Annotated in this window: 46 protein-coding genes, 5 pseudogenes and 2 other annotated features (2 of these 53 running past the window's edge); of the genes and pseudogenes, 29 read left to right on the top strand and 22 right to left on the bottom strand. The window is 64.2% G+C overall.

Annotation, left to right across the window (positions count from 1 at the left end; translation table 11 throughout):
• The 3 genes from CXR29_RS16320 to CXR29_RS16310 form a co-directional block, all read left to right on the top strand.
• Positions 1–2,041: the 3' portion of a bifunctional copper resistance protein CopD/cytochrome c oxidase assembly protein gene (locus CXR29_RS16320; protein WP_127365104.1), read on the top strand. The gene continues 17 nt to the left of window position 1, outside the view; only the last 2,041 of its 2,058 coding nucleotides appear in the window; its start codon lies off the left edge, out of view; the stop codon is at positions 2,039–2,041.
• Between the two features lie 419 nt (positions 2,042–2,460).
• The gene (locus tag CXR29_RS16315) at positions 2,461–3,819 is read left to right on the top strand and encodes an MFS transporter (RefSeq protein ID WP_101554411.1); all 1,359 of its coding nucleotides are present in this window, start codon (positions 2,461–2,463) and stop codon (positions 3,817–3,819) included.
• Positions 3,820–3,970: 151 nt separating this feature from the next.
• The gene (locus CXR29_RS16310; protein WP_025779158.1) at positions 3,971–4,717 is read left to right on the top strand and encodes a 3-hydroxybutyrate dehydrogenase; all 747 of its coding nucleotides are present in this window, start codon (positions 3,971–3,973) and stop codon (positions 4,715–4,717) included.
• A gap of 89 nt (positions 4,718–4,806) precedes the next feature.
• Here CXR29_RS16310 and CXR29_RS16305 read toward each other — a convergent pair whose 3' ends face one another.
• Positions 4,807–5,682, bottom strand: a complete 876-nt coding sequence (locus tag CXR29_RS16305; protein ID WP_127365103.1) for a LysR family transcriptional regulator — start codon at positions 5,680–5,682, stop codon at positions 4,807–4,809.
• A gap of 140 nt (positions 5,683–5,822) precedes the next feature.
• On the opposite strand from CXR29_RS16305, the gene mmsB reads away from it, so the two are divergent.
• The 3 genes from mmsB (at position 5,823) to CXR29_RS16290 (ending at position 9,821) form a co-directional block, all read left to right on the top strand.
• Positions 5,823–6,728: a 3-hydroxyisobutyrate dehydrogenase gene (mmsB, locus tag CXR29_RS16300; RefSeq protein ID WP_101594076.1), complete on the top strand. Its 906-nt coding sequence runs from the start codon at positions 5,823–5,825 to the stop codon at positions 6,726–6,728.
• 266 nt (positions 6,729–6,994) lie between these two features.
• On the top strand, positions 6,995–7,735 hold the full coding sequence (locus tag CXR29_RS16295) for a YggS family pyridoxal phosphate-dependent enzyme (protein WP_127365102.1): 741 nt from the start codon (positions 6,995–6,997) through the stop codon (positions 7,733–7,735).
• A 151-nt stretch (positions 7,736–7,886) separates the two neighbouring features.
• Positions 7,887–9,821, top strand: coding sequence for an NHL domain-containing thioredoxin family protein (locus tag CXR29_RS16290; protein WP_127365101.1), 1,935 nt, complete (start codon positions 7,887–7,889; stop codon positions 9,819–9,821).
• 165 nt (positions 9,822–9,986) lie between these two features.
• Here CXR29_RS16290 and CXR29_RS16285 read toward each other — a convergent pair whose 3' ends face one another.
• From CXR29_RS16285 to CXR29_RS16275, 3 genes are all read right to left on the bottom strand, one after another.
• The gene (locus CXR29_RS16285; protein ID WP_127365100.1) at positions 9,987–10,946 is read right to left on the bottom strand and encodes a hypothetical protein; all 960 of its coding nucleotides are present in this window, start codon (positions 10,944–10,946) and stop codon (positions 9,987–9,989) included.
• A 65-nt stretch (positions 10,947–11,011) separates the two neighbouring features.
• Positions 11,012–12,085, bottom strand: coding sequence for an ATP-binding cassette domain-containing protein (locus CXR29_RS16280; protein WP_127365099.1), 1,074 nt, complete (start codon positions 12,083–12,085; stop codon positions 11,012–11,014).
• Positions 12,086–12,091: 6 nt separating this feature from the next.
• A complete protein-coding gene (locus CXR29_RS16275) occupies positions 12,092–13,714 on the bottom strand; it encodes an LPXTG cell wall anchor domain-containing protein (RefSeq protein WP_127365098.1) in 1,623 nt (540 codons plus the stop codon).
• 290 nt (positions 13,715–14,004) lie between these two features.
• Here CXR29_RS16275 and dcd point away from each other — a divergent pair, with 290 nt between their 5' ends.
• From dcd to CXR29_RS16210, 13 genes are all read left to right on the top strand, one after another.
• Positions 14,005–14,583: a dCTP deaminase gene (gene dcd, locus CXR29_RS16270; RefSeq protein WP_127365097.1), complete on the top strand. Its 579-nt coding sequence runs from the start codon at positions 14,005–14,007 to the stop codon at positions 14,581–14,583.
• Positions 14,580–15,701 (top strand): hypothetical protein, encoded by a 1,122-nt coding sequence (locus CXR29_RS16265; protein WP_241241501.1) that lies wholly within the window; start codon positions 14,580–14,582, stop codon positions 15,699–15,701. Before dcd ends, CXR29_RS16265 begins: the two co-directional genes overlap by 4 nt.
• Before the next feature lie 136 nt (positions 15,702–15,837).
• A complete protein-coding gene (locus CXR29_RS16260; protein ID WP_127365382.1) occupies positions 15,838–18,885 on the top strand; it encodes a Na+/H+ antiporter subunit A in 3,048 nt (1,015 codons plus the stop codon).
• Positions 18,882–19,514, top strand: a complete 633-nt coding sequence (locus tag CXR29_RS16255; RefSeq protein ID WP_025780485.1) for a Na(+)/H(+) antiporter subunit C — start codon at positions 18,882–18,884, stop codon at positions 19,512–19,514. The genes CXR29_RS16260 and CXR29_RS16255 overlap by 4 nt, the downstream gene beginning before the upstream one ends.
• Entirely contained in the window at positions 19,511–21,091 is a 1,581-nt protein-coding gene (locus tag CXR29_RS16250; RefSeq protein WP_127365096.1) for a Na+/H+ antiporter subunit D, read from the top strand. Before CXR29_RS16255 ends, CXR29_RS16250 begins: the two co-directional genes overlap by 4 nt.
• The gene (locus CXR29_RS16245; RefSeq protein ID WP_025780487.1) at positions 21,091–21,822 is read left to right on the top strand and encodes a Na+/H+ antiporter subunit E; all 732 of its coding nucleotides are present in this window, start codon (positions 21,091–21,093) and stop codon (positions 21,820–21,822) included. The genes CXR29_RS16250 and CXR29_RS16245 overlap by 1 nt, the downstream gene beginning before the upstream one ends.
• Positions 21,822–22,394: an MrpF/PhaF family protein gene (locus tag CXR29_RS16240; RefSeq protein ID WP_127365095.1), complete on the top strand. Its 573-nt coding sequence runs from the start codon at positions 21,822–21,824 to the stop codon at positions 22,392–22,394. Before CXR29_RS16245 ends, CXR29_RS16240 begins: the two co-directional genes overlap by 1 nt.
• Positions 22,384–22,779: a monovalent cation/H(+) antiporter subunit G gene (mnhG, locus tag CXR29_RS16235; RefSeq protein ID WP_025780490.1), complete on the top strand. Its 396-nt coding sequence runs from the start codon at positions 22,384–22,386 to the stop codon at positions 22,777–22,779. The genes CXR29_RS16240 and mnhG overlap by 11 nt, the downstream gene beginning before the upstream one ends.
• Entirely contained in the window at positions 22,769–23,521 is a 753-nt protein-coding gene (locus tag CXR29_RS16230; RefSeq protein ID WP_101554400.1) for a response regulator transcription factor, read from the top strand. The genes mnhG and CXR29_RS16230 overlap by 11 nt, the downstream gene beginning before the upstream one ends.
• The gene (locus tag CXR29_RS16225; RefSeq protein ID WP_127365094.1) at positions 23,518–24,948 is read left to right on the top strand and encodes a sensor histidine kinase; all 1,431 of its coding nucleotides are present in this window, start codon (positions 23,518–23,520) and stop codon (positions 24,946–24,948) included. The genes CXR29_RS16230 and CXR29_RS16225 overlap by 4 nt, the downstream gene beginning before the upstream one ends.
• An 83-nt stretch (positions 24,949–25,031) precedes the next feature.
• Positions 25,032–25,745 carry a hypothetical protein gene (locus CXR29_RS16220; RefSeq protein WP_127365093.1) on the top strand — a complete coding sequence of 238 codons (714 nt, stop codon included), beginning with the start codon at positions 25,032–25,034 and terminating at the stop codon, positions 25,743–25,745.
• A 206-nt stretch (positions 25,746–25,951) separates the two neighbouring features.
• On the top strand, positions 25,952–27,967 hold the full coding sequence (locus CXR29_RS16215) for a S9 family peptidase (RefSeq protein WP_127365092.1): 2,016 nt from the start codon (positions 25,952–25,954) through the stop codon (positions 27,965–27,967).
• Positions 27,968–28,291: 324 nt separating this feature from the next.
• Entirely contained in the window at positions 28,292–29,524 is a 1,233-nt protein-coding gene (locus CXR29_RS16210) for an N-acetylglucosamine-6-phosphate deacetylase (protein ID WP_127365091.1), read from the top strand.
• 215 nt (positions 29,525–29,739) lie between these two features.
• Here CXR29_RS16210 and CXR29_RS16205 read toward each other — a convergent pair whose 3' ends face one another.
• The gene (locus tag CXR29_RS16205) at positions 29,740–31,410 is read right to left on the bottom strand and encodes an HNH endonuclease signature motif containing protein (protein ID WP_127365090.1); all 1,671 of its coding nucleotides are present in this window, start codon (positions 31,408–31,410) and stop codon (positions 29,740–29,742) included.
• Between the two features lie 262 nt (positions 31,411–31,672).
• Between CXR29_RS16205 and CXR29_RS16200 the strand changes: the two genes are divergently transcribed.
• The 4 genes from CXR29_RS16200 (at position 31,673) to CXR29_RS16185 (ending at position 35,212) form a co-directional block, all read left to right on the top strand.
• Complete coding sequence (locus CXR29_RS16200; protein ID WP_127365089.1) at positions 31,673–32,266, top strand: hypothetical protein; 594 nt, start codon at positions 31,673–31,675, stop codon at positions 32,264–32,266.
• Positions 32,267–32,333: 67 nt separating this feature from the next.
• Positions 32,334–33,029: a hypothetical protein gene (locus CXR29_RS16195; protein WP_127365088.1), complete on the top strand. Its 696-nt coding sequence runs from the start codon at positions 32,334–32,336 to the stop codon at positions 33,027–33,029.
• 226 nt (positions 33,030–33,255) lie between these two features.
• Positions 33,256–33,912, top strand: a complete 657-nt coding sequence (locus CXR29_RS16190) for a copper chaperone PCu(A)C (RefSeq protein ID WP_127365087.1) — start codon at positions 33,256–33,258, stop codon at positions 33,910–33,912.
• Positions 33,830–35,212 (top strand): Dyp-type peroxidase, encoded by a 1,383-nt coding sequence (locus CXR29_RS16185; RefSeq protein WP_241241500.1) that lies wholly within the window; start codon positions 33,830–33,832, stop codon positions 35,210–35,212. The genes CXR29_RS16190 and CXR29_RS16185 overlap by 83 nt, the downstream gene beginning before the upstream one ends.
• A gap of 58 nt (positions 35,213–35,270) precedes the next feature.
• Here the strand turns inward: CXR29_RS16185 and CXR29_RS17785 are convergent, their stop codons facing one another.
• From CXR29_RS17785 to CXR29_RS18090, 3 genes are all read right to left on the bottom strand, one after another.
• Positions 35,271–35,534: an MGMT family protein gene (locus CXR29_RS17785; protein ID WP_241241499.1), complete on the bottom strand. Its 264-nt coding sequence runs from the start codon at positions 35,532–35,534 to the stop codon at positions 35,271–35,273.
• Between the two features lie 333 nt (positions 35,535–35,867).
• Entirely contained in the window at positions 35,868–37,262 is a 1,395-nt protein-coding gene (locus CXR29_RS16175; RefSeq protein WP_127365084.1) for an IS1380 family transposase, read from the bottom strand.
• A gap of 250 nt (positions 37,263–37,512) precedes the next feature.
• Positions 37,513–37,731, bottom strand: coding sequence for an integrase core domain-containing protein (locus CXR29_RS18090; protein ID WP_127365083.1), 219 nt, complete (start codon positions 37,729–37,731; stop codon positions 37,513–37,515).
• 852 nt (positions 37,732–38,583) lie between these two features.
• Here CXR29_RS18090 and CXR29_RS16165 point away from each other — a divergent pair.
• Positions 38,584–39,784 (top strand): annotated as a pseudogene (locus CXR29_RS16165) (IS110 family RNA-guided transposase).
• 207 nt (positions 39,785–39,991) lie between these two features.
• Positions 39,992–41,317 (top strand): IS1380 family transposase, encoded by a 1,326-nt coding sequence (locus CXR29_RS16160; protein WP_127365082.1) that lies wholly within the window; start codon positions 39,992–39,994, stop codon positions 41,315–41,317.
• Between the two features lie 171 nt (positions 41,318–41,488).
• On the opposite strand, the pseudogene CXR29_RS16155 reads toward CXR29_RS16160, so the two are convergent.
• The 3 genes and pseudogenes from CXR29_RS16155 to CXR29_RS16140 form a co-directional block, all read right to left on the bottom strand.
• Positions 41,489–41,919: pseudogene (locus CXR29_RS16155) on the bottom strand (transposase); the annotation flags it as partial.
• A gap of 65 nt (positions 41,920–41,984) precedes the next feature.
• Positions 41,985–43,219, bottom strand: a protein-coding gene (locus CXR29_RS16150) for an IS3 family transposase (RefSeq protein WP_373270471.1) whose coding sequence is annotated in 2 segments (ribosomal slippage) — positions 41,985–42,934 and positions 42,934–43,219 — 1,236 coding nt in all. Because the reading frame shifts where the segments join, the coding sequence is not laid out codon by codon here.
• Positions 42,813–42,941, bottom strand: a sequence feature (AL1L pseudoknot). Its footprint overlaps the gene before it by 129 nt.
• 286 nt (positions 43,220–43,505) lie before the next feature.
• On the bottom strand, positions 43,506–43,985 hold the full coding sequence (locus CXR29_RS16140; protein ID WP_164742854.1) for an IS110 family transposase: 480 nt from the start codon (positions 43,983–43,985) through the stop codon (positions 43,506–43,508).
• Positions 43,986–44,625: 640 nt separating this feature from the next.
• On the opposite strand from CXR29_RS16140, the gene CXR29_RS16135 reads away from it, so the two are divergent.
• The gene (locus CXR29_RS16135) at positions 44,626–44,934 is read left to right on the top strand and encodes a hypothetical protein (RefSeq protein ID WP_164742853.1); all 309 of its coding nucleotides are present in this window, start codon (positions 44,626–44,628) and stop codon (positions 44,932–44,934) included.
• A 593-nt stretch (positions 44,935–45,527) separates the two neighbouring features.
• Here the strand turns inward: CXR29_RS16135 and murJ are convergent.
• The 3 genes and pseudogenes from murJ to CXR29_RS16120 form a co-directional block, all read right to left on the bottom strand.
• Positions 45,528–47,147, bottom strand: a complete 1,620-nt coding sequence (murJ, locus tag CXR29_RS16130) for a murein biosynthesis integral membrane protein MurJ (RefSeq protein ID WP_127365079.1) — start codon at positions 47,145–47,147, stop codon at positions 45,528–45,530.
• Between the two features lie 3 nt (positions 47,148–47,150).
• Positions 47,151–47,333 (bottom strand): DUF6049 family protein, encoded by a 183-nt coding sequence (locus tag CXR29_RS16125; RefSeq protein WP_127365078.1) that lies wholly within the window; start codon positions 47,331–47,333, stop codon positions 47,151–47,153.
• A gap of 161 nt (positions 47,334–47,494) precedes the next feature.
• Positions 47,495–48,367 (bottom strand): annotated as a pseudogene (locus CXR29_RS16120) (IS110 family RNA-guided transposase); the annotation flags it as partial.
• 54 nt (positions 48,368–48,421) lie between these two features.
• Between CXR29_RS16120 and CXR29_RS16110 the strand changes: the two are divergent.
• Positions 48,422–49,656 (top strand): IS3 family transposase gene (locus CXR29_RS16110; RefSeq protein ID WP_373270471.1). Its coding sequence is split into 2 segments (ribosomal slippage): positions 48,422–48,707 and positions 48,707–49,656, totalling 1,236 coding nucleotides; the frame shifts between segments, so codons are not numbered across the junction.
• Positions 48,700–48,828 (top strand) — a sequence feature (AL1L pseudoknot). (Overlaps the previous gene by 129 nt.)
• A 53-nt stretch (positions 49,657–49,709) precedes the next feature.
• On the opposite strand, the pseudogene CXR29_RS17780 reads toward CXR29_RS16110, so the two are convergent.
• The 3 genes and pseudogenes from CXR29_RS17780 to CXR29_RS17390 form a co-directional block, all read right to left on the bottom strand.
• Positions 49,710–50,051, bottom strand: a pseudogene (locus CXR29_RS17780) (IS110 family transposase); the annotation flags it as partial.
• 117 nt (positions 50,052–50,168) lie between these two features.
• A pseudogene (gene istA / locus CXR29_RS17775) lies at positions 50,169–51,047 on the bottom strand (IS21 family transposase); the annotation flags it as partial.
• 84 nt (positions 51,048–51,131) lie between these two features.
• Positions 51,132–51,305, bottom strand: coding sequence for an IS110 family transposase (locus CXR29_RS17390; RefSeq protein WP_164742851.1), 174 nt, complete (start codon positions 51,303–51,305; stop codon positions 51,132–51,134).
• A 305-nt stretch (positions 51,306–51,610) separates the two neighbouring features.
• Here CXR29_RS17390 and CXR29_RS16100 point away from each other — a divergent pair, with 305 nt between their 5' ends.
• A complete protein-coding gene (locus CXR29_RS16100) occupies positions 51,611–51,823 on the top strand; it encodes a hypothetical protein (RefSeq protein WP_127365076.1) in 213 nt (70 codons plus the stop codon).
• A gap of 116 nt (positions 51,824–51,939) precedes the next feature.
• On the opposite strand, the gene CXR29_RS16095 is transcribed toward CXR29_RS16100, so the two are convergent.
• The 5 genes from CXR29_RS16095 to CXR29_RS16075 form a co-directional block, all read right to left on the bottom strand.
• Positions 51,940–52,449 carry a methylated-DNA--[protein]-cysteine S-methyltransferase gene (locus tag CXR29_RS16095; RefSeq protein ID WP_127365075.1) on the bottom strand — a complete coding sequence of 170 codons (510 nt, stop codon included), beginning with the start codon at positions 52,447–52,449 and terminating at the stop codon, positions 51,940–51,942.
• Positions 52,450–52,652: 203 nt separating this feature from the next.
• Entirely contained in the window at positions 52,653–53,573 is a 921-nt protein-coding gene (locus CXR29_RS16090) for a glycine betaine ABC transporter substrate-binding protein (RefSeq protein WP_127365074.1), read from the bottom strand.
• Between the two features lie 53 nt (positions 53,574–53,626).
• Positions 53,627–54,526 carry an ABC transporter permease gene (locus CXR29_RS16085; RefSeq protein WP_127365073.1) on the bottom strand — a complete coding sequence of 300 codons (900 nt, stop codon included), beginning with the start codon at positions 54,524–54,526 and terminating at the stop codon, positions 53,627–53,629.
• Positions 54,526–55,836, bottom strand: coding sequence for a quaternary amine ABC transporter ATP-binding protein (locus tag CXR29_RS16080; RefSeq protein ID WP_127365072.1), 1,311 nt, complete (start codon positions 55,834–55,836; stop codon positions 54,526–54,528). Before CXR29_RS16080 ends, CXR29_RS16085 begins: the two co-directional genes overlap by 1 nt.
• A gap of 336 nt (positions 55,837–56,172) precedes the next feature.
• Positions 56,173–56,967, bottom strand: coding sequence for an alpha/beta fold hydrolase (locus CXR29_RS16075; protein WP_127365071.1), 795 nt, complete (start codon positions 56,965–56,967; stop codon positions 56,173–56,175).
• A 63-nt stretch (positions 56,968–57,030) separates the two neighbouring features.
• Here CXR29_RS16075 and CXR29_RS16070 point away from each other — a divergent pair, with 63 nt between their 5' ends.
• On the top strand, positions 57,031–57,671 hold the 5' portion of the coding sequence (locus CXR29_RS16070) for a type I 3-dehydroquinate dehydratase (protein WP_127365070.1). The gene runs 301 nt beyond the window's last position; the window shows 641 of its 942 coding nt (coding positions 1–641); its start codon is at positions 57,031–57,033; its stop codon lies beyond the right edge, outside the window.

Here is a 57,671-nt window from a genome sequence, read left to right as displayed (position 1 = left end):
CGAGCCGATCACACGGTTCGTGCAACGTGCCACGGTCCCCATCGTCGTCTTCCTGGGACTCATCGCCGGTCTGGCCGCACTCTTCTTCACCGGAGCAGCCAACCCCACTCTGCTCAATGACCCCGGCTCCGTCGTCCGCTTCGGTCTTCCCGCAGCCAAATTCGTCTTCAACACTGCGATGTCGCTGACCATCGGTGCCCTCATGTTCGCCGTCCTCATCCTCCCGCGCACAGCCGGCGGTCGAGGTCGCCGACACAAGAGCCCGGACGACGACCTTCCTCTCGATCCCCTGTGGACGGGGGCGGTTCGGATCGCCGAATACTCGTCGGTCGTGTGGACGCTGTCCGCGGTCGCCGTGCTCGTCTTCTCATTCGTCGACACCGTCGGTGCCCAGGCGTACCTCGATTTCTCGAATCAGCTCGGCGTCTTCGTCACTCAGATCGCCTACGGGCAGCTGTGGGTGCTCATCGTCGTCCTCATCGCCGTCGCCTCGACAATGTGCTTCGGCACTCGCTCCCATGTCGGCATCGCCGCTGCCGGAGTGCTCAGTCTCGCCGTGATCCTGCCCTTGGCCCTGATGGGCCACTCCTCAGAGGCCTCCGGTCACACTCAGGCCGTCAACAGCCTCGGCCTGCACATCCTCGGTGCGGTCCTCTGGCTCGGTGGGCTCTTCGTCATTGCGCTGCTGGGAACACGCCTGGCCACCTCGAAGCACCTCAAGCCGATAGTCGAACGGTATTCGACGATCGCACTCATCTCCTTCGGTCTCATCGTCTTCTCCGGAGTCGTCAACTCGCTCCTGCGCGTGAAAGGTTTCGACGACCTGATGACCCCCTACGGGCAGGTCATCCTCGCAAAGGCATTCGCGACCGTGCTGCTCGGTCTGATCGGCTTCTGGCACCGTCAGTTCGTCATCTCGCGTTTGGGCTCTGCCGCCTCGGCGACGGTGGAATTCTGGCGTCTCATCACCGTCGAATTCATCCTCTTCGGAATCACGATGGGCATGGCCGTGGCCTTGGCCCGGTCGCAGCCGCCGGTGCCGCAGGAACCGGTGGGCGACCCCACCCCGGCCGAGATCCTCACCGGCGATCCGCTGCCGCCGAAGCCCGACCTGTCCCGCTACTTCAGCGAATGGTCGATGGATCCGCTGTGGATCGCGATCGCTGTGGGCTTCTCGATCGCCTACATCGTGGCGTTCATCAACCTCCGCCGCCGCGGCGACAGGTGGCCGGTGCTGCGCCTCGTCAGCTGGCTGGTGGGCATGGTCTTCCTCGTCTACGTCACCTCGGGCGGACCCCGCGTCTACGGCGAGGTGCAGTTCTCCGCGCACATGATCGAACACATGCTTCTGGTCATGGTCGTACCCCTGCCGCTCGTGCTCGGCGCACCGATCACCATGCTCATGCGCGGGACGAAGGCACGCACGGACGGGTCCGTCGGCCTGCGCGAATGGGTGCTCTGGCTCGTCCACACCCCGTATCTGCGCTTCTTCGCACACCCGATCGTGGCGAGCGTGAACTTCGCGGGTTCGCTGATCGTCTTCTACTATTCGGGAATCATGTACTACGCGCTCGATACGCATCTCGGGCACGAGCTGATGATCGCGCACTTCCTCGGCGCCGGGTACCTGTTCGCTCAGGCGCTCATCGGCATCGACCCGGGCGTCAAGCGCCCCGTCTTCCCGATGCGGCTCGTGATGCTGCTGGTGACGATGGCCTTCCACGCCTTCTTCGGCATCTCGATCATGAGCTCGAACGTGCTGATCGCCGGAGACTGGTTCGGCAACGTCGGCGCAGGCTGGGGCTATACGGCCATCGATGACCAGCAGCTCGGCGGTTCCATCGCGTGGGGCATCGGCGAGTTCCCGACCCTGTTCATCGCGATCATGGTCTGCGTCCAGTGGGCGAAGTCCTCGGACCGGGAAGCCAAGCGCATCGACCGCAGCGAAGATCGCACCGACGACGCCGAGCTGCGCGCCTACAATGCGATGCTCGCCTCGATGGCCGAGCGCGACGCAAAGGCACCTCCGCGCCGGCGGTGAGTTCGGGGCCTCTCTGGTCGGTCGGCGCGGGGACCACGGTGCGGTCGGGGCCGCCTCGGTGCGGTGACTCGTCGCGGGCGGGAGGCGGCTTGTCACCCAGAGCCGATCGTGCCGCAATGGGCCTTGCGGTCGGACTGCAGCAGCATCTGCCGGCTGCACATCAGTTGCACATCCGCTGTGCACGAATGTGCACCGGAAATTCTCGGATTACGGCTAGGTCGGTGCCAAAAACTCTGTAACGTGGCGCACACTGGTCCTTGGATGAGAAATGTCCAAGCGCCCGAAACACTGGGCTGAAGTAGGGGGTCGCCGGCCGCGCCGATGCGGTCTGAGTGCCCCGGGCTGTCAGCCGATCGGCGCCAGAGCAAGTCGATTCGCGCATTCAACGGTGACGCGGATTGTGGAAACGAAGGAGTCCCATGAGTTCTCAGAACAATGCTGAGAGGAAGTCGATCCGCGCCCAGCTGCGCAAGGTCGTCGCTGCCTCGATGGCCGGAACGGTTGTCGAATGGTACGAGTTCTTCCTCTACGGTTCGGCCGCCACGCTGGTGTTCAATCACATCCTGTTCCCGCCTTCCGACAATCCGCTGACGCCGATCCTGGCCGGCTTCGCCACCTATGCGGTCGGCTTCATCGCCCGTCCCATCGGCGGCATCGTCTTCGGCCACTTCGGCGACAAGTACGGACGCAAGAAGCTGCTGCAGCTGTCGATCATCCTCGTCGGTGCGGCCACCTTCCTCATGGGCTGCCTGCCGACATTCGACCAGATCGGCTATCTCGCCCCGATCCTGCTCGTGCTGCTGCGGGTGGTCCAGGGCTTCGCCGTCGGCGGCGAATGGGGCGGAGCGGTCCTCCTCGTGGCCGAGCACGCTCCGAACAAGGAACGCGGATTCTGGTCGTCATTCCCGCAGTCCGGAGTTCCCTTGGGCAACCTGCTTGCCACCGCGGTTCTGTTCGTTCTCACCGCAACGCTGACCGAAGAGCACTTCCTGTCGTGGGGTTGGCGTGTCTCGTTCTGGCTCTCGGCCGTCATCGTTCTCATCGGCTACTACATCCGCACCCGCGTCTCCGATGCGCCGATCTTCGACGAGGTTCAGGCCGAGGAGATCGAGGAAGGCGTCGACTACGGCGTCAAGGCCGTGTTCAAGCGCTACCCGCGTGAGGTCTTCGCCGCGATGGGCCTGCGTTTCGTCGAGAACATCCACTACTACCTCGTGGTGACCTTCTCGATCACTTACCTTGCCACGCAGGTGCAGATCGAAGCGGCCGAGATCCTCGGACTCCTGCTCGGAGCTCACGCGATCCACGCAGTCCTCGTTCCGCTCGTCGGTGCCGCCACCGACAGGATCGGACGCAAGTTGCCCTACGCTGCCGGCATCATCCTGACTGCGACGTGGGGCTTCTTCGCCTTCCCGATGTATGACACCGGAAGCGCCGTCATGATCTTCCTCGCCCTCCTCATCGGACTGGTCTTCCACGCGCTGATGTATGCGGGCCAGCCGGCGATCATGTCCGAGATGTTCCCGACTCGCATGCGCAATTCGGGCGTGTCGACCGGCTACCAGGTCACAGCCATCGTTGCGGGATCCTTCGCGCCGATCATCGCCACTGCGCTCCTCGACGCCTTCGGGTCCTCGATCCCGATCGCGCTCTACCTGCTGGCCGCTGCGATCATCTCGTTCATCGCTCTGATGTTCACCCGCGAGACCAAGGGCATCGACCTGCGCTCGCTCGACCATGCAGACAAGGTGCGCCGCGGAGTCGCCACTGCCGGCTGACGTCAGTCGCTCGAGGTCTGACGGGGGCGGTGTCGGTGAAGACCGGCACCGCCTCTTCGCCTGCCGCTCGGCGCACCTCGATGAATCTTCACCCTCCCCACGGCGGAAGATGGACACGGACCACAGACCCGAACCACGAAAGGGGCATCTCATGGGAGACCTCACCAGCAAACGCGCCCTCGTCACCGGCGGAGCATCCGGGCTCGGCAAGGCGATCGTTCAGTCCTTCGCGCAGGCTGGCGCCTCCGTCATCGTCGCCGACGTCGACGCTGACGCGGCCCAGGCTGTCGCCGACGACATCGGCGGCGAAGCGTGGGCAGTCAACCTGGCGGACACCTCGGCGCTGGACGGCACCGACCTCGACGTCGACATCCTCGTCAACAACGCCGGCATCCAGCGGATCCACCCGATCACGGAATTCCCGCTCGAGGACTGGCGGCTGATCAACACGCTCATGCTCGAAGCACCGTTCGTGCTCACGAAGGCAGTGCTGCCGAAGATGTGCGAACGCGGCTGGGGACGCATCATCAACCTCTCGTCCGTCCACGGGCTGCGCGCCTCGGCGAACAAGTCCGCCTATGTCGCGGCCAAGCACGGACTCATGGGGCTGACGAAGACGACCGCGCTCGAGGCCGGACCGCACGGAGTGACGTGCAATGCGATCAACCCCGGCTATGTGCTCACGCCCCTGGTCAAGGGACAGATCGCCGACCAGGCGAAGACGCACGGCATCAGCGAGGACGAGGTCCTCGAACAGGTCTTCCTCGGCCATTCCGCGGTGCCCAAGCTCGCCGAACCCGAGGACGTCGCGGCCATTGCGCTCTTCCTGGCGGGGGAGCATGCCGCGGTCATCAACGGCAGTGCTCACAGCATCGACGGCGGTTGGGTCGCCGCCTGACTCGCTCCGGCACACCCTCCCCTCCTCGGACTACCCGACGGCGGCCCAGCAACCTCGCGCCAGGTTGCTGGGCCGCCGACGGGTAGCAATTAGAGGGATTCTAGGACTTTGCGGACTCCGGCGTTGCGCAGGGACTCGTGGCGGACCGAAGCCCAATAGGACACCCGCTTGGAGAACAGCTCCGGCAGCACCTGCACGAGGCGCGAATTGCCATGGGCGAGGAAGTCCGGCAGGATGCCGATCCCGGCCCCGTGCGAGGTCGCGAGCACATGCGCATGCACCGAGGTGGACCGGAAGAAGCCTGTCCCCCGGGGAAGGGCATCGGCCGCCTCGTCGAGATCATCGACCCGCAGCGAATTCTCGATGTAGTAGACCATCCGGTGGTCGGCCAGACCATCCAGCGTCTGCGGCATCGGATGCGAGGAGATGTAGTCCTGCGAGGCATAGAGCTGGAGCCGGTAGTCGCGGATGTGCTTGGCAATCGACCGTGGGGCATCAGGACGACCGACGACGATCTCGATATCGACACCCGACCGGTACTGCCTGGCCCGCTGTGTGGCGGTGATCAGTTCGATCTGCAGTCCCGGATGCTGCGCCTGCAGCGTGGTGAGCGCCGGAACGGCATACTCAAGGGCGAAGGCCTGCGGACAGGCCAGCCGGATCGTCCCGGACAGAGCCGAGTTCGAATGCGCATCGATGCGGCCCAGCGCGGCCTCGATGTCCTCGGCGATCGGCAGCAGCTGGCGCCCGGCGGCGCTGAGCTCCCACCCGTCGGGGGAAGCGACGAGCACGCGATCGCCATACGCCTTCTCGAGCGCGGCGATGCGCCTGGACACGGTCGTGTGGTTGAGCCCGAGGCTGTGCGCGGCGGCCGTGAACTTCCCCAGCCGGGCGACGGCGAGCAGAGTCAGCAGATCCTCGGGGGCGATCTGCAGACTCGAACTGCCAGGTGCATAGGAAGCCATAGTGGCCCCATTCTATCTGCGTCCGCGCACACAACCGGTGCGGAATAGGTGAGGCGGCCCGCCGGGCTTCCGTCCACCGACTGGCGTACTGTGAGAGGGAACACCTAAGAGTTGCTGAACATGATGCGAGGAGGCATATTATGTCGACGATTGGATGGGTTGGCCTGGGAAATATGGGCCGCCCGATGACTGCGAACCTGGTCAAGGCCGGTCACACCGTCAATGGTTTCGATCTCGTCCCCGAAGCCGTGGACGCAGCCGCGAAGAACGGGGTGAACCCCGTGAACTCCATCGCCGAGGCGGTCGCCGGTGCCGATATCGTCTTCACGATGCTGCCCAAGGGTGAGCACGCCCGCACCGCCTACCTCGAGCCCGACGGCGTCCTGGCCAACGCGGACCAGAGGACCCTCCTCGTCGATTCCTCGACGATCGACTTCGATTCGGCTCGTCTCCTCCACGCCGAGGCGAAGAAGGCAGGCTTCCGCCTCATCGACGGACCCGTCTCCGGCGGAGTCACCGGTGCCGAAGCCGGCACCCTGACGTTCATGCTCGGCGGTGCCGACGCCGACGTCGCAGAGGCCCGTCCCGTCATCGAGGCGATGGCCGGCAACATCTTCCACGCCGGCGGTGACGCCGCAGGTCAGGCCGCGAAGATCGTGAACAACATGATGCTCTCGATCAGCCTCCAGGGTGTCGTCGAAGGCGCCGTGCTCGCCGATCGCTTCGGCCTCGATCCGAAGGTCTTCCACGATATTGCGAAGGTGTCCTCCGGTGACTCCTGGCCGCTGCGTACGTGGTACCCGGTGCCGGGGGTGACGACGACGGCCGCGGCGAACAACGAATTCCAGCCCGGCTTCGCCACCGCGCTCATGCACAAGGACGTCGGCCTGGCCCTCGCCGGCGCCGAGACCCAGGGCGTCGACCTCCCGGCCGCCGCACTCGTCCACGCACAGCTGCAGAAGCTCATCGACGACGACCTCGGCGGACTCGACACGTCCGCCCTGATCAGGAACATCGACCCGAACGCCGAGGGCCTGCCGAAGTAGGCACTGCAACGGTGCCGAGGCGGCACCGAGTTGCGGACGATCCGTGTCGAAGAACCACAGTGAATTCGACACGGATCGTCCGCAACTCGTTTACCGGCCCGGTGGACCGGCCCGGTGGACCGGCCCGGTGGACCGGCCCGGTGGACCGGCTAGGTGGACCGGCCCGGATGCGGGCCCGTTCCCGTCGCGACACCTGGTGCGGGACTCGGCCGTCCGGGCATCCTCGGCGACCTGAAACTTCGTGCGGCTCATGCAAGACTGGAGTCATGAGTACGCCTGATTCTGTCTCTCCGCTGTCCGCCGACGACATCGCCGCCATCACCGGCAACCTCGACGAGGTCGCTGATCGGGCCCGGGCCGCCGCCGAGGCGAGCGGTCGCAGCGGGGACGATGTGCGCGTGCTGCTGGCGACGAAGACGCAGCCGGCGGAGAAGATCCGCGTCGCCCTCGGACACGGGTTCACGCTCATCGGCGAGAACAAGGTGCAGGAGATCACCGGCAAGGCCGAGGCGCTCGCCGACCTCGATCCCGAGACCCACCTCATCGGACCGCTGCAGCGCAACAAGGTCAATCACACCCTGCGGCATGCTCAGTGCATCCAGTCCGTCGACAACCTCCCGCTGGCCGAGAAGATCAACAATCGCCTCGACGTCCTCGATGAGACCGTCGACTACTTCATCCAGGTCAACACCTCCCGCGAGGACTCGAAGTTCGGTGTCGCACCCGAAGACGCCGAGGAGCTCATCACCGCGACCCGGGCACTCGGCCGGATGCGGCTGCGCGGACTCATGACGATCGGACTGCCCGGCAGCAGCCCCGAAGAGATCCGCCCCAGCTACTCCGACCTGCGCGAGCTCAGCGAGACGCTGCGCGGATCAGGGGTCATGCCCGCCGAGGCGGACGAGCTGTCGATGGGCATGAGCGGCGACTTCGAACTCGCCATCGCCGAAGGAGCGACGATCGTCCGCGTCGGATCGAGCATCTTCGGCGCCCGCGACTACTCCTGACCGCTCGTCCGCGCCCGCGACTACTCCTGACCGGTCCTCCACACCCGCACGGGCCGACTCGGCATCCGCCGCATTCCCGGGCGGGGGAGAGAACCGTCACTTGATGACGTTGGGAAGGCCGCCTCGGTGGAGGATCTGCGATCATAGAACCATGAACAGCAGTCCAGATATCTCCGCGGCAGCCACCTCCTCGGCACGGGACGTCAAGGTCCGTGCGCCCGAACTCGTCGGTCGCCGGTGGATGAACTCCGGCGGCAAGGATCTGACCCTGGCCGATCTGCGCGGAAAGGTCGTCCTCCTCGACTTCTGGACGTTCTGCTGCATCAACTGCCTCCACGTCCTCGACGAACTGCGCCCGTTGGAGGAGAAGTACGCGGGGGAGCTCGTCATCATCGGCGTGCACTCGCCGAAGTTCGAGTTCGAACGCACCGTCGAAGCCGTCGATCGGGCCGTGGAGCGCTACCAGGTCGAACACCTCGTCCTCGACGATCCCGACCTCGTCACCTGGCAGGCGTACACCGCCCGCGCCTGGCCGACCTTGGCCGTCATCGACCCCGAGGGCTACCTCGTGGCGACCATGTCCGGTGAGGGCCATGCCGCCGGTCTCACCGAGATCATCGAGGGCCTCATCGACGAGCACTCGGCGAAGGGCACCCTCCATTCGGGTGACGGTCCCTACGTTCCGCCACCGGCCCCGGAGACGGATCTGTTCTACCCGGGCAAGGCCACTCGCCTGCCCTCGGGCCACCTCCTCGTCGCTGATTCCGGGCACCACAGCCTCGTCGAATACGACGACGATGCGGCCACGATCATCCGCCGCATCGGCACCGGTGAACGCGGCGGCGTCGACGGCGATTTCGCCTCGGCGAGCTTCAGCGAACCCGGCGGCATCACCGTGCTGCCTGCCGACCTGGCGGCCGAAGTCGGCTACGAGCTCGTCGTCGCCGACACCGTCAATCACACCCTGCGCGGAATCGACCTGACGGACGAGACGGTCACGACTATCGCCGGCACCGGTGAGCAGCACATGGTCGGCGCCATCGACAATGTCCGCGGCAAGCCCGGTGGGCTGGGACGATACGACGGACCCGCCCTTGATGTGAAGCTGTCATCGCCATGGGATGTCCTCTTCGTCCCCTCCACCGCCGAGGTGGTCGTGGCGATGGCCGGCAACCACACCCTCTGGTCTTTCGACCCGAAGGCCGGCACGATCCGCATCCTCTCCGGCACGATGAACGAAGGTCTGGTCGACGGCGACGGGGAGTCCGCATGGTTCGCCCAGTCCTCCGGCCTCGACCTCGGTCCCGAGGGCGAGGTGTACGTCGCCGACTCCGAGACCTCGGCGATCCGCCGTCTCGACCCGGCAACCGGTGAGGTGTCCTCACTGGTGGGCGTCGGTCTCTTCGACTTCGGCTTCCGTGACGGACCGGCCGCCGAGGCGCGCCTGCAGCACCCGCTGGGCGTGCGCAGTCTGCCCGACGGGTCGGTCGCGATCGCCGACACCTACAACGGTGCGATCCGCCGCTTCGACCCGAAGACCGAGGAAGTCACGACTCTGGCGCGCGGACTGCGCGAACCCTCGGACATCGTCCTCATCGACAATGCGGGCACCTCCGATGAGGCCGAACTCATCGTCGTCGAATCCGCGGCGCACGCACTCACTCGGGTGAAGCTGCCCAAGGACGCTCAGAAGGTCGACGAGGGCGCGCTGACGACGAAGCGCCCGTCGACCGAGATCGCCTCCGGCCCGGTGTCGCTGACCGTGAGCTTCACCGTCCCGGCCGGTCAGAAGCTCGACGACCGCTGGGGCGATCCCACGTTCCTGCAGGTGTCTGCGACTCCGCCGGAACTCATCGTCTCCGGTGCCGGAGGAGCCGAAGGGCTCAGCCGCGATATCGTCATCGATCCCGAGTTCACCGAGGGAGTGCTGCACGTGACTGCCCGGGCCGCCGCCTGCGATGGCGAGCCCGGGGGAGAGATTCCGCTGCACGCGGCCTGCCACCTCTACCAGCAGGACTGGGGAATCCCCGTCGAGCTCGCGGACTCGGCGCCGAACGAACTCACCCTCGACCTCCGCGGCGCCTGAGCGCTCGGCCACCGGAGTGAGGGCCGCAGCCGATCAGGCGGACGGTCATCGCTGAAACGCCCCTGCACGGAGATCGTGGGGTCGATCCACGGCGTTCAGGGCACCGAAATCGCCGTGGATCGACCCAACAATCGCTGTGGCAGGGCGAATCCCTGGGGAGCGCCCTCAGGCGATGGTGACATCGCCGAGGCGACGCGGCTCGAATCTCACCTGTGAGGACCTGACGACCACTGAGCCGCCCAGGACGAAGGAGAGCTTCTCGTCGAAGTCGTGTTCGGCAGCGGTGACGATGTCTCGGTAGCGTCCCTTGACCCGCACCTCGACCGTCGAAGGGGTGAGCTCGAGATCATTGCCGGACGAGGTCAGTCCGATCTGCGGACTGCGCTCGAGCGACCACGAGACATCACCGATGATCTCGTTGTCCGTGTCGTAGCCGAAGACGCAGCCGGCCGGCATGAGGGTCTTCGACTTCATGCAGTCCTGCAGATGGTCGGTGACCTGCTCTTCCACGGTCTGCTCGAGCTTGGCCGTCGGCTGTGGCGAGAGCTTCACGGTGGGGGAGTCGCCGGGGGCGGTCACCTCGGTGCGTTGGGATCTGGACTTCAGATACGTCGCATCGAACCCGACGAGGTAGCTCGCCGGGAACAGCACCGGCACACTTCCGGTGCTGACTCCGTAGCCGTTGACCGTCGCCGTCGACGATCCGGAGACGTCGAGGGTCAGCGTCGGCCAGTTTTCCTGCTCGATGGCCCATCGGTTGAAGAGTCCCGCGCTGGCGGGCAGGCGGACCATATCGAGATCGACGGTCTGCTCCTGCGAGGAGAGGCTGAAGCTGAGTCGGACCTTCGCATGGTCGCCGTCGACGGAGAGGGTCTCGGCTTCGGGATCGCGCGGCAGATCGGGAGCCGCCGAGAGGACGTCGTCGCTGAGCGCCAAGGTCGACGACGGTGTCGGGGCGGACAGGTAGGAGAAGGCACCCTGCGCATCGCCGTGTTCGACCGCCGAGATATAGGCCTCGGCGGCCCGGGCGGGCGTGTAGACGGTGAGGTTGAGGAGGGGGACCGCTGCAACCGTGAGGACGATGACCGTCAGTGCTGAGATCAGAAGTCTGCGCGAGGTTCGCATGGCGCTCCTGATTCGGTTGGGGACTGAAGGGGGGACTGGGCAGTCCTCAGTCTATCTGCCGCGCGTCACTCGACCGGGTAGGCGTGCAGGGCGGAGGTGTCGACCTCGACGAAGACATGCGTGCCGACCTTGACGTTGGTGCGCAGTTCGGTGATCGTCGCGCCGAGCCCCGGATGCAGAACCCCGAATCCGATGGCCGGCGTCCGGCTTCGCGGCACGCCGGCGAGGTCGGCGAGGTCGACGTCGAGGGCGAGGCCCATCTCAGTGTCGACCGGTGAGAGCTTCGCCTGCAGGCAGGAACCGCGATCACGGAGTCCGGTGACGATGGCTTCGAACACCGTCGCCGAGGTGAACGCCGGGTCGTGTTCGTCCAGTGACAGGAGGGCGGCGCGCCACCCCAGAGTCACGAACACCTTCCCGTCGAGTTCGGTGCGGGCGCGCACGGCCGAATGGCCGATGGACAGCCAGCCCTTCCGGGCCAGCCCGGAATAGACGTTGACCCCGCTGAGCTCGGCCGGCAGCGAACCGCGCGGTTCGGTGACGATCTGCTCCAGGGAACCGAGCGCGACGAGCTGGTCCTTCTCGATGTTCGCCACCCCCGCCTCGGCGATGGCGTGGTCGGTCAGCGAATTCGAGCTGAACACGACTCCGCGGCCCTCCCCGGCGACGAGTTCGGCGAAGCGACTCCGCAGCCCGGTGCGCAGATGGCCGGGGACCATGCCGAAAGGGTCGATGAGGGTCAGCCACCTCGCGCCGCTCGCCCAGACCGCGGCCAGAGCGAGGCGGGCACGATCGGTCGCATCGAGATCCTCGAGGCGACGGCGCAGAACATCGGGGCGCAGCCCGAATGCCGTCAGTGCAGCTGATGGATCCGCTGCCGATGCCGCCTCCCCAGATCCGGCATCGGCGTCGCGAAGATAGCTCTTCATCCAGCTGCGCACACGCAAGCGACCCGACCGGCGTCCGGTCGGGAAGCGTGGTGGTGGTGCGACGTGGGGCAGGGCGGCCGCGGACAGCACCACCGAGGTGGTGCTGTCCGGGCTGCCCATCAGTCCGAGCATTGTCCCTGCTCGCAGACGTCCTAGGTCGATCTCGCGTCCGTCGAGCTGCAGCCCCGCGAGGGACAATTCCTCGTTCAATGCGGTTTAGAACTCCGCGGGATCGTCGGCGGCGTTCATCCGCCGACGGGTGATGATGACGGCTGCCGCACCGACAGCGAGCAGACCGACGCCGAGCGCCAGCCCGGTCATCTCGGCACCGGTGCGCGGCAGGTCACTGCCCGAATCGCTCTGGCCGCCGCCGTTTCCGTCGCCGCCTTCGTCGACGTCGGTGCCGTTGGTGAGCACCGTGAAGCTTCCGCCCTGGGGCTCATCGAAGCTCTCGGCCTGGGCGCGCACGTTGTAGGTGCCGAGCACGGACTTGACCTTGGCCTGGACACCGAAGGTGACCTTGCCGTCGGAATCGGCTTCCTTGGTCATCGTGTACCGGTCGACCTTGCCCTGGGCATGCTCGACCGTGATGGTGACCTTCTCGCCGGGCTGAGCGCCGCTGACGCCGAGCTTGATGCCCTTGTTGAGGAAGTCCTCGGAGCTGATCTCGGTCGGCTCGATGGACAGCGAGGCCTGTGCGGTCGCAGCGGCCTTCTTGTCCTCATCGGATTCGGTGCCGGGGCTGGCCGAGCCCGTGGTCTTGGGAGCTGCCTCGGGCTCGCTAGCCTCTTCCGCTTCCGAGTCGGCGTCATCGTTGGGCGTGGAGCCGTCGTCCTCGCCCTTAGTGCCGTCGTCCCCGTCATCGGCCTTGGCGTCAGCCTCATCCTTGGAATCGGCTTCGGCGTCGTCCTTCTTCTCGCCGTCCTTGGAATCGCTGCCCTTGGCCTTGGCGTCAGCCTCGGCCTCGTCGTCCTTGGGCTGGTCATCGCCCTTGGCGTCAGCGTCATCCTTGGAATCGGCGTCGGCGTCGTCCTTGGCATCAGCCTTATCGTCGGCCTCGTCCTTCGGCGCGCCGGACCTGCCCTTCTTGTCCTTGGAGTCGGCGTCGTCCTCAGAGCCCTCAGCTTCGTCACTGGGCGTCTCGGACTCCGAGGGGGTCGGCGAGCTCGACTCGGGAGTCGGCTGCTCGGACTCAGTGGCCTTCTCGCTGGGATCGTCCGTTGCGGATTCGCTCGGCGCCTGCGACTCAGTGGGTTCTTCGGACTCGGTCGCAGGCGCGGACTCTGTGGCAGGAGCCGTGGCCGACTCGCAGTTCTCCCCGTTGTTCGGGTCTTCGACTTCGGAGTCCTTGGATACGACCTCGAAGGAGACCTTGGACGAGTCGTTCTCGGACTTGAGGTCGGTGAGGTAGAGCGAGTACTTGCCCAGAGGCACTTGGGCGCCGTCGCTGGCGGAGAAGTAGTAGGTGCCGGACACCTCGCCCTTCTCGTCGACCGTGAGCTTGTCCTTCGGCTGGTACTTCTTACCGTCGGTGCCGATGACCGTCACGGTGGCCTTCTCGTCCGGACTGAAACCGGTACCGGAGAAGCCGATCCCTTCCTTCTTGTTCGCGATGTCGGCGCGCGTGACCTGGCCATTCTCCAGAGTCGCCTGCGGATCCGAGGCATCGGGAACCGTGGAATCGGTTTCGGGGTCGTTCGATTGCGCTGCGCCGTCATGGGCGCAGAGCGGGCCTGCCGGGACCGTAGCGGAGGTTGTCGCTGCGAACGCCGGGGCGCCAGCAAGACCTGTCAATGCAACGGCTACTGCGGGGGCAAGCACAAGACGCGAGGTCTTCACAGTAATGCCTTTCGATTGTTGTCTACCCACGAAAGACGATGGACTCCCGGCATTCCTTGGCTTAAGAAGGGGAAGGCACCATCGTGCGCGGGTCCGTACAGCTCATAACTCTAAAGCATTCACCGGTTGCGATGGGGAGACACACGGGGAAAAACCAGCATTTATCGCAGAGATCGTTATCATTTCGTGACATAGATTCGGCGTGTCGTTCGCCCATTGAAGAGAATTCCGCGAATCACAACGATGTGATTTGTGAGCGTGATGAGGTCGGAACGACTACCATCGGATACGTGACTCTCCTTTCCGACCGCGACATCCGCGCCGAGCTCGACTCCGGTCGCATCGCCCTCGACCCCTACGACCCGTCGCTGATCCAGCCGGCCAGCGTGGACGTGTGTCTCGATCGCTATTTCCGGCTCTTCGACAACCACAAATACGCGGTCATCGATCCGAGTCTCGAGCAGCCCGAACTCACCCGCTTCGTCGAGGCCGCTCCGGGGGAGCCGTTCGTCCTCCACCCGGGCGAGTTCGTCCTGGCGTCGACTCATGAGCTCGTGACTCTGCCCGTCGACGTCGCCGCTCGGCTCGAGGGCAAGTCCTCGCTCGGACGTCTGGGCCTGCTGACCCACTCGACGGCCGGATTCATCGACCCCGGCTTCAGCGGCCATGTCACGCTGGAGCTGTCGAACGTCGCGACCCTGCCGATCACCCTGTGGCCGGGAATGAAGATCGGCCAGCTCTGCTTCTTCCGGCTCAGCTCGGAGGCGGAGAATCCCTACGGTTCCCAGGCCACGGGCAACCGCTATCAGGGGCAGCGTGGCCCGACTGCCTCCCGTTCGCATCTCAACTTCTACCGGAGGGACATGTGATCACCCGCCGCGAACTGCGGCTGCAACGCGAAGCCGCTGAACGCGCCGCCCGGGAACAGGCCGACGCCGCGCGCTATCAGAAGCCTGACGCCCGGGCCGCGAGTCGGCGACGGAGCGGAATGCCGTCGACGGGGCGGCCCGGCTACGGCGGTGACACGTCCGCGCCCGAGGACACGGCCACCTCGGCGGATCTGCGGGGATTCCACCTCATCCTCCTCGATGACGCGGTCGAGGTCTCCGACGTTCTCGCGCTCATCCACAACAAACTGCCCGACCTTCGCCCGGTGCTCGACGAGCACGGGCAGATGCGACTGAGTCGGCACTCCCGGCTGAGCTCGGGGGTCGCCCTCGATCCCTCCGATGCCGCCGCGCTCGAGGTCCCCGACTGGGCTCAGCACGCCATCGTCATCGACTGCCCCCGGGACCGGCAGCCGAGCCCGCCGCCGGACTGGTTCGCTGACGCCGACGGACTCCACGAGGCCTTTCCCGCTGGGATGCCGGACCGGGAGGAGGAGCGGATGCTCAGCCTCATGCTCTCCGTCGCCGCCCGCCTCCACACGGGCGTGCGTCTGGCCGACGAGCCCGGGCTGCCGACGCGGGTGATCATCCCCGATCCCGAGGCGAAGATCGACCTCTACATCTACTCCTCGTATTGGATGGAACCGCCCGTCGTCCTCGACTTCGTGCGCCGCCATGCCCCCCAGGCCTTCCAGCAGGCCCTGCCCACTCCCGACGAGGATGTGCTGGCCCAAGCGAGCATCGACGATCCGCTCTTCGACCCGTCCGCCCCGGTCATCCTCGACGGCTATGCCCTGCTCGTCCCGCTCGGCGAGATCGACGAATCCGCCGGCAGCCTCGAGATCCGGGTGATGGAGGCCGAGTGGGTTCCGCCGATCATCGCCGCCCACACCGACGCCCCGCAGATCGAATACCACGTGCATTGGATGGATGCCGAGTCGAAGCGCTATCAGCCGAACCAGGGGCGCCGATTCCGGCGGATGCGCAGCCGGGTTGCTGAGCTCACCGACGCGATCGGGGCCGAGCTGCTCATCGGTTCGGCGGGCATCGGACTCGACGAGAACGGCTTCCTCGTGACCAGCCGACAGCTGCGTGCATGATCGGTGCCATGCCGGGGCAGGACCGGTCTCAACTGACGTCCTGCGATTCGGGAAACGACACCTGTCCGTGCGAAAATGACCTGACGAACCTTTCTCACAAACAGGCATATGACGGAGGTGGCCGCCGGTGATGATCATGACAGGAGCCTTCTTCGGGGCATCTGTCATCGCCTACCCCCTGGTTCGCCTGCTCGGCCGCAACGCCTTCTTCCTCCTCGCCCTCGTTCCCTTCGCGGGACTGCTGTGGAGCCTGTCGGCGATCTCCGATCTGTTCGGCCCCGCGGCCCAGCCGCTCGTCGAGAATTTCGACTGGCTGCCCGAGCTCGGCCTCTCCGGAGTCTTCCGCCTCGACGTGCTCTCCTGGATCATGACGCTGCTGGTCACCGGGGTCGGTGCTCTCGTCTTCGTCTACTGTGCACGCTACTTCCCGCCCGACGAGCCGGGCCTGGCTCGGTTCGCGGGAATCTTCATGGCCTTCGCCGGAATGATGTACGGGCTCGTCGTCGCCGACGAACTGCTCATGCTCTACCTGTTCTGGGAAGGCACCACAATCTTCTCGTACCTGCTCATCGGGCACAGCCAGTCGCGCCGTCGCTCGCGGCAGGCTGCCCTGCAGGCGCTCATCGTCACCACGGCCGGCGGCCTGGCCATGCTCGTGGGCATGATCCTGCTCATCACCGCCACCGGCACCGGGCAGATCTCGACCCTGATCGGCCGTGCCCAGTCCGGAATGGACACGGGCGGGGTCATCGTCTCCGCCGTCATCCTCATCCTCGTCGGCGCGGTCTCGAAGTCCGCGCTCATGCCCTTCCACTTCTGGCTGCCCGGCGCCATGGCCGCACCCACCCCGGTCAGCGCCTATCTGCACGCCGCGGCGATGGTCAAGGCGGGAATCTACCTCGTCCTGCGCCTGGCACCGGGCTACCACAACATCCCAGGCTGGTCCGAGGTGCTGCTCACCCTGGGTCTGCTGACGATGTTCATCGGCGGGTGGCAGGCGCTGAAGCAGACCGACCTCAAGCTGCTTCTGGCCTTCGGCACGGTCTCGCAGCTCGGCTTTCTCACCACCATGGCCGCGTTCGGGACTCCGGACATCACGAAGGCGGCCCTGGGTCTGCTCATCGCCCACGCCCTGTTCAAGTCGTGTCTGTTCCTGTGCGTCGGCATCATCGACCACCGTGCCGGCACTCGTGACCTGACGAAGCTCTCCGGCGGTTGGAGGGCCTTCCCCGTCGTCGCCGTGTGCGCGACGATCGCAGCCGCCTCGATGGCGGGGCTGCCGCCGCTGCTCGGCTTCGCCGCGAAGGAAGCCGCATACTCGACGCTGCTGTCCTCGCCGGACAAGACCTCGGTCATTGCCTTCATCGGGATCATGATCGGCTCGATCCTCACCGTCGCCTACTCGGCCCGCTTCGTCTGGGGCGCGTTCTCGTCGAAGCCGGGCGTCGATGACATCGCCCGCCGCGACGAAAAGCTCACCCTCGTCGTCTCCCCGCTCATCCTCACCGCGCTGACCCTGGCGCTCGGCCCGGGAGTCGGACTGCTCGACGGCTACTTCTCCGCCTGGACCACCGGACTGCCGGCTGTGGCCGAGGGCGACGGGCACTACCACCTCGCGCTGTGGCACGGATTCGAACCGGCGCTCGCCTTCACCGCTGTGACCGTCGCCGCGGGCCTGGCCCTGTTCATCGTCCGCCGTCCCTTCGCGAAGGTCCAGGCGACACTGCCGTCGGGACTGGACTTCCACGAGCTCTACCGAATGCTCATCGGCCGGATGGAAGCCCTGGCGCTGTGGGTCACCGCCCGCACCCAGCGCGGCTCGCTGCCGTTCTACCAGGGCGTGGTCTACTTCGTCCTCGTCGCCGGATTGGGTCTGGCGATCATCGCCAACGACACGTGGAACATCACCTTCCGGCTCTGGGACACTCCGCTGGATCTCATCGTCGCGGCCGTGCTCGTCATCGTCGCGATCGGGGCCACCCGCGCGAAGAAGCGCTTCACCGCCGTCGTCGTCACCGGCATCTCCGGCTATGCGATGGTCGCCTACTTCGCCTTCGTCGGCGCTCCCGACCTGGCCCTGACCCAGGTGCTCGTCGAGACCATCACGATCGTCGTCTTCGTCCTCGTTCTCCGCCGGCTGCCGGCGCGCATCGGTGAGTCCACCGGTCGCCTCACCCCCGCGTGGCGGGCGATCATCGGCGGCGCCGTCGGCATCACCGTCATGCTCGTGGTCCTCATCGCCACCGGAGTGCGCGTGGCCGATCCGATCTCCACCGACTTCGGACAGCTCGCCTACGAGCTCGGCCACGGCAGGAACATCGTCAACGTCACCCTCGTCGACATCCGCGCGTGGGACACGATGGGCGAGATCTCGGTGCTCGTGGCCGCCGGAACCGGTATCGCCGGTCTCATCTTCGTCCGTGGTCGCGAAGGTCACCTGCACCGGTTCGAGAGGAAGAAGGACGGCACCGAGGCGGCCGGCCGCATCCGCTTCCAACCCGTGGCCGAGGACGTCGTCGATCTCCACCACGCCGGCCGCGGCGAGGGGCTGTCGCAGAAGCGAGCGTCCTGGCTCATCGCCGGACGCACCCTGGCCCCGCGCAACCGGTCGATCATCCTCGAGGTCACCGCACGCCTCATCTTCCACGCCGTCATCATCTTCTCCGTCTATCTGCTCTTCGCCGGCCACAACGACCCGGGCGGCGGATTCGCCGGCGGCCTCGTCGCCGGCCTCGCCCTCGTCGTGCGCTACCTCGCCGGAGGCAAGTACGAACTCGCCGAGGCGGCCCCCTTCACCCCCTCGGGAATGCTGGGCACCGGCCTGGTCACCGCGATCCTCACCGTCATCGGAGGGTGGATCTGGGGTGAGACGGTCTTCGACTCCGTCTACCTCGAGGGCGATCTGCCGCTGCTGGGCCACGTGTCCTTCGGCACCTCGACGTTCTTCGACATCGGCGTCTACCTCATCGTCGTCGGCCTCATGCTCGACATCCTCCGCTCGCTGGGGGCCGAGGTCGACCTGCACCAGGAACGCGACGAGGCGATGCTGACCGACCGCATCCACGACAATGTGAACTTCTCCGAGAACCTGGGGGCGACTGCCGAGCACCGAGCCGTGTCCGAGATCATCGACCGGGTCAATGAACTCGACGTCGACAACGGTGCGGAAGGGGGCCGACTGTGAGCGTCTCCTTCGTCATGGTCCTGGCCATGGGCGTCCTCTTCGCGGCCGGCATCTATCTCATGCTCGAACGCTCCCTGACGCGCGTTCTGCTCGGCTTCATCCTGCTCGGCAACGGAGTGAACCTGCTCATCATCCTCACCGCCGGGCGCGGTTCCCCGCCACTGACCGACGGTGAGAACCTGTCGACCGCGGGCATGTCCGATCCGCTGCCGCATGCCCTCGTCCTCACGGCCATCGTCATCACCTTCTCCGTGACGGCATTCCTGCTGGCGATGATCTACCGGTCCTGGAGGCTCATGCGCGCCGATTCGCTGCAGGACGACGACACCGACCTCCAGGTGGCGATCACGAAGCTCATCGACTCCGAGGCGGAGGCGAGCACCGACTACGACGACACCGAGTTCGGCGACGAGGCGGAGTCCCCGATCACCGGCGCCATCGACCTCGACGACGACGGCACTCCTGCGGAGCGGGAGGAACTCGTCGACGATATCGAGGATGCGTCGACTCCGGCCGAGGCCGATGCCATCGCCGAGGCGGCCGTGGACTCGCAGACGGAGGCCCACAGTGCCGAGGAGGCCGAAGTCGCCGACGAGGCCAAGGACGCCAAACAGGGAGACGACTCATGATCGATCTTCTGCCCGTACTCGTTCCCCTGCCGGTTCTGCTGCCGCTCATCGGCGCCGGCATCGCGCTGATCCTGTCCAAGCACACACGGGCGCAGAATCTCGTGTCGATCGCGATCCTGGTCGCGGTCATGGCCATCGCCACGCTGATCCTTCTCGGGGTCGATGTGCACGGACCGCAGGTCGTGGCGATCGGCGGGTGGCAGCCACCGGCCGGCATCGTGCTCGTCGCCGACAGGCTGTCCTCGCTCATGCTCATCGTGTCCTCGCTGGTCACCCTGTGCGTGCTCGTCTACGCACTGAGTCAGGACGCCAACGACGACTCGAACGAGACCCCGATCTCCGTGTTCAACCCCAGCTACCTGGTGCTGTGCGCGGGCATTGCGAACTCGTTCCTCGCCGGAGACCTGTTCAACCTCTACGTCGGCTTCGAGATGTTCCTCGTCGCCTCGTATGTGCTGCTCACGCTCGGTGCCACGGCGGAGCGGATTCGGGCGGGAGTCACGTATGTGATCATCTCGCTGGTGTCCTCGGTGATCTTCCTCGCCGCCATCGGCATCACCTACGCCGCGTGCGGCACCGTGAACATGGCGCAGCTGGCGGAGAGGATCTCGGATCTGCCGGCCGATGTGCAGATGATCCTCCACGTCCTCCTGCTGTTGGGCTTCGGCATCAAGGCCGCGATCTTCCCGCTGTCCTTCTGGCTTCCCGACTCGTACCCGACGGCACCGGCCCCGGTGACTGCGGTCTTCGCGGGACTGCTGACGAAGGTCGGCATCTATGCGATCATCCGCACCGAGACTCTGCTGTTCTCCGAATCGTCCCTGCGGGTGCCGCTGCTCATCGCGGCGGGCCTGACGATGCTCGTGGGCATCTTCGGCGCCATCGCGCAGTCGGAGATCAAGCGGATCGTGTCCTTCACCCTGGTCTCCCATATCGGCTATATGCTCTTCGGCGTGGCCCTGGGGACGAGTGTGGGCCTGTCCGCGGCGATCTACTACACGGTTCACCACATCATCGTCCAGACCGCGCTGTTCCTGGCCATCGGACTCGTCGAAATGCGCGGCGGGTCCACCTCGACGAGGTCGCTGGGCGGTCTCATGGTGCTGTCTCCGGTGATCACGATCATCTTCTTCATCCCGGCGCTCAATCTCTCCGGCATTCCGCCGTTCTCCGGGTTCATCGGCAAGGTCGCGCTCTTCCTCGCCGGATTCGACGATCAGGCGTGGCTGCCCACGGTCCTCATCGTCGCCGGCACCGTGACGAGCCTGCTCACCCTCTATGTCATCGGCCGTACCTTCAACCTCGCATTCTGGCGTGATCCGGCCGATGTGGAAGAGCCGAACGAGGACCTCGTCGACGAGTTCACGGAGCGGAAGAAGACGCTGTTGGCGGGGAAGACGTGGAAATCTCAGATCGGAGTTCCCCCTGCCATGGTGGCGGCCACCTCGGTGGTGGTGATCGCCTCCATCGTGCTCACGATCGCCGCCGAACCCCTGTGGGACATGTCGAACCGGGCGGCCGAGAACCTCTCGACACCGCTCGACTACGTCACGAACGTACTCGGAGGTAATGACTGATGAGTCCCGATCGCGAGCACGGAGGGCCCCGAAATCAGGACCAGGACGGTGCGCAGGGCCGGGCCCGAGCTCAGCGACAGGTCCGCGACCAGGGCCGGACCCGCGACCTGGGTCCGGCCAGCGGCCAGGGCCAGAACCGTGCGCCGGCTCCCAACCGGGCGCGGATGAGCCGGGGCCGCGGAATCATCCAGCAGCTCGTGCTGCTGATCTCGCTGGTCCTGCTGTGGCTGATGCTCTGGGACGCGATCACGGTGGTCACCGTGGTCACCGGAATCGTGCTGGCCTTCATCGTCACCCGCGTGTTCTATCTGCCGCCCGTCGTGCTGTCCGGACGGTTCAACGTCTGGCATGCCACGGTGTTCGGCCTGTGGTTCCTCTACTCGGTCCTCCACGCCTCCGTCGAAGTCGCCTGGTACGCGTTCCGCCGCAAGGCGGTCGGAGCCGGGTCCGTCATCGCCTGCGATCTGCGCACGAGCTCGGATCTCGTGCTCACCCTCATCGCCGATACCGCCAGCCTCATCCCCGGGTCGATCATCATCGACAGCGACCGGGCCATGGGCATCCTCTATCTGCACTTCCTCGACTGCGATTCCGAGGAGAAGCTGCGTAAGGCCAAGGCGCAGGTCTACTTCATCGAAGAGCTGCTCATCCGCACTCTCGGTTCGCACCGTGACCTCGCCTCCCTGCGGGCCAGGCCGGATCCGCTGGGCGAGACCGAGGGAGGTCGCTGATGAGTGAGATCGTCCTCCACACGCTCGTCATCGCCGGTTCGGTGCTGTTGGCCGCCTCGGTGGTCATCGCGCTCTTCCGGATCGTCCGCGGTCCGTCGATCCTCGATCGCATGATCGGCACCGACGTCGTGCTCGCTTCGATCATGTGCGGGCTCGGCGGGTATATGGCGCTGTCCGACCGCACGGATCTGCTGCCCGTGCTCGTCGTGCTCGCGATGCTCGGCTTCGTCGGTTCGGTGAGCGTGTCGAGGTACGTGTCGAAGTCCGATTCGATGACCCCCGGCGCCGAGGCGGGGGCACTGTCGGACTTCACCAGCACGGATTGGCATATGCCGCGTGATGCGGGGGAGCAGAGCGCCGCAGCGACGGAGATCGGGGAGCCGGAGGTCACCGTGATCGCGGATCCCACCTACGACGCCCACGCCGACAGCGACGGAGAGGGCGAGGGCACCGGGCCCGACCCGGGACCCGATGACGCCGAGCACATGTCGCACGGCGACGGATCGGATCGAGACGGATCGGATCGAGACGGATCGGATCGAGACGGAGAGGGGAACAGTCGTGGTTCTTGACATCATCTCAGCCGTGCTCATCTTCCTCGGTGCGGTTCTGTCACTGGCCGCAGCGGTCGGTCTCGTCCGCTTCGCCGATCTTCTCTCGCGGATGCATGCGAGTGCGAAACCCCAGGTGTTGGGCCTGGTGCTCGTCGCTGTGGCGATCGCGATCCAGTTCCCGACCTGGGCGACGGTGACGACGCTGGCGATCATCATCTCCTTCCAGCTGGTGACGATCCCCGTCGCCACGCATATGGTCGGCCGCGCCGGATATCGCACCAAGCACCTGCGTCGATCTATGCTGTACCGAGATGAACTCGCCGAGGCGGTCGACCGCGCCGAGGCGAGAGAGATCGCCTGGGAACGCCAGAGAGGAACCGGAACTGACCACCATGACGGCTGACAATCACACCCAGCCCCAACCACTCGTCTTGGTCGCCGATGATGAGCCGGACGTCCTCAGAGCGGTCGTGCCGTTCCTCGAACGCTCCGGATTCCGGGTGCTGCCCGCCAGCGACGGACTGCTCGCCCTCGACGAGATCCACCGCCACAGACCCGATGTGTGCGTCCTCGACGTGCTCATGCCCGGAGCCGACGGGCGGCAGGTGCTGCGTCGACTGCGCCAGGAGGAGAACTGGGTTCCGGTGCTGCTGCTGACCCAGGTCGGCGAAGGAGTCGAGCGGGCCATGGCACTCGAAGAGGGCGCCGACGACTACCTCAACAAGCCCTTCGATCCGCACGAGCTCGTCGCCCGCATCCGTGCCGTCCTGCGTCGCACCCGCAATGACGGCCCGCCTCTGGCCACGGCCCCGGTGCTCGTGTCCAGCTTCGGCCTGCGCGTCGACCGAGTCGGACGCCGGGCCTGGTTGGGGCAGCGTGAACTCGTCATCACGCCGAAGGGCTTCACCCTGCTCGAGTACCTCATGGTGCACAAGGACGAACTCATCGAACGGTCCCGCCTGCTCGAAGTGCTGTGGGGATTCGAAGAGGCCGTGGGCACGCGTGCCGTGGACTCCCGTGTCGCCGAGCTGCGTCGTGTGCTCGGCGAAGATGCCGCAGAGCCCCGGTGGATCGCCACCGTGCAGGGGCGCGGCTATCGGTTCGTCGGTGAGGTCCGCGGCGAGGACGGTCAGAGCAGTCTATGACGAACTTCCTTGTCTTCGAGATCCAGGTCTGGCTGTTCCTGCTGCTGGTCGTCATCGTGCTCGGCGGTCTGGCCGTCGGTGCCTGGTTCGGCTGGCGGCATCTGAAGAAGCGTGAGGCCGCGCTGCGGGAATCCATCGAGACAGCCGCGGCCGAGGATTCGATGACGAAGCGCAATCGGATGCTCATCCGACTCGATCACGAGTTGAAGAATCCGCTGACGGCGCTGCGCACCTCGGCGGCGAGCATCCGCGAGGTCGTCCGTGACGGCGGCACGCTGAGCGAGGTGGAGCCGGCAGCGAAGCAGGTCGACGTGTCCTCACGCCGGGTCGCCCGACTGCTGGCCGATCTGCGCAAACTCGCCGATGTCGAGACGCGCATCATCGAATACGCCCGCGTCGATCTCGATGCGCTCATCCATCAGGCCGTCGAGGACGCCTCGACTGCGCCGGGCGCCGAGGATCGGATGATCGTGGCCACCGTCGCCCGCGCTCCCTGGCGACTGCCCGATGTCGCCGGTGAAGAGGATCTGCTGCTCACCGCGATCCTCAACCTGCTGGGCAACGCCCTCAAATACTCGTCTCAGGCCGAGGTCGTTGAGCTGCGCGCCAATGAGCAGATCATCGACGGTCATCGCTGGGTCGTCGTCGAGGTCGCCGACACGGGCAGCGGCATCCCGCTGGCCGAACAGGAGAACGTCTGGGACGAGCTCTCTCGCGGTTCTCGTGTGCGGGCGGTGGCCGGTTCGGGGATGGGGCTCTCGCTCGTGCGTGCCATCGTCACCAGGCACGGCGGATCCGTGCAGCTGTTCAGCCAGGAGGGCGTGGGCACCTCGGTGCGTATGGTTCTGCCGGTCCTCGCCGATGCCGCACCCGTGACCGTTCCGCAGATGTCGGATCATATGGATCGGGTCGCCGCCGGTTCGCATGCGGTGCAGCCGGTACAGCAGGCGGATTCGCGGCGGGCACCCGGATTCCTGCCTCCCCGGCAGCCGAATGAGGCCGAACTGCAGGGGCGGATCCTCGGCACTCCCCGGCGGACGTCGAAGCGTCGCCTCGAGAGAGTCGACGGAAACCTGGTCAACCGTCGGACGGGGGAGTCGGTCTTTGGTGGATTCCCACCCGATTCCGGCCAGCATTCGCAGTTCAAACCGCCCCGGCAGGCACCGAACGTCGGCGGACAGAACCCGGGCTATGGACAGCCGCGCGTGGGCGGTCAGTCCGATTCCGGGCCGCAGAGTTTCGGACAGCAACCGGTCGGCAGCCCGCCTCCCGCCGGCGGCCCCAGACCCACCGGCCAGCCGCACGTGGGCAGCCAGCCCAATTCAGGTCAGCAGCCGCCTCAGCAGCAGTACGGACAGGCTCAGCCGAACCAGAACGGCCCGGAAGCGGGGTACCCGGACCAGCGTCGGCACGGTGACCAGCGGTGAGACCGGTGACCGGACGAGCGGCATCGTCGACCTCCTCCGCGGGGAGCGTCGCGTCGAAGGGCCTCCCAGCGGGGAGGTCCGCAATGGGCAGAGCCGTCTCGGGCAGACCAGCCTCGGTGCGGCGAGCCGCGGCCGCCGGCACACTCGCACTGACCGTCCTGCTCAGCGGGTGTTCGGTCTTCCAGATCCGCACCGAAGACAAATCTTCCGGGCCCATGCGGATCGGTGTGCAGGAGACCGCCGGCCCCGAGCCCACGGGCACACCCACCGAGGCCGGAATCCCCGAGGGGATGACGAAGACGTCGGTGACATTCGGCGGCAGCTGCCCGGTCGAACTCAGCTTCGCGCTCGGCGATGACTGGAGGGACAGCAGCGGCAGCACCGATCAGTTCCACGTCTTCACTCACGGCAATGACAGTTCTCGCGCCGATATCATCCTCGTCAACTGCACTGACGAATACGGTGACAGCGCGCAGGAAGTCGTCGACAGTAAGCGACGCTACAACTTCTCCGAACAGGACTCACAGGTGTTGGCCGAGCAGACGGGATCTCTGGCCGCGGGGGAGTACTGGAGCTATCAGGGTGAAGTCGGTCCCACAGAGATCCTCGCTCTCAACAGCAAACCCACTTATGCGTTCGGCGTGCAGACGGGTTACAAGATCAACGGACGCCTGGTGAATCTGTCCATCGAGATGCGCACACCGAAGACGAACACCGAAGTGGCGGAGGACTTCAAGAAGATGCTGCCGACGGTGACGATCGATGGTGAGAGGGTTCCGGCACCGAGCTTCCGCTGACTTTCCGCGGAGTGTCGAACGGCGCGGCGATCACGTGGCCGCGACCCCCGACTGCCCTGACCGCGAACGCGCCCCGGACCGCGAACGCAATCCGGCCGGCCGCCTCGGCGATCCCGACCGCGAACGCGGACCGACCGGCCGCCTCGGTGAACTGGAGTTTTCTCGGATCTCACCCGGGAGTCGACGTTGGGACCTAGGATGGGAAGATGACGACCCACGATGCAGTGACCCGACTCCTCGACGCCCGCCGCCTGCAAGGCCTCTTGACGAATCAGAACGGCCGCGTCATCGCCCAGTACTCGTTCCTCAACTCCGAGGGCAATTCCTCTCTCAGCCACCTCGCCGATATCAGCGGGGAGGAGCCCCGACGCATCACTCGCGGCGACCAGTCCGTGGGTCCGGCCGCGCTGAGTGAGAACGGCACGATCGTCTTCGCCTCCAAGCGCAAAGGCGAGGACGGCAAAGATGCTGAGTCCCCGAGCCTGTGGGCGCTGCCGGACAACGGAGAGGCCCGCAAACTCGCCGACCACTCGGGCGGTTTCTCCCGCATCGAGGTCAAGGGCGAGACCATCGTCGTCGAGTTTCCCGTCCATACATGGGCCGCCGACGAAAACGACCATCAGGAATTCAGCTCCGAACGCAGTGACGCGAAGGTCAGCGGGATCCTCCACACCGGGTTTCCGGTCCGCCGCTGGGATCACGATCTGGGGCCGGGCCGACAGACCCTGGCCGTGGCCACCCTCAACGAGGCGGCCGCCGACTTTCCCGAAGTCAGCGACGAGCTGAGTACCCCGTCGGGCTTGGGGTTCCGCTACCTGTCTCTGCCGTCCGGTCGACTGGTCGACTGGGCCGTCGACGATGAGGCACGCTTCGTCCTCGTCCAGCTCGAGAAGCCGATCCCCGGCCAGCTCGAGGCCAGTGAGATCTGGCGCGTGGACCTCGACGGGGAACCCGAACTGCACCGTCTGACGAAACCGGCAGCCGATCACAGCTTCGACATCGAAGCCATCAGCCCGGACGGAACGAAAGCGCTGGTCACCCGCGTACAAGCCTGGACTCCGCAGACCAACCTCGCGGCCGAACTCAAGGTCCTCGACCTGGAGACCGCGGAACTGAAGTCCGTGTGGCCGGATGCCGACTTCTGGTTCTCTCCGATCTGGGCGGACGATTCGACCATTGTGGCCACCGCCGATGATCACGGCCGCGGCAGCATCTTCATCGGTGATGTCAATGATGCGCAGCCCAGGCGGCTCGTCGGGGGAACCGATCAGAAGTATTCGTTCTCGGGGCTGGCCCTGCGTGAGGACACGGTCGTGGCGACCGCCTCGGCGATCGATGTCGCGCCTCTGCCGCTCTCCGTCGACCTCGCCACCGGGGTCATCAGCGAACTCGCGAACCCGGCGACGGTCCTCGACGAGGAAGGCACCCTCACCGAGGTGGAGGTCCGTGCCGAGGACGGCACGCCGATCCGTGCGTGGCTGGTCCTGCCGGAGGGGGAGGGGCCGCATCCGCTCGTCGTCTTCGCCCACGGCGGACCGTGGGGGTCGTGGAATGCGTGGACCTACCGGTGGAATCCGGGTCCTTTTGCGGCCGCCGGTTATGCTGTGCTGCTGCCGGATCCGGCGATCTCCACCGGATATGGGCAGGCGATGATCGATCGCGGGCAGCAGCAGCTCGGCGGCACTCCGTTCACCGACATCATGGCGCTGACCGAGGCCGCAGGGGAGAGGACGGACATCGATGCCGAACGCATCGGCCTGGCTGGCGGATCCTACGGCGGGTACATGGCCAACTGGGTGGCCGGGCACACCGGCAGCGCGTTCAAGTGCATCGTCACCCATGCCTCCCTGTGGAACACCACGTCGATGGGGCGGACGACGGACAATTCGTCCTGGGATCAGGCGATGCGGGAACAGTCGGCGCAGTATTCGCCGCACCTGTTCGCCGATGACATCGAGGTGCCGATGCTCGTCATCCACGGTGACAAGGACTACCGGGTGCCGATCGGGCAGGGCCAGGAACTGTGGCTGGACCTGCTCACCCGGGCGAAGACTCCGCTCGACGCCGATGGCGACACTCAGCACCGGTTCCTCTATTTCCCCGACGAGGGGCATTGGATCCTCGGCCGTGGGAACGCCGAGGTCTGGTACCGAACCGTGCTCGCGTTCCTCGACTCGCACGTGCTCGGCATCGACGCGGACCGAGTCCGCACGCTGGGCTGAGTCGGCAGTCGATCCGTCGGCTTCCTGAGGTGGGGAGGCAAACGGTTCGTCTGCGCCCCGGGGCGGGGCGGCTGCCGGTTCGGGGCGGCTACTGGTTCGTCCGCGCCCCCGGGACGAGCCGATAGCCGATTCGCCGGCACACCGCCGGTCGACACTCTGCTCGCCGGGACCCTGCGGAGGGGGAGCTCGCCGGGACCCCGCCCGTCGACACTCTGCTCGCCGGGACCCTGCGGAGGGGGAGCTCGCCGGGACCCTGCGGTAGGCAGTTCACAATCCGATTCCGTACCCTGAATGTTGTGTTCGCAGAGCGATGGAAGGACCTCGATGACACAGACCGCACAGATCCCCGCCGAGGCGGTCATCCACAATGCGTGCGTCCTCGACGGTGATCGGGCGACGTTCACCGAGGAGACCGCGGATACGTGGATCGCGATCGCCGAAGGTACGGTCACGGCACGGGGCCGTGGGGACGGCTGGAAGGACGGAGCCGCCTCGGGGCGGGGAGAGGTCATCGACGCCGCCGGCGGATACGTGGCTCCCGCGTTCGTCGACATCCACTGCCACGGTGCGGGCGGCGCAAGCGCCGAGGACGGGATCGAGGCGATGGATGCGATCCTCGACGTGCATCGGGCTCACGGCACCGGCAGGCTCGCGCTGTCCTACGTCTCGGACACGATCGACGGTCTGTGCCGGTCCCTGCGTGCCGGAGCCGGTCTCGTCCGCGATCGGGCCATGGTCATGGGGCTGCATGCCGAAGGGCCGTTCCTGTCTCCGGATTTCAAGGGTGCGCATGCCCCTGAGGTGCTCACGTCGCCGACCCCGGAGGCCGCCGAGGCGATCCTCGAAGCCGCAGACGGAACTCTCGCGCAGATCACGATTGCCCCCGAACTGCCCGGTGCGCTCGATGCGATCGCGCGGTTCTCTGCGGCGGGCGTGCGTGTGGCCGTCGGTCATACGGCCGCCGACTTCGAACTGACCGCGCAGGCGTTCGAGGCGGGAGCAAGCATCCTCACCCACGCATTCAACGCGATGCCGGGCATCCATCATCGTGCTCCGGGGCCGGTCCTGGCTGCGGCCGAAGCTGAGCATGTCACCGTCGAACTCATCAATGACGGCGTCCACGTCGTCGCCCCTGTCGCGCGCATGCTCCATGAACTCGTGCCCGGACGCCTCGCGCTCATCACCGATGCCATGGCGGCGACGGGCCTGCACGACGGGAGCTATCACCTCGGTTCGCTCCCGGTCGAAGTCAAGGATGCCGCGGCGCGCCTGGTCACCGCCGACGGCACTCAGGGAGCCATCGCGGGGTCCACGTTGACGATGGACGAAGCCGTGAAGCGGGCCGTCACCGAGGTCGGGGTCAGCCCGTTCGACGCTGTGCAGTCCGCGGGGCTCGTTCCACTGCGTGCAGTGGGTGGTGTGCCGGGGTCGGGTGATTCTCTGCGTGCGGTGGGTGGTGCCGCCGATGCCGGCAGCCTGTTGGCTCCCGGAATGCCGGCTGAACTCCTGCTCCTCGATGGGGACATGAGCATCCGAGGCTCGCGGTTCGGCGGTTGACTCCGGTCGAACATTGCTGAATCCGTCTGAGCCTCGTTGAGTTCGAAGGGCTGACCGATGCGACTGCGCCCGTCACGCAGCTGAACCGGGCCGAACCGGACTGAATCGGGCCGAACCGGACCGAACCGGGCTGAACCGGACCGAGCCGAGTTGAATCCGGCTGAGCCCGGCTGAACTTGGAAAGTGGGCACAGCTGTCCCCTGAAAGTGGGGCGGCTATTTGTCGAACAGGGAGTCGACGATGTCGTCCGCGATGAAGCGGGCGTGGAGGATCGGCTTACGAGCCGGGTCCTTTGCGGCGGGCGGAACGTAGGCCGGTCGCCCGTCGAAGAGCATCACCGTGTCCCAATCGGTGCGGTCGAGCAGGTGGTGATGATGGCTGCAGAGCAGCGCGAGATTGTTGATCTCCGTCTTGCCGCCGAGCGTCCATGGAATCACATGGTTGGCATCGCACCAACCGGGAGGGGCGTCACAGCCGGGGAAGGTGCAGCCTCGGTCGCGGGCGGTGATCACTGCCAGCTGTCTGCGATTGGCGAAGCGCTGTTCTGTGGCCACCTGCATCGTCTTGGCCTTGTCGCTCATGAGGTGGAAGAACAGCGAGCCGTTGAGGCCGTTTCTCCTCAGTTCCTTGATGGGAATGGGATTGTCGGCGCCCGTGGTGCCGTGTCCCGTGCCTTTGGCCAGATCTTCGGCGGTGGCGTTGATGACGAGAGCATAAGGCGCTCCTGCAGCCGTCCGCTGTTTATCGATCGTGGTGACGAGGCCGGCGAATCGTTCGTAGATCCATTCACGTGCCGAGGGCTGTTCGGCGCTGACGTCGACGAAACCGCCGTCCTCACGAATGCCGACGCCGGGGGCGGCGGCCGGATTCCCGGTCGTGCGAGCTGCATCGAGATCGGGTTCCGGAACTCGCTTCGCGTCATACCGGTCGCCGGAGAGCACCGCATCGACGATCTCGAGCAGCTCTTCATCGGGCAGCGGCGAGCTCGTTGCCTCAGGAGCGGCGGTCTTGATGCCGGCGCCGCTCTCGTCAGCACCGGCGGTGTCGGTGCCGGCTTTGTCAGCGTTGGTCTTGTCGTCTTCTCCCGCAGCTTGGATCCGTGAGGTCAGCAGTCCGTTGAGAGTGCCCCCGGTGACGGGGTCGAGCAGCCCACGCAGCTCCCAGTCGCCGTTGGCCCTGGCACGCATGGACATGTTGTAAGCCGAGCGGTCGCTTGAGTCTTTCGGTTCTTCTCCGTCCGGGTCGATGTAGCCCATGAGTTTGCCGAAGATCTCGCGCAGGTCCTTGAGGCGGACCTTGGGTGCGTTGTCGACCAATCGTGTCTCGACGTCACTGCGGACGGCCTGACTGACCCACGTGGGCAGCTTGCGCATGCAGTCTTCGATGACAGACGCCTGGGCGGCGGAGATCGTGCCGGCATGGAGCGCATCCGCGACGACCGGGTAGAGAGGCGGCAGAGCCTGGCCGGCCATATCGACGCGTCCGCCGAGGTTCTTGGCCATATCGGTGCGGCGGTTCGCCTCCGCGCCGGTGAGGTTGAATCGGTTCTCGATGAGCGATTTCGTCGACTTGGCGCCGAAATCGCTGGGTGTTCCGACGCGTTCGCAGACGGAGAGTGCGAGCGTCGACAACGCGTCGTTGATGCGTGTGATCGCCTCGACCCCATCGGCGAGCATGATGGCCTGTTCCGGTCCCATGGGGCGATCGAACGTGCGCAGCTCATCTTTGAGGCTCATCAGCTGAGTGATCGAAGAGGTGACCTCGGGCGCAAAACGGCTGAGATCCGCCCACTCTTCGTCGGCCAGCAGCGGGTGACCGCTGGTCTGCGGGGAGTTGTCGGCGTTCCGAGCGGAATGATCGGAGCTGCGTTCGGGAGTGAGGGTCATGGGGATGATTTCCGTTCACCAACATCGTTGTTGTTGGAATCCAGTTTACTCTCCAAGGCAATAGAATGCCATAGAGAATCGAAAAAAAGTTCGAATAGATATAACGTGTTCGTCGATGTTCGATCATAGAACCATAGACTCTTGCCAGATGTCTGCAGAAGCGCATGCCGATGACTCGTGCTGCCTCCGGCCCACTTCACGGAGGCCTCCGCGGCAGTGTTCCGGCTTCGAAAGTGTCAGGCGGTCGTGGCACGATTGGAGTATGGATGCCCTGCTCCTCATTGATACCGACGACGCCAGCTACCCCAGCGATGACGCCATGGAGACCCTCGGCGATATCGTCACCCGGACCCGCGCTGTGGGCGGTGTGCTCATCTTCGCGTCGACGAAGGCCGACCTCGCCGACACTCCCGATGAGGAGCTGAGCATCTTCGTTCCCGACGAAGAGGATCTCGTACTCCGCTCCGAGAGCCCCGATGTGTTCGAAGGCATCGACGATCTGGCCGCAGGTCTGCATGACCTCTCCGTCGACCGGATCATCATCGCCGGCGCCGACGCCACCTCGGCCACGCCCGGCGCCGACGCCAACACAGGCGAGCCAGGCGCTGGAGCTGGCAGCGATGCCACTGACCCTGCCGCCGAAGCGGGAGGCGATGCCGACGCCAGCGCCTCCTCGGCGAGCACCCCCGGAGCCGTCTACGCCTCGGCGATGGCGGGCCTTGTGTGCAACTTCGACGTCGTCGTCCTCTCCGACTCCACCACAGATCCCAACGGAAAGCTTGTCACCTGGGGCGATGCTGCCGCTGGCGCCGGCGCTATGGTCAAGAAGACCGCCGATACCTGGCTGCGGATGTAGGCTCAGCCGCCTTCCCGAAAGTGTTCTACGTTGAGTAGAATGTGGGAGCGAGCTGAGAGGAGGACCCATGACCGGATGGACGAAGTCCGTGCGCGCGCTCTTCGCCGCTCTCTTCACGACCCTCCTCGCCCTGCTCATGCACCTCGCCGCCGGAGGCGGAATCTCGGTTCCCGGCACTGTGGTCGTCTTCGTCCTCGTCCTGTGGGCGGCGATGATCGTCGCCGGCAGGCGCCTGGGCTATCTCACTCTGGCCGGACTGCTCGGCCTCGGGCAGGTGCTCATGCACCTGACGATGAGCTGGTCCGCCCGCACCCTCGCCCATGCGGGGGCGCACACGGGAACCGCCCATTCCGGAACCGGTCAGACCGGGACCGCAGGGACCGGTTCCACCTCCGCCGAGGCGGCCCTCCACGCCCACGCCGGACACATCGTCCCGGCCCCGGGCTCCCTTGATCTCGGTCCGGCCGCATCCGCGCTCGGACATGCGAACCACGGTGCCGCCTCGGCGGGGATGATCATCGCCCACCTCGTCGCCGTCCTCGTCACCGCCGTGCTCCTCAAGCGCGGTGAGGACATCGTCCTCAGCATTCTGCAGCTGGCCCTGGGGCCGCTGATCGGTGCACTGCGTGCCCTCTCCGAGGCGGCCGGGGTCCTGGCCGACGAACCGTTCCGCAAGCTCAGCGCTTCGTTCCGACTGCCGCAGCCGGTCACCTCGGCGGTCGTCGGTCCGAACTATCGGCGCGGCCCGCCCGCACTCGTCTGACACCTCCCACGGCGATTCAATCGTCGTCTCGCACCCGTTCTCTGGGTGAACCCATCCATCATCGGGCGACCGACCCCTCAGCGGCGGCGACCCGACCCCTGGTGACAGTCGAGCCAATCCGCCGCATCAGCGGCAGAGACTCTGCGGCTCCAGGCTCGAGCCGATTGGCGAGCCTGCATGATCGACCCGTGCTCGACTGCACCTGAATGACGAAAGTGCAGACATCATGCGAAAGAACATCACCCTAGCCGTTGCCCTGCCCATCGCCGTCGCCATCGGCCTGGCAGGCTGCGGTCACGACGACAGCACGGCAGCCGGGTCGACGCAGGCCGGAGGCAGCAGCTCCGCCTCAGCGGACACTGTGGACAGCCGAGTCGACGCCGAGGCGCTCAGCCTCGACGGCGCCTGGGTCAAGGCCGCCGACGACGGAATGACCGCAGTCTTCGGCGAACTGAAGAACAACACCGACCAGGACATCACCCTCGTCGAAGCGAAGTACGCGGACGCGAAGATGGTCCAACTCCACGAAACCGAAGGCGACGGTTCCGGCGGAATGTCCATGCAGGAGAAGAAGGGCGGCTTCACCATCCCGGCCGGGGAGAGCCTCGACCTCGAACCCGGGGGCGATCACATCATGATCATGGGCCTGAAGAAGGCCATCAAGCCGGGCGAGCAGATCAGCCTCGACCTCGTCACCGCCGACGGCGAGACCGTCGAGGTCACTGCCGTGGCGAAGGAGTACTCCGGAGCCCAGGAAGACTACGCGCCCGGTGAAGCCGAAGGCTCCAGCGACGGCGAGAATGCCGACCACGCCGACCATGGCGACGACGAAGACCTCGGCGACGACGAGGGCTCCGACCACGGAGATCACGGTGACCACTGAGCCCGGTCGCCCCGGCTTCAGCCGCCGCGGTCTCCTGACCTCGGCGGCCGCAGCCGGCGGCGTCGGAATCGTCGGTGCCACGGGCGGATTCGCACTCGGCCGCGGCTCCGAATCGCAGGGCGCGAGCGCCGGTGACGGCGGGCCGTCTCGGCGAGATCTGGACGGGGCGAACGGGCCGCAGACCGAGCCGTTCTACGGCACTCATCAGTCCGGTGTCGAAACCCCGGCGCAGGCGTATGCGCACTTCATTGCGTTCACACTGGGGCCCGGGATCACGGCCGCCGAGGCGGTGCGCTGGCTGCGGCTGCTCACCGCGGATGCGGCCGCACTGACGCAGGGGCAGGCGCCGTTGGCCGACTCCGAATCCGAACTCGCCGTCGACCCCGCCCGGCTGACGGTGACTTTCGGATTCGGCGCCGCACTGGTGGCATTGGCAGGAAAGGACCATGTCCCGGACTGGTTGAAGCCGCTGGAGGCGTTCTCGATCGATCGCCTCGATGAGGACCGCTGCACGGGTGACCTGCTCCTGCAGATCTGCGGCGACGACCCGCTGACCTTGGCACATGCCAGGCGCATGCTGTTCAAGGACTCACGCTCATTCGCGAAGGTGGCCTGGCAGCGCGACGGATTCCGACGTGCCTACGGCAGCTCGGGGGAGGGGAAGACCCAGCGGAACCTCTTCGGTCAGCTCGACGGCACAGCGAATCCGGGGCCCGGATCCGAGGACTTCGCGCGGATCATCTGGGGCCAGGGCACCGAGACTGCGGACCCGGTGTTCTCCGCCCGCGGGGAGCCGCCGGCCGATCTCGGCGCGCATCTGCCTGTGTGGATGCGTGGGGGAACGACGCTGGTGCTGCGTGATATCGCGATGAACCTCGACACCTGGGACCAGGCCGACCGTCCGGCGCGGGAGTTCTCGGTCGGGCGGACCATGGACACCGGGGCACCGCTGTCGGGCAAGGACGAGTTCGACGTCCCGGACTTCACCGCCGTCGATGAGCGCGGGCTGACGAAGATCTCGCAGGTCGCGCATATCGCTCGCGCCCGCGACGGACTGGGTCCGGAGGCGCAGATCCACCGGCGCACGTTCAACTATGAGACCGGTGCCGGTGGGGATTCGGGGCTGCTGTTCGCGTCTTTCCAGGCCGATATCGAGCGGCAGTTCCTGCCGATCCAACGCCGCCTCGCCGAGGTGGACCTGCTCAACGAATGGACGACGCCGATCGGGTCGACCGTGTGGGCGATTCCGCCCGGAGCGACGGAGGACGGCTACGTCGGGCAGGAGCTGTTCGACGGGTGAGGAAGCGTCGCGGCCGCCGGGCCGATGACGGGCGCCGGGCCGATGAGTGTGACCGGGCTCAGAACAGCGGCTGCGGCAGGGCGCCTTCGAACTCGAGGAGGCGCCGCTTGGTTTCGAGCTCGTGCCCGGGCAGTCCGCCCGAGTACCCGCCGAGCCCGCTGCCTGCGACGACGCGGTGGCAGGGGACGATGATCGGGATCGGATTGAGTCCCATGATCCCGCCGACGGTCCGCGCCGGAATCCCGGTGCCGCTGGCTTCGGCGAGTTGCCCGTAGGTGACCGTGGTCCCCGCGGGAACCGCGTCGGCCAAGGTCGTCAGCACGATCCTCGTCTCCCGCCAAACTGCATTCTGTCTGCTCTTAGCGGAGTGGTGGCCATTCGCAAGCGTGTGCCCGTCCTTAGGTTGGGCACATGCTTGCGGGTACGTAGAGGCAACTTTCGGTGGCACCTTTGCAACGAAGCGGTGTGTAACCGCAGTGCATCTTAGCCTTGATCCACCGATCTGCTTGATGTCCGGGAGTTCGCTCGGGTTCGAGTACGAACGCGGTGAGTGGGCAGGAGGTAGTGTCCCGGTCTCTCACCGGTCTCTTCCACAAATGTTTCCCAAGGTCTCCTCCAGACCCTGCGGCGTCGTGCTCGAGCAGGAGCGGATCGGTCAGGACAATACTGTCCTTGGTGGGCTCAGCACTGCTTGCCAGAGTCGTGAGAATTCCTGCGCCCACGGCCATGCTCTGGGCAGGTGCAGGATCAGTTTCCTGGCCCGGTGAGCAATCCGGGCGGGGATGCCGATGATGCGTGTGCGCAGTGTCTGGGCACGCACTTTGCTCATTCGTCCACCAACGAGCCCGGCAGCAGCCCGTAGCAGGTTGTGAGTGATCGCTGCGATCGCGACCCAAGCGGCATTGGCGTTGAACACCCCGGAAGGCATATGCGCCAGCGCCCCGTTCTTCAGCTCCGCATTGATCTGCTCGATGATCGCGTGCCTGCGGTGGACTTGATCAGCAGCGACAGTGTCGAAACGATCCCGGTCGATGGTGGTGAAGAACGCGTGGTACCGGTACAAGTCGAACAAGGGATCCTGCCCACTCGCGCGTTTGGTCTCGTTGAGTTCAGGGATGCGGCGGACGATCAAGCGGCCGGTGGCGTGCAGAGCTTTCTTCTTCGAGGTGAATGCGGTGAACGGGACCTCGGCGACTTCAGCCTTGCTGATCCAGGTCTTGGTCTCTTCGTCGTAGATCGCTTCGGGGTATTCGATGCCTGTCCATGCGTCGTCGCTGATTGTTCCGATCGCTGCTTTGACTTTCTTGTCCATGCGCACCGTGATCGATACATGAGCCCCGGCATCCCGGGCGGCTTTGGCCACTTTAGAGGAATAGTACGCCGAATCAGCACGCACCAGCACCGGGGCACCGGAGCCGATTCGGGCCGTGGTGGCCAGGGCATCAGAGACGAGTTTGTCAGCACCCCGGGCTGACGAGGTCGAGCCTTTGCGCAGGCGCTGACCGACGATGATCTGCCTGGAGTCGCCAGTCGAGGCGGTGGCAAACAGTGCGTTGAGTCCGCGGCTGCCTTGGTAGCCGAACCCGGCGCCCTGTTTCCTCGCGGAGTGGACATCGATGATGGTGTCGTCGATATCGACGAAGATCATCGACGCCTGTGCGGTCTCCTGGTTGGTGGGCAGCAGTGGTGTGTGTTCGTTGAGGTTGGTCAGGAAGCGGGAGGAGATCGCGTCGAGTTGTCTGACGTGGCCGAAGGCGAACGAGCGCAGGAACGATCCCAGAGTCGAGGGCGCGTAGACACGGTCGAACAGATGTGTCATGCCGCCGTGGCGGACGAGGTTCATGTCATCGATCGAGTCGGCCCCGGCGGCCATTCCGCCGACGAGGGTGGCCAATTTCGCGGCCGGGTTCGCGCCCTTATCAGCCCCGGTGGTCGACACGGTCAACCTGTCGTCGGCGAGGTCCGGCAGGCCGGCGTTCTGGGCGAGGACCATGATCGGGACCAGCCCTGTGGTCGCGGTGAGGTTCTCATCGTCGAAGGAATGGGACACAGTCGCGGGTGTGTGGTTGAATAGCACCTGAGAGGTGCCCCTTTCTTGGCCGGGAATGTTGACTTTGAACATCACCATTTTCCCAGTTCAGAAGGGGCATTTCCATTCCACACGCGAGCTTGAACGGCTACTTACATCGGTGGATCAAGGCTTAGCCTCGAGTTTTCATGATTAGGATCGACCGGATGGTGGGCTGACAGAAGAAATGTCAAGCCCGGGGGGTTTCGTAGAGGCTCCTCTTCTTAGTTTCCTAAGCAGCCGCGGACTCTGTCGCGGACTGGTTGATCCACTCGGAACGGACTTCGAACGGTGGGCGGTAGTCAATCGCTGAATGCAACCGTTCCTGGTTGTACCAAGCCACCCACTTCGACGTCTCCGCTATCACCTTAATCAACCCCGACCACACCTTCCGGTCGATAAGCGGCTCTGCCTTGTAGACCGAGTTCAGTGCCTCAGCCACCTCATCCATTCGTGCAAGTCAGGCCGTACACTAATTCTACGGACCGGATTAGTGACCGAATTCCCCGCAAGGAAACTCTCTCACCAGCATGAATATCGGAGAAATCCTCGAAAGCGGTCTTGGAGAAGTAGGTCAGGATAAACGTACTGATGTCCGTATTCGTTGGAGTATTCGAGTAGTGGAAACCACTTGGGGCTGGACCCCCGCCAAACCATGGCGACCTACGGTAGTCGCGTCGCGCCCGAATGACAAAATCAGAAACAAATGCACTCCATAGCGGGAGAATCATTGGTGTGAGCCACACGGCCCACCGTGAAAAATCGAGGTCAGGTACTTAATTTCGCCACTGAGGCTAGGTGTGGTGAAAAAGCCATATCTGCTCCATGCGCACTATCGAAGTACCGTTGTGCACGTAGTTGCTTGAGAGCTGGAATCAATTGTTTATGGCTATCGAATGAAGCAATCGTGGTGGCTATGCAGTGGTCTTCAATGAGTCAAACTGCCATGGATCTTGTTGGGCTGCGAGGGTTAGGGCGTAATCGGAAAGAGAATGTTGAGAATATGCAGACCTGTTTCGATCTGTTAGTTGCTACTAACGGTCCCCGGTGGCCGGAGTGCTTACGGGCGGTGCCCCTATATTTATTCATAGGCCCCGCACGGAGTCTGGTCGCTGGTCCTGGTATGGCTTGGTTTCCCTGTCATTGATGATCCAGGGGTGTTGCCGCCAGGAATCCAGGACGCGCGTTGACTGCTGATAGGGGCTCGGCTCAATTGTACTGAGGTCTCGTCGTAACGTGGGTGCCAGCATTGGGTGTCATGACATACCTGCGACCATGGAACTGATGGTCGCGGAGGACTGTCATGAACACCGAATACGACGTCTGGCTCGGCCTCGACGTCGGCAAAACCAGCCATCACGGGTGCGGACTCGATTCGGCAGGTGAGCGAGTCTATGACCACGAACTCCCGCAGGATGAAGCCGCGCTTCGGGAAGTGATCACGACCCTGCAGGACGAGCACGGTCGAGTGGTCGTCATCGTCGATCAGCCCAACACGATCGGAGCTCTGCCCGTCGCGGTCGCCAGGGACTGTGGAGCCGATATCGCCTACCTTCCCGGGTTGGCGATGCGCAAGGCAGCTGACTTGTATCCGGGACAGGCGAAGCCGGATGCCCGGGATACGTTCATCATCGCCGACACTGCGCGCACGATGCCACATACGCTGAGGGCCGTCGATCGGGAGTCTGATGTCCTGGCCATTCTGAAGGTCCTGGCCGACACGGACGACGACCTCGCGCACGACACGACGAGAGCGATCAACCGATTGAGATCACTACTGTTGCAGATCCACCCTGCGTTGGAGCGTGTCTTCAAAGGAACCGTGCTGACGAGGGCGATTGTGCTGGATCTGCTGATTTGGTTCGGGGTCCGGCCGGTCTGCCTGCGGCTGGGAAGTCGGGGGTGAAGCGGTGGGCGAAGAACCATGCCCGCAAGGATCCGTCGGCGCTGATTGATGCGGTCTTCGAGGCTTTGGTTAAGCAGACGGTGATCGTGCCCGGGAGTGAGGCGTCGGAGTCTGTGGTGCCGCGGCACGCCGCCAGAATCAAGGCGCTGAAGGCTGAACGTGCTGAGATCGAGGCCGAAGCTGAGGGTCAGCGGATTCGCTCCCGCTTCTTCAGGTCTTAACGTCCATGCCGGGAATCGGCGTTAGGACCGCGTCCCAGATCCTCCTGGCAGCCGGAGACTTCTCTGCGTTCAAGCCTGCCGGCCATTTGGCCGCGTATGCCGGTACTGCCCCGGTCACGAGACGCTCTGGGACGTCGATTCGCGGTGAGTTCCCATCAAGAGCGGGCAACAAACGGTTGAAGAACGCGTTGTTCCACTCGGCTTGGGTCGCGTCGTGTCATGATCCTTTATCGAAGGCGTATTACGACCGGAAACGAGCTGAGGGAAAACGCCACAATGCTGCGGTGATGTGTCTGGCTCGTCGCCGACTCAACGTGCTCTTCGCGATGGTCAAGTCCGGGGCCGTCTACGAGGAGAAGACCCCAGTTGCGGCTTGACAATGAATGTAACGGGGGTTGCTCTGAGTCCGAGACTCACGCACTATTTCGCCCGAAGCCAGCTGAACATGGGGAAGCTTCTAATCCCTGATCCACCGTTTCAGTGGTGGCTGACGATGGTGTCCTGAATAGGAAATGTCCCTCTGACGTGGGAAAATAGTAGTGCTGAAGCCACTATCTACCACATGCCAGAAGGACACCTCGCAAGTGCAAGTCTCTCACACCTGTACACCCATCTTCGATGAGTCCAACCTCGTGTCGGCGGCCGGTTTGGCACCAGTGCTCGGTCTCGCCGAGCACGCCGGTTTGAGCCAGTCGTTGTCGGCGATGACGGTGGCATCACCGAACCCTGTGGTGAAGTCGCGGACACTGATCGCCGGAATGCTGGCAGGAGCCGATTCCATCGATGATCTCGACCTGCTGCGGGCCGGAGCCACGCCGAAACTCATCGGTGCTGTCCGGGCACCATCGACGCTGGGAACATTCCTGCGCTCGTTCACTCACGGACACGTCCTCCAAATCGCGAAGACGAACCGTGACCTACTCAGTCGTCTGCCGACAATGGTCCCGGCAGGCGAGGGGCCGATCATGGTCGACGTGGACGATACCATTCGTGGTGTCCACGGGCACCAGAAACAGGCTGCGGCGTTCGGCTACTCAGGAGCGCGGGGGCTGAACGCACTGCTGGTGACTGCCCACACGGAAGGGTCGGCTGCCCCAATAGTGCTCGAGTCCCAGTTGCGGCGGGGCAATATTCGCTCCGGAGATCACGCTGATTGGCACCTGGCCCGTGGACTGTCCACCATCGCCCGCATCGCCCCGGACCGACAGGTCCTCATCCGTGCCGATGCCGCTTTCTGCCAACGATCCAATATCACCACAGCCGAACAGGCTGGAGCCTGGTGGTCCTACACGATTCCGCAGTGGAAGACCGTGACAGCAGCGATCAGTAGCCTCGACGAGGACCGGTGGGAGCCAATTTCCTACCCGCAAGCGATCTATGATGACGAGTCCGGTCAGTGGATCTCTGATGCTGAGGTCGCCGAAGCAGCCTCGTTCACCGCTTTCACGTCGCGTCCGAAAGCCCAACGAGTGAAGTGCCGATTGGTGGTGCGCAGAGTCAAGGTCAAACCCGACTCCCAGGTGGCACTGTTTGCCCCCTGGCGGTATCACGCATTCATCACCAACAGTGACCTATCGAGGGTGGAGGCCGATCGCCGGCATCGCGGACACGCGATCGTCGAGCAAGTCATCGCTGAACTCAAGCAGGACCCTTCGGCGCACCTGCCATCGGGAAAGTTCGTGGCCAACCGAGCCTGGCTGGCGTTCGCGATCATCGCGTTCAATCTTGCCAGGGCTGCCGCACGTGCGGCGGGGATGGGGTTGGCGCGAATGCAGTCCCTGTTGAGGAAGATCGTTGCTATCCCAGCACGGTTGGCCAGGACGGGACGGAAAATCATCATTCATCTCCCGAGATTGTGGCCGTGGCAGGCTCAGTGGTCGCGGTTATGGAACGCGGCATCGAGTCCGTAGAGGCGACTACGTCCGTGCACGATGCCGCCCCGCGGGGCCTGATGAGGAAACTGTGAGTGGAAGTACCAGACGAGTGGGCTGGCCCGTTGGTGTACCCGCCTGCCATCACACTTCGACTACATTGACAGTTCCGCCCCAGAAAGTCCTTGACGGTGGATTCTCAATGATTTGTCAAGCGGTTTTCGAGGTTCCGGGAGCGATGGGCTCGAACATCCGATTGTCGCGGAGGAGCGCCCACAAGACGTCGACGCGTCGGCGTGCGAGTGCGATCACGGCCTGAACGTGCCGGGCACGGTGAGCTCGCTTCTTCAAATAATAGTCACGGTTAGGTCCAGGCCTCATCATGGCAACCTGAGCGGACATATAGAACACGCGCCGTAACTTACGTGAGTACCGCTTGGGACGGTGCAGGTTCCCGGTGCGACGGCCGGAATCGCGGGGCACGGGCACCAACCGGCAGCAGAGGCGAGTCGACCTGCGTCTGCATAGCCATGGAGGTCGCCCGCTGCGGCGACCAGCTCCGCGCCCAGGACAGGCCCCATCCCGGGTAGTGATTCGATGATGTCAGCCTGCGGATGGGTGCGGAATGCCGTCGTGATCTTCGAGGTGTCAAGCCCCGTGTTTGATGGAGAGTTTTCTACTTGGAATTCATCGGCTCACCCACGAGCTACGCAGCCCGTGGCATCGTGCTGAGATGATCGGCTCGGAACGCGGCGGGAGTCGCCCCACCAAGTGCTCCGTGGGGCCGGTACGTGTTGAACCAGTGCACCCACTGCGCCGTGGCGATCTCGACATCATCAATACCTTTCCAGGGACCCTTGTTCCGGATGAGTTCGGCCTTATAGAGTGAATTCAGCGCTTCAGCGAGGGCGTTATCGTATGAATCTCCTTTCGACCCGACAGACGCGACTGCATCTTGCTCAGCCAGGGCCTCGCCATAGCGAATCGCTCGATACTGGACCCCGCGGTCCGAGTGATGCACCAGCCCAGACAGGTCGTGACCAGCACGTTTACGCTGATAGATCCCCATCTGCAAAGCGTCAAGAGCCAACTCGGTATGCAACGACCTCGAGACCTGCCAGCCGACGATCTCGCGATTGAACACGTCGGTGACGAACGCGACGTAGACCCACCCTGTGAACGTGTGCACATAGGTGATATCGGCCACCCACAGCCGGTCAGGAGCGAAGGCTTCGAAGTGCCGATCGACGAGATCGGCCGGGCAGTTCTCCCGCGGTGCTGACCTCGTAGTGTTCGGTGCCTTGGCCCTCTTGATCCCGTGTAGATCGAGGTCTCTCATCAGGCGCTCGATCGTGCAACGGGCCACATGCCCGCGACCATGCGAGTCAGGTTCGCGGTTGAGCACGATATGCATCTTCCTGGCTCCGAACGCATCGTAATTCTTCCCGTGCACAGTGCTGATCTCTTCTTTCAATACCTCGTCACGTTTCTGTCGAGCCGAGGCTGGTCGATGTTTGCGGGCATAGTAGGTACTCGGAGCGATCTTCACGCCGGCAGCACGCAGCGTGGCACAGATCGGCTCGACTCCGAGTTCGTCCTTGTGCTCGTCGATATACGAGCAGACTACTTCGAGGGGCGGTCGAGCTCCGCCGCGAAAAAAGCCGAGGCCGACTTCAGGATTTGGTTGGCCCGGCGCAGTTCCCGATTCTCCTTCTCGAGGTCCTTGATGCGCTGGGCTTCAGCGGTGGTAGTGCCGGGGCGGTCGCCGGCATCGACCTGGTCCTGATTGACCCAGGACCGCAGTGTTTCTGGGTTCACACCGAGTTGGTCGCCGATCCGGCGGAAGACGCCGCGGCGGGCACCAGGGTCAGCTTCGAGGGCGTCGAGGACCATGCGGACTGCTCGTTCGCGTAGCTCGAGGGGGTACTTCTTTTGGGGCATGACAGGGAAGTCCTTTCCGTGGCTTCACTGTCTCCATTATTCCCGGGGCGAATCAAGGTGATGGTGCTGATGCGCTCATCAAGGGCCAGGAGCTGCTCGGCGAGTTCGCCAACGATGTCGGCTGCGACGTCCTCGCCGGGCACGACCGTGTGCTGGGCGTGGGCGGCAGCAACAGCCTGTTCGGCGACCTGTCTGGCCGTGCGAGCCTTCCGGACCGAAAGCCACGCGGTCAGACGAGTCCTGCCCATGCGACGGATCGCCGCCGGCGTCTGATAGCCAGTCAACATCAGGAGGCACCATGATTGTGAGAGTAGTCGAAGGCACGTTCCAGCGTCGGGAAGTACCCGAGTAGCACGTCACGCAACCGGTTCACCATTCGCACTCGATCCGCAACCAGGTCCGCCCGGTGAGTCACCAGCAGTTGTAGTTGGGTGACCAGCTCTGATGGCACGTCGACCTCGGTCAGATCGCCGCGATGACGGAGGGTTTCAGCCATCACGTACGCGTCCCGGGCATCGGTCTTTGCCTCGCCGCGGTACGCAGTAGCCATCCGATTCACGATTCGCCCGGGTGCGTACCGGACGCGGTGTCCGTGCGCGGCAAGCAACGCCAACAGTAGCCCCGACATCGTGCCTGTCACATCCACCGCCCACACGGACTGTTCTGCCAGCCCGGCCACGTGGTCGATGGCTTCAAGGATCGCCTGCTCGTCGTTGGCGACTTTCCTCGACCAGATGCTTGTCCCGTCGTCATCGATCAGGCACACCAGTGGTGACCTTTCCCGATGTCGACGCCGACCCAACCGTGTTCTATTTGTGGCGTCTTCGTGCCAGTCTCCAGACCTTGACCTACGACGGTTCTCGGCCCGAAGGACTCCCCGCTGGCGGATCCGTAAACAGCGACCAGAACGCGCATCTCAATCAGCAGTCGAGGCACCCCGGAGGGCCGGGCGGCCAATCCACCGGAGCCATTAAACGGCAATCAAGGCTCAGCCACACCCCGCCCTCCCGGGCCACTTTCAAGCTTACGGATCAGGGCTAATGCACACCTTAAAACGCAGAAAGAGGTTTGTGAATTTGAAAAAGAATGAAAAATCTCGTGTTTGCCGAAATTGTAATTCAACTGGCGCAATAGGGAAAGTCAAACACCTGCCACCAGGACTTGTAGTGTTCATCGGTCGGCAGGTGTTTGACTGTCAACCTAAAAAGAAACTTAAATGTTAGAACCAGTACCGAACATCATAATTCCACTTAGGGACATCGTGTGGTCGGGATGCGTTAACGCATTTCCAATCATAAACCTTCGTGGCATTTTTTATGCCCACTTCCGTGCACTCGGTCTTGGTCTTATAGGTATTTTCGGTTACCCAGCCACTCACCTGGGTGTCAATCGAGCCAGAATCCACTGTGGATGCCATTGCCCCTGTCGGTGCCAATACGGCGCCGCCTACCAGCGCGCTTACAGCAATTCCGAGCTTCCAGTTCCTGTTTGTGCGTTTCATTTTCATGCAATCTACAGGTGAATCAAAAATCGAGTTAGCAAAACTCGGTCATTGTTCAGTTGATAAGTTGAACTCAATCAGTCACAGCTATGAAATGCAATGTGTGACAGGAACACCTTATCGAATCGTTGTATCAACGGTCAAGGGTAGTTTGTTTGAATTCCATTGTTGGAGGAGCCAGATCGAGCGGCTGCGTCAGGTCTATTTCACCTAGCTTGGTAACTTCACGTGATCGCTGAGTATGGCCACGTGTAGTGTGCGGAAGTATATCTCTGGCGAAGTACTCCTGGGTTGTAGGAGGGTCAGGTTCCACTGTGCGGAGGTGCACTTCTCTGGTGATGCACGGAAGTGGCTTTCGGTAGCACCTGTGCAGCGAAGTGGCGCCAAGCTCTGAGACTGGCTGTCACTGATGCGATGAGATTCAGTGGCCACGATTTACCGAGGTTACACACCGGTTCAATCCACGGCTGCTACCAAATGCTGCTTCCCTATAGGTGAAACTTAGTCTAGTTGCCCGCCTTGACGTCGGTCCAGCTTGCGCTCTTCGTTTGGTGTCTTCTTGTGCCGGGCGAGGACCCGCGTCTGCAGTTTGAACAGAAGGTCAGTGGCGACCCGTCTGTCTTGCAGTAGAACAGGCGTCGGTTGAGCTGACCGAGCCGAAAGTAAGTACCAAATCGAAATTGGCGGTCCCTGCAAATTCGTATAAGCCATCGGCGGTCGACGGTCGATACGACATAACGGCCGGCCACCACCATGCCGGGTTCGATATCGATCAGGGCGACCACCTCCGGTGGGGATTGACGGGGCTCAGGCTGTTTTTCTTAGTTTTCCAGCAACCACGCCAATAATCGAATGCAACTCTCTGACTCTGAGCAAATAACAAGCTCCGATGAAGAACAGGAGCATCACGACGCCGACGACGGCCGTGGTGATGAACGCCTGCCAGCGTCCTGCCAAGGCGAAGTCCGGGAAGAAGTAGAGCAGACCGAAACCTGCCCCACCGGCAATGATCGCCGCGAGGAGGAACTTCACATGTGACGTGAGGATCTCACGCAGATCGATGGCGCCGAGGCGCTTCTTCAGGACCGTAAACGAGATGATCATGGCCATGAGGTATCCGAGGCTCATGACGAGCCCGATGATCGCCACCGTCACCGACTTCGGGAAGATCGTGGCCGAGAGCACCGCCAGGGACTGGAAGACGATCTGCGGCAGCTGGATGAGGAACGGAGTCTTCGCATCACCGTATGCATAGAAGACGCGCTGCGCGAGATAGTTTGCGCTGAAGGGAACGAGCCCGAAGACCATCGTGATGATGACCAGACCGATGGCCATGGCCTGCTCGCGACCAGGTCCGGCGATGATCATCGCCACCGGGCTGGCGAGGACGACCAGAGCGGCGAGGGCGAAGGTGTTGACCATGCCGACCATCCGCACACCCATGGAGAAGTCGCTGACGACGGCTTCGGTGTCATCGTTCGCCGCGTCCTTGGCCAAGGAGGTGAACAGAGCCGTGGCCAGAGAGACCGCAATGAGCGAATGCGGGAGCATGAACACAAGGTAGGCGTTCGTGTATGCCGTGTTCGCGGCGTTCCCATCGCCGGGGATCGACGCCCCCGAGGCGACGCGGGAGACGACGAGGAAGCCGATCTGGCCGATGAGCATGGCCGAGAACGTCCAGAACGCGACCTTCCCGGCCGAGCCGAGTCCGACCCCGCGGAACCCGAACGTCGGCTTGTACTTGAAGCCGATGCGCTTGAGCGGCCAAATGAGGATGAGAGCCTGAGCCACGACGCCGAGAGTGGCCGTGCCTGCGATGAGCGCGATCTTGTCCGGGGTCCACGTATCGAGATCGTGCGGTGAGGCGTTGTTCGTGCCGAAGATGAGAATGAAGGCAGCAAGACCGGCGATCGCCACGACGTTGTTGAGCACAGGCGCCCACATGTAGGGACCGAACGACGACTTCGCATTGAGCACCTGGCCCAGCAGCGTGTAGAGGCCGTAGAAGAACAGCTGCGGCAGGCACCAGTACGCGAAGGCTGTGGCCAGTGCCAGTTGTTCGTGACTCCATCCCGATGAGTAGAGCCACACGAGCAGCGGTGCCGCCAGGGTCGCGACGACGGTGACGAGACCGAGGATGAGGAACGACAGGGTCAGCAGCCGGTTCGTGAAGTCGGCACCGCCGTCGTCCCGTTTGGAGGCACGCACGATCTGCGGGACGAGCACGGCATTGACCACACCCCCGGCCAGCAGCATGTACAGCGTATTCGGCACCTTGTTCGCGACGTCGAACGCGTCTGCCTGGACGAAGTTCACACCGATCGCGGTGGCCAGCATCGAGGCCTTGACGAAACCGAGTGCACGCGAGGTCATGGTGCCGGCGGTCATAATCGCTGAGGACCGGGCCAGGGATGAGAAGCTGGACACGCTCTACCTCTTTTCGTTCTCGTCGGTCGTGGCGCGGGCCATCGCGTCGGCCAGCTGCTGTTCGGGGATCTTCGGTCGCCCGCGCGAAATGGTCTTGATCAAGCCGATCACGAACACGACGGCCAGGCCCAACCCGATCACAGCGGTGCCGATGTTCTCCCAATCGGCGCGCACGTATTGCAACACATATTCTCACAGGCTCGGCAAGAGCAGAGGGGTGCCCCTATGTCTTAAGTCAAGGGGCAACGAGCAGATTCCTCAAGCATATTCGGCTGGCCCCAAAGGGCAGAGATGATCGGTCCGGGAACTGTTTCCCGGACTGATCAGGAACTTCGGCACGAGTTGGTTCAGGCAGCAGTCGCCGCCTCGGGTGTGCGGAAGTAGGCACCATCGCGCAGCATCGCGTAGAGCACGTTGCAACGACGGCGGGCCAGCGCGATCAGGGCTTGGTTGTGTTTCTTATGCTCGGCACGTTTCTTGTCGTAATACGCCCTCGACAACGGATCCTTAAGCGCCGCGAACGCGGACAAGAACAGGGCTCGCTTGAGGATCTTGTTCCCTCGCCGTGAGGAATGGTCGCCTCGGATCGAGGTTCCCGATCGCCATGTCACCGGTGCCAGCCCGGCATACGATGCGAGGTGTCCGGCAGACTCGAAGTCCTTACCTACGACCTCGGTCAGGATCCTCGCCGCTGTCCTGACGCCGACTGCCGGCATCGACGTCAGGAGCTCGAAAAGCGGATGCGCCTGGACCAGTTCCTCGATGCGTACCAGCACTTCATCCCGTGACGTGCGGGTCTGCGCCAGCGACGTGGCTAATTGGGGTAGGACGAGTCCGGCAGCGTCGGTGCCCGACACCACGACCGTCTGCTCGTCGAGTGCGGTGAAGATCGCTGCCGCCCAGCGTTTCCACGCTCTGGGTGCCTGCTTGCGCAACAGGGTCTCGACGCGGTGTTTGCCGGCATGCCGTAGTGCTTTCGGTGTCGGGTACTTCGCCAGCAGCGCCAGCATGGCTGGGTGATCCAGGTGCGGACCGATCACGGTCTCTAATCCGGGATGGATCTGGGTGAGCAGACCGCGGATCCGGTTCGATGTCGCGGTGGCCTGTTTCGCGAGATCATCGTCGTAGCCGCACAGCATCGACAGCTCGGCGACGTTCTCATCCGCGACACGGATACCCCGCAGCGTGTGGGGCATGGTCCGGGCTGCTTCAGCAATGATGATTCGCCCCGGGAATAATGGAGACAGTGAAGCCACGGAAAGGACTTCCCTGTCATGCCCCAAAAGAAGTACCCCCTCGAGCTACGCGAACGAGCAGTCCGCATGGTCCTCGACGCCCTCGAAGCTGACCCTGGTGCCCGCCGCGGCGTCTTCCGCCGGATCGGCGACCAACTCGGTGTGAACCCAGAAACACTGCGGTCCTGGGTCAATCAGGACCAGGTCGATGCCGGCGACCGCCCCGGCACTACCACCGCTGAAGCCCAGCGCATCAAGGACCTCGAGAAGGAGAATCGGGAACTGCGCCGGGCCAACCAAATCCTGAAGTCGGCCTCGGCTTTTTTCGCGGCGGAGCTCGACCGCCCCTCGAAGTAGTCTGCTCGTATATCGACGAGCACAAGGACGAACTCGGAGTCGAGCCGATCTGTGCCACGCTGCGTGCTGCCGGCGTGAAGATCGCTCCGAGTACCTACTATGCCCGCAAACATCGACCAGCCTCGGCTCGACAGAAACGTGACGAGGTATTGAAAGAAGAGATCAGCACTGTGCACGGGAAGAATTACGATGCGTTCGGAGCCAGGAAGATGCATATCGTGCTCAACCGCGAACCTGACTCGCATGGTCGCGGGCATGTGGCCCGTTGCACGATCGAGCGCCTGATGAGAGACCTCGATCTACACGGGATCAAGAGGGCCAAGGCACCGAACACTACGAGGTCAGCACCGCGGGAGAACTGCCCGGCCGATCTCGTCGATCGGCACTTCGAAGCCTTCGCTCCTGACCGGCTGTGGGTGGCCGATATCACCTATGTGCACACGTTCACAGGGTGGGTCTACGTCGCGTTCGTCACCGACGTGTTCAATCGCGAGATCGTCGGCTGGCAGGTCTCGAGGTCGTTGCATACCGAGTTGGCTCTTGACGCTTTGCAGATGGGGATCTATCAGCGTAAACGTGCTGGTCACGACCTGTCTGGGCTGGTGCATCACTCGGACCGCGGGGTCCAGTATCGAGCGATTCGCTATGGCGAGGCCCTGGCTGAGCAAGATGCAGTCGCGTCTGTCGGGTCGAAAGGAGATTCATACGATAACGCCCTCGCTGAAGCGCTGAATTCACTCTATAAGGCCGAACTCATCCGGAACAAGGGTCCCTGGAAAGGTATTGATGATGTCGAGATCGCCACGGCGCAGTGGGTGCACTGGTTCAACACGTACCGGCCCCACGGAGCACTTGGTGGGGCGACTCCCGCCGCGTTCCGAGCCGATCATCTCAGCACGATGCCACGGGCTGCGTAGCTCGTGGGTGAGCCGATGAATTCCAAGTAGAAAACTCTCCATCAAACACGGGGCTTGACAATGATGGCGGCATCACGGGCATCGGTCTTCGCCTCACCAGGGTGAAGGTCGGCGATGCGGCGCATCGCCAACCCGGGCAGGTAAGCAACCGTGATGGACTCGGCCTGGGCAACCGCGACAGGTAAAGCTCCGATCGTGGCCGGTTGGTCGACGACGACCAGGAGTGTTCCGTGCTTAGCCAGCCTGTTGAGTAGGGCTTTCAGCTTCGTTTCGTTCTGCGGCAGGGGCTTCGACAAGAGCTGTTTTCCGTCGCGGTCGAGTGCGACGGCGTGGTGGTTGTGTTTGCCGACATCGATACCGATGAATACGTCGATGTCAGCGTGGTTGGTGATCATGTCACTCATCTTCTTCGACTCATGTGACCGAATATTTGGTTGTGGTTCGGCTGGCCGGTGGTGCTGGGTGGCTCCTGGGTTCGGCATCCACGTTACGGTCGGGCTTAAGCGCTGGTGGCGAGTCGTGTCATCGGCGCGAACGAGTTCGTAGTTGATTTCGTGGACCCGTTCAGCGATCGCCTCTCGCAGTTCTTCGAGCGTTTCGAAGACCTCACCGTCGAGATACCCGATCACTCGCTTGTTGACCACGTTCACCGCGTTCTCGGCAGCCGCCTTGTCCCGCGGTTTCTTCACTCTTGCTGGCACGATCGCGACACCGTAGTGGTCTGCCATGTCTTGATACCGTGCATTGATCACCCGTTCACCATCACCCCGGGTGCGACGATGCGTCGAGGTACTCGGATTGTCCGGGACCACGATCTCGACGACACCGCCGCAATAGGCGAACGCCGCCATATGCGCCTCCAGCCACGCTGGAGTCTTCATATTCAGAAAGGCTTGGCAGTAGATGAGACCCGAATACGGCAACACTGCCACGAACAAGTACACCTTGGACACAACTCCGTCGGCGGCATCGACGATGTCGAGGGCATCGCCGGCCCAGTCAACGAGCATCGCTCGGCCCGGCTCGTGGTGGAGGACACCGACGAGATCATTGCGATTGACGTAGTCGGCGAAGAGAGCGCAGAACTGGGAGTATCCGTACTTCTTCTTCTCACTCGTGGCATCTGTATACCGTCGCCAGGCTTGTAAGAGCGTGAAATGGCGTTGATGCCGCCGCCGGTTGAGCACTCCGTCGAAGTCAGGTTGGTCATATTCATCAACGACTCGTCGCCGGTCAGGCAGCCACAGGGCCAGATCTTCATCGGTGACCGTCTGGGACGAGGTGATGCCGTGTTCGTTGATGACCCGCTGGGTTCGGGCGATATCGCGTTGGGAGCAGCCCACGATGGTGGCGATATCGCGATAGCTCCGCTCGGCTAACAATAGGTCCATGATCTTCCGGTAGTTCGCCATGAACTCCGCTTTCTTCTCGAGAACGACGCCACAAATGTGACGTCGATCTCAGCAGATCATGAATCACGATTGGGTGCTACCGGATACTCGGAAACCCGCTACCGACTGTGTGGACTCGCGCTTCCAACAAGCGCTAGGTGCCAGTTTTCCGTCGCGATCGACGGCGACGGCGTAGTGGTTGTGTTTGCCGACATCGATGCCGATGAATACGTCGATGTCAGCGTGGTTGGTGATCATGTCACTCATCTTCTTCGACTCATGTGACCGAATATTTAGTTGTGGTTCGGCTGGCGGGTAGTGCTGGGTGGCTCCAAGGTTCGGCATCCACGTTACGGTCGGTCTCAAGGCATGTGTTCTGCCAGTGGTTCTGGCCCCTATCAGCGATTTCCCTGGTGCCTTCGAACCCCGGTGACAACACCCCCCCGGATCATGGGTGACTGGGGGCATCAATCATGCCGGGGTCCTCAGGCCAGCGCCCCCCCTTCAATCCTGACGGATGATGGGGCTATTTATAAGGTAACGGGGTAATCGTCATGATGGTGATGACGAGCATCGCCGTGATGACCTTCGGGGCCAAGCACAGGGCCGCGGGCCGTGATCATGCCGGCGCCGTCGGACGTCTTCCCGCCTGGGTGCTCGTGACCTCGTGCCTCGGTGGCATCGGACTCCTCGGCGTGCTGGCGATCTCGCGTTTGAATTTCCCACTGCTCGTCGGGAGCGCCGCCGCTGCAGTTGTCCTCCAGAGCCTCGAATAAGGGAGACCTGCCCTAGCCCTACCTCCGGAAGCCAAGCCCTATGACCCAGCTAGACTATCGTATGACAAGCGAGTACTTAACGGTAACTCAACTCTAGATTTTTGCACGCTTGGGCCTCAGAACAGCGCCTGCGGCAGGGCGCCTTCGAGCTCGAGGAGGTGCCGCTTGGTTTCGAGCTCGTGCCCGGGCAGTCCGCCTGAGTACCCGCCGAGCCCGTCACCGGCGACGACACGATGGCAGGGGACGATGATCGGGATCGGATTGAGCCCCATGATCCCGCCGACGGCCCGCGCCGGAATCCCGGTGCCGCTGGCTTCGGCGAGCTGCCCGTAGGTGACCGTGGTCCCGGGTGGGACTTCTTCAGCCAAGGTCGTCAGCACGATCCTTGCGATGTCCGATACCTGACCGAAGTCCACGGGCAGATCGACGTCACCGAGGTGGCCGTCGAAGTACGCCCGCAACTGGGCGATCGCTTCAGTGAGGATGGGGTCCGAGGCGGCGGTCGCCTCGGCGGGCACAGCCGACTCGGCGGATGTGCACCATTCGAGCCGGATGATCGACCGGCCGTCGCTGAAGACTGTCAGGGGGCCGACGAAGGTGTCGACGGCTGCCGAATGAGTCGCCATGGGGTGCCCTCCGTTCGGGTTCCGCGCACCGAACGCGGTGTCAACGGCGCTGCTCCATCGAGTCTACTCACACAGCTGTGCCCTCCCGACTTTTTCGAGTCGAGAGGGCACAGCTCATTCATGACGGCGCGCCGCGCGGCGGGGAAGTCAGCAGCTGAGCAGAGGACGTCGACCTCAGGGCAGCTGCTGCCGCGGCGACGAGATCACTCCTCGTCAGGCAGCTCACCTTCGTAGGCGTCCGGGTTGGCCTTCAGCCACTCGGTGATGGCCGCTGGGGGATCATTCTTGCCGTCCTTGCCGTACTTGTTGACGACCAGGTCCTCGAGTTCCCCGTACTGCTTGTCATCGAGCTTGATGTTGCCGATGTAGTCGGCGGCATCGGAGAACTCATCGCTGAAGCCCTTGGTCGCGGTGAAGTGGAGCTTCTCGGGATCGCCCATCGCACCCTTCGGGTCCTCGAGGTCCTTGACCGGGTACTCGTTGTTCGCCCAGAACGGACGCCACAGCGTGACGACGATGTCCTTCTCGGCATCGGTCGCATTGCCGAGCTCGGTGAGCATGGCAGCCGTCGACGAGGTGACGAGTTCGTATTCGTCGTCGAGACCGTATTCGGGAATCATCGCCTTGGTGGCCTTCGTCAGACCGGCACCGGGCTCGATTCCGACGATCTCGCCGTTGAAGTCCTTGCCCTTGCCCTTGAGATCCTCGATCGAGTTGACGTCGTCCATGTACTTCGGGACGGCGATCGTGAGGACGGCATTGTCGTAGTAGGCGCCGACGTCTTCGAGATCATCACCGTACTTATCGATGTACTGCTTGTGCGTGACCTCGGGCCACGAGGACGGATACATATCGATATCGCCGTTGGCGACACCGGCGTAGAGGACGGCTGCCTCACTGAAGGTCTCGGTCTCGACGTTGTAGCCCATCTTCCCCAGCTGGTTCTCGAGCAGGAGCGAGATGCTCTCTCCGTCGGTCCAGCCGGTGACGTAGCCGAGCTTGATGTCGCCCTTGTCGCCGCCACCGCTGCCATCGTCGCTCGACGCTTCCTGCGAGCAACCGGTCAGAGCGAGGCCGAGGGCTGCGACTGCAGCGACGAACGGGGTGAGAAATCTTCTCTTCATTATGTGTTCCTTTTCTCTAGTGTTCGACATTTCAGACTGTGTGGTCCATCGATTCAGGCTGCTGCGGCAGTTGCCTTGTTCTTCGTGCGGCGACGGCGCATCCCTGCCACGAGCGAGCGCGGGTAGTCCTTGGCATTGCCCAAGGCTGCGGTGACGCGATCGAGGTAGACCGCGATGATCACCACGCCGAGTCCGGCTTCGACGCCGAGCGGCAGGTTCTGCGTGGCGATCGCTTCGACGACGTTCTTTCCGAGCCCGTCGGCGCCGACCATGCCGGCGATGACGGCCATGGCCAGTGCGAGCATGATGACCTGGTTGATGCCGGCCATGATCGTGGGCGTGGCCAAGGGCAGCTGGACTCCGCGGAGGATCTGGCCTGGAGTCGCACCGAAGGACTGTCCGGCTTCGACCGTCTCCGAATCGACGCCGCGGATGCCGAGCTCGGTGAACCGCACGCCCGGAGGCAGAGCGAAGATCACCGTTGCCACGAGGCCGGGGACGACGCCGATGCCGAAGAAGGTGACAGCAGGGATGAGGTAGACGAATGCCGGCATCGTCTGCATGAAGTCGAGGATCGGTTTGATGACCGCTGAGGCTTTGTCGCTGCGTGCGGCCAGAATGCCGACCGGAATGGCGATGATGACGGCGATGACAGCGGCGATGATGATCAGCGCCAGGGTCTGCATCGCGGCCACCCATTGGTCCATCGTCATGATGAAGAACAGGGTGATGAGGGTGCCCACGGCCATCTGCCACGAGCGGAAGACCCAGCCGATGAGCGCCAGCAGGATGATGATGACGAGCGGATGGAGGTCGACGAGCACGTCGGTGAGGACGTCGATGAGGAGGTTGAACAGCCAGGTGACGGCGTCGAAGAACCACGCGACGTTCTCTTTGAGCCAGTCGAATGCTGTGTCGACCCAGGCTCCGATCGGAATTCGGATGTTCTCCATCAGCGCTCACCCCTTTCGCCGGCGACCTGCGGTGCGGCGGCATCATCGCCTTCGGCCAGTACCTGGTCGATGATCCCGGTGTCGACTGGCTCGGGCCAGCCTTCGACTGAGGCGTCCGTCGCCTGCTCGTCGTTGCCGTTTTGGTTGCCGAGCGCGGCGAGCAGGGTTGCCCGCGGCACGACACCGACGAGTTCGCCGTCGGAGTCGGTGACCGGCACCGGCAGAGGCATCTCCGCGGTCGGGAGGAAGAGGTCGATGAGCAGGTCGTCCGGGGACGCAGGGTGGGCGACCGGCTTGATGATCTCGTCGAGAGTCGTGGCGCCTGTCCGGATGTGCTCGACGCAGGCGCGGTCGCTGACGAGTCCGAGGAACTTCCGGTCCTTGTCCGTGACATACACGCCCGAGGCGTTGTTCTCACGCATGGTGCGCAGCGCGACGCGGGGGCCGTTCTGATTGGTCACGGTCTGACGTGCCTTCTCCATGACGTTGTTCGCGGTGAGGACCCGTGCTCGATCGACGTCGTGGACGAACTGCGCGACATAGTCGTTGGCAGGGTCGGTGAGGATGTCCTCCGGGGTGCCGACCTGGACGATGCGTCCATTGCGCATCACCGCAATCCGGTCACCGAGGAACATCGCCTCATTGAGGTCGTGGGTGATGAAGATGATCGTCTTCTTCAGCTCCCGTTGCAGTTCGACGAGCTGTTCCTGCATTTCGCGGCGGATCAGCGGGTCGAGGGCGGAGAAGGCTTCGTCCATGAGGAGGATGTCGGTCTCGGCCGCAAGCGCGCGGGCCAGACCGACGCGCTGCTGCATACCGCCCGAGAGCTGTTCGGGGAATTTGTCGCCCCAGCCATCGAGGCCGACGGCCTTGAGCCAGCGGTCGGCGGCCTTGTCCCGTTCCGCCTTCGCGACTCCGCGGATCTCGAGCGCATAGGCGGCGTTGTCCCGGACAGTGCGGTGCGGCAGCAGCGCGAAGTGCTGGAACACCATCGAGATGTGTTCGCTGCGGACCTTGCGCAGTGTCGCGGCGTCGACCTTTGCGATATCGGTGCCCAGCACCTCGACGGACCCGGCAGTGGGTGCCCAGAGCCCGTTGAGCGTGCGGATCAGGGTCGACTTGCCCGAGCCCGACAGGCCCATGACGACGAAGATCTCGCCCTCCTGGACGTCGAAACTCGCGTCGATGACGGCGGCCGTTCCGAGTTTGGTCAGATCATCGCGGTCCGCGCCTTCTTCGAGTCGCTTGACGACTTCGCCTTGGCGCTTTCCGAAAACTTTGTAGACGTGTGACGCTTTGACAACGCTCACGTGCTTCCTCCTTGCATTCTTGGCAGTCCGCAAGAACGAGAGGCTTCACCCCCGTTTGCACGGTTCGGTGCTCGCAGAACAGATCCGAATAGCTCAATTGCGCACGCGCCTCACCGCACACGGATATCTGATCCACCATTGTAGTTTTATTCAGGGTCTTCGGCAGAGATCTCATCGGGATTATGCGGCGCGCCCTTCTTGACTGGCGCTCTGACCTGGGGAAACAACTGCTCGTGCGTTACTTGATTGTTATAATCATCGATTGGAGCATGTAGATGTACCGTTTATGGATTTGTTACCGGATATGAGGTTTTGATGCAGTAGGCGGCCTTGTCTTCAGGGCGTCCGCAGCGATTCCGAGAGGAAGTGGATCACGGCCGGAGTGACCACCTCGGCGAACTCTTCGAAGAATCCGTGGCGGCCCTCCGGCAGAATGCGCAGCTGAGAACCGGGGATGCGTTCGTGGAGGATGCGGGCATTTCCGACCGGGTTCATCCTGTCGGCGTCGCCGTGCATGATCAGCGTCGGAGCGGTGATCTCCGGCAGTCGATCCCACGCGTCGTGATTGGCGCTGATGCGCAGATGGGCGGATGACTCGGCGGCCGTCATCGTGTCGTCGCCGAGCATCTTGCTGGACTTCGCCGACACCGTCCACTCGGGGGTGTAGAAGAGGTCGAAGAGGTACTGAGTGTGCTCATCTCCGCGCAGCCGCGCCAATGCCTGGCCGACCTCGCGCGGACGCTTGACCCCGTGCGGACCGCCGGGGGAGGTGCATCCGAGTACGAGCGCGCTCACTCGACCCGGGTGGTTGAGCGCCAGCATCTGCGCGATGCGCCCGCCCATGGACGTGCCGTACACCGCGGCCCGATCCACGCCGAAGTGGTCGAGCACGTCCGCGGCGTCGTCGGCGAAGCTCGCCGTCGACAGTTCGCCGAGCTGACCCCGGCTGCCGCCCGTCCCGTGATAGTCGAACGTGATCGTGCGGAAGTCCGGTTCGAAGTCCCCGCGCAGATCGTCCCACCACTCGTGCGAATTCGACTGTCCTTGCAGCAGGAGCAGCGCTGGGGCGTCCTTCGGCCCGCTGACCTGGGCTTCGAGCGGGAAGCCATCGCGTGCGCTGATCCTGTCCATCTGCATCGTCTCCACCCGTGTCCTCCCGCCTGCGCGTGCCTGATCACCGCCTACGCTTGAGAGATGAAATCATTGCCGTTCCTCAATCCTGCCGTAGGATCGCCCGCCGTGCGCAATCCCGACCGACCGGCCATCATCGTGCCCACGCTGGCGCTCGATGCCGAGGGTCTTGCTGCCGAATGCGCTGCAGCCGCCGCGACCGGGATCGTCGACGCCGTCGAATGGCGCATCGATCCGCTGCTCGCCGCCGCTTCCGGTTCCGCACAAGGTGGGGCGCACAGTGGTGTGCACGGCCTCGCCGAGGCGGCCCTTCGTCTGCTTCCGCATGCGCTCACAGCCGGGCTGCCGATTCTTCTGACCGTGCGCACCGGTTTCGAAGGCGGGCAGGTGGAGATCACGGAGGACGCCTACGCCGAGGTGGTGCGGGAACTCATCGCCGGGGTCGCTGATGTCGAGGCGAAGTCTGGTGCCTCAGCCGGCACCGCCGTGCAAGCGGTGGCGGGCGATCTCGGCGCCGTGGACTCAGGCGTTCCTGTCGCCGTCGACATCGAGCTCGACCGGGCAGAGTCGGGCTCCCTCATCGCCTCGGCGCGGGAAGCGAGCGTGCCCGTCGTCGCTTCACACCACAATTTCGAGTCCACGGACTCCGCCGAACGCCTGCTGAAGACGTTCGCTGCGATGAGCGAGGCCGGTGCAGATGTGGC

The organism is Brevibacterium linens, from assembly GCF_003999335.1.
Taxonomy (GTDB): domain Bacteria; phylum Actinomycetota; class Actinomycetes; order Actinomycetales; family Brevibacteriaceae; genus Brevibacterium; species Brevibacterium linens.
The sequence above is the reverse complement of the archived record's forward strand: the minus strand, read 5'-3'. Positions and strand labels throughout refer to the sequence as shown.

Bases quoted from the DNA above. Each gene is read 5' to 3' on its own strand.
- CXR29_RS17390 (WP_164742851.1), bottom strand. From the start codon at position 51,305: ATGATCACCAACCACGCTGACATCGACGTATTCATCGGCATCGATGTC.
- CXR29_RS16230 (WP_101554400.1), top strand. From the start codon at position 22,769: ATGACGGCTGACAATCACACCCAGCCCCAACCACTCGTCTTGGTCGCC.
- CXR29_RS16260 (WP_127365382.1), top strand. From the start codon at position 15,838: ATGACAGGAGCCTTCTTCGGGGCATCTGTCATCGCCTACCCCCTGGTT.
- CXR29_RS16075 (WP_127365071.1), bottom strand. From the start codon at position 56,967: ATGGACAGGATCAGCGCACGCGATGGCTTCCCGCTCGAAGCCCAGGTC.
- CXR29_RS16195 (WP_127365088.1), top strand. From the start codon at position 32,334: ATGACCGGATGGACGAAGTCCGTGCGCGCGCTCTTCGCCGCTCTCTTC.
- CXR29_RS16090 (WP_127365074.1), bottom strand. From the start codon at position 53,573: ATGAAGAGAAGATTTCTCACCCCGTTCGTCGCTGCAGTCGCAGCCCTC.
- CXR29_RS16210 (WP_127365091.1), top strand. From the start codon at position 28,292: ATGACACAGACCGCACAGATCCCCGCCGAGGCGGTCATCCACAATGCG.
- CXR29_RS16245 (WP_025780487.1), top strand. From the start codon at position 21,091: ATGAGTCCCGATCGCGAGCACGGAGGGCCCCGAAATCAGGACCAGGAC.
- CXR29_RS18090 (WP_127365083.1), bottom strand. From the start codon at position 37,731: ATGGATGAGGTGGCTGAGGCACTGAACTCGGTCTACAAGGCAGAGCCG.
- CXR29_RS16250 (WP_127365096.1), top strand. From the start codon at position 19,511: ATGATCGATCTTCTGCCCGTACTCGTTCCCCTGCCGGTTCTGCTGCCG.
- CXR29_RS16200 (WP_127365089.1), top strand. From the start codon at position 31,673: ATGGATGCCCTGCTCCTCATTGATACCGACGACGCCAGCTACCCCAGC.
- CXR29_RS16310 (WP_025779158.1), top strand. From the start codon at position 3,971: ATGGGAGACCTCACCAGCAAACGCGCCCTCGTCACCGGCGGAGCATCC.
- CXR29_RS16220 (WP_127365093.1), top strand. From the start codon at position 25,032: ATGGGCAGAGCCGTCTCGGGCAGACCAGCCTCGGTGCGGCGAGCCGCG.
- CXR29_RS16305 (WP_127365103.1), bottom strand. From the start codon at position 5,682: ATGGCTTCCTATGCACCTGGCAGTTCGAGTCTGCAGATCGCCCCCGAG.
- CXR29_RS16285 (WP_127365100.1), bottom strand. From the start codon at position 10,946: ATGCGAACCTCGCGCAGACTTCTGATCTCAGCACTGACGGTCATCGTC.
- CXR29_RS16185 (WP_241241500.1), top strand. From the start codon at position 33,830: ATGCCGACCACGCCGACCATGGCGACGACGAAGACCTCGGCGACGACG.
- CXR29_RS16215 (WP_127365092.1), top strand. From the start codon at position 25,952: ATGACGACCCACGATGCAGTGACCCGACTCCTCGACGCCCGCCGCCTG.
- CXR29_RS16295 (WP_127365102.1), top strand. From the start codon at position 6,995: ATGAGTACGCCTGATTCTGTCTCTCCGCTGTCCGCCGACGACATCGCC.
- CXR29_RS16240 (WP_127365095.1), top strand. From the start codon at position 21,822: ATGAGTGAGATCGTCCTCCACACGCTCGTCATCGCCGGTTCGGTGCTG.
- CXR29_RS16085 (WP_127365073.1), bottom strand. From the start codon at position 54,526: ATGGAGAACATCCGAATTCCGATCGGAGCCTGGGTCGACACAGCATTC.
- CXR29_RS16205 (WP_127365090.1), bottom strand. From the start codon at position 31,410: ATGACCCTCACTCCCGAACGCAGCTCCGATCATTCCGCTCGGAACGCC.
- CXR29_RS16100 (WP_127365076.1), top strand. From the start codon at position 51,611: ATGACGAGCATCGCCGTGATGACCTTCGGGGCCAAGCACAGGGCCGCG.
- mmsB (WP_101594076.1), top strand. From the start codon at position 5,823: ATGTCGACGATTGGATGGGTTGGCCTGGGAAATATGGGCCGCCCGATG.
- CXR29_RS16225 (WP_127365094.1), top strand. From the start codon at position 23,518: ATGACGAACTTCCTTGTCTTCGAGATCCAGGTCTGGCTGTTCCTGCTG.
- CXR29_RS16290 (WP_127365101.1), top strand. From the start codon at position 7,887: ATGAACAGCAGTCCAGATATCTCCGCGGCAGCCACCTCCTCGGCACGG.
- CXR29_RS16190 (WP_127365087.1), top strand. From the start codon at position 33,256: ATGCGAAAGAACATCACCCTAGCCGTTGCCCTGCCCATCGCCGTCGCC.
- CXR29_RS16315 (WP_101554411.1), top strand. From the start codon at position 2,461: ATGAGTTCTCAGAACAATGCTGAGAGGAAGTCGATCCGCGCCCAGCTG.
- CXR29_RS16095 (WP_127365075.1), bottom strand. From the start codon at position 52,449: ATGGCGACTCATTCGGCAGCCGTCGACACCTTCGTCGGCCCCCTGACA.